Origin of the sequence: Nocardia sp. 852002-51101_SCH5132738 (assembly GCF_001665695.1) — a bacterium.
Taxonomy (GTDB): Bacteria; Actinomycetota; Actinomycetes; order Mycobacteriales; family Mycobacteriaceae; genus Nocardia; species Nocardia nova.
In genome coordinates this window covers 1-55409 of sequence record NZ_LZML01000187.1, presented here as the reverse complement: position 1 = coordinate 55409, position 55409 = coordinate 1, and the positions used below count along the sequence as shown (strand labels likewise).

Sequence of the window (55409 nt, the reverse complement as noted above, 5' to 3'; positions counted from 1 at the left end):
GCCGACGGTGATGGGCGAGGTGCGCCGCCACTTCCGCGATCACACCTGGGCGCTGCGCGTGCCCCGGCGGATCAAGGAGATCCAGACCGCGCTGGGCCCGACCGTGGAGTCGCTGTCGCAACGGCTGGGCCGGATGCCGCGGGCGCGCGAGATCGCCGAGGAGATGGACGCCGATCTGGGTGAGGTGACGCAGGCACTGATCGCCCGCAACGCCTACCAGACCCAGTCGCTGGACACGCCGACCTCCGACGACGACAGTCGCTCCGGGAATGCGATTCTCGACACTCTGGGCGACGTCGATCCGACCTTCGGTGCGATCGATGACACTCTGACCGTGAAGCCGCTCATCGACGCCCTGCCGGAGAAGGAGCGGTACGTGCTGACCATGCGTTTCTTCGGCGGAATGACGCAGGAACAGATCGCGCACGAACTCGGCTGTTCCCAGATGCAGGTCTCGCGGATCCTGACCAGAACGCTCAAACAGTTGCGCGAGAAGGCGCTGCGCGACTGAGGTAGGCCGACGGCGCCGCATGGCGTACGGGAAAGGGGGTATCGCGGATGCCGAGGAGATCATCGAGTGGAGATCATCGGTTGCGATCGGAATGAGGACATGAGCGGATTTCCAGATCCCCCGGGCGACCCCGCCCCAGGGCCCGCGATACGCGAGCCGCACCCGCTACAGGTGGCCCCCTTCGAGGCGAATTTCCCGTCGCAGGCCGACCGGATCGCCGAGGTGCGCCACGATCTGCGGGCCTGGCTCGAGCGCGAGGGAGTCGGCTCGGAACAGATCTACGACCTGTTGCTGGCGGTGGACGAGGCGTGCACGAACGCCGTGGAACACGGCTACCGCGACGCCACCGGCATGGTCGGGCTGCGTGCTGAGATCAGCGGCTCGGACCTGTACCTGACCATCGTGGACCACGGCAGCTGGGAACCCCGTGCCGAGGTTCCGGATCCCGTGCGCGGGCGGGGACTGGCGATCATGCGCGCCCTGGTGCGCGACGTCGAGATCACCACCGGCGCCGACGGGACCCGTGTCGCGATGCGCGCCGAAATCGCTTCGGCGCCAACGCGTTCGGAGACGACCGCAGGGCGCGACCGGGGATAGTCCGTTAATCCGCCCGGAGAGCGGGTATGCGGAATACGGAAGGCGGCCGAGGCGAGCGCCGCGGCGGGACTTTTCGGGCCCGCACCCGGGTTGTACCGGTGCGAGACTGGGGGCGGGGACCCGATCCGAAGGAGGAAGCGTGACCGACACGCGCAAGGCGATTCTGGCAGGCGGATGCTTCTGGGGTATGCAGGAGCTGATCCGCAAGCAGCCGGGTGTGATTTCCACGCGCGTCGGATACACCGGCGGGCGCAACGATCACCCCACCTACCGCAACCATCCGGGCCACGCCGAGGCCGTGGAGATCGTCTACGACCCCGCGCGCACCGACTACCGGGCGCTGCTCGAGTTCTTCTTCCAGATCCACGATCCGTCGACGAAGGACCGCCAGGGCAACGACATCGGCAGCAGCTATCGGTCCGCGATCTTCTATCTCGACGACGAGCAGAAGGCGATCGCGCTCGACACCATCGCCGATGTGGACGCCTCCGGTCTGTGGCCGGGCAAGGTGGTCACCGAGGTGACCCCGGCGTCCGATTTCTGGGAGGCCGAACCCGAGCACCAGGATTACCTGCAGCGCTATCCGGAGGGCTACACCTGCCACTTCCCACGGCCGGGCTGGAAGCTGCCCAAGCGCGCCGCGACCTCGCAGTAGGCCGTCATGTCGGATCGCACCCGTCGCTCACGTATCGGCAACCCGCTGTCCGCTCTCGGACGGGCGATCGCGCGGATCCCGTGGGTGATGCGCACCGGTCCGGTCGTCGTCGTCCTGGAACGCATCATCCGCCGGCTCACCGGCGGCCGGCACGGAGTGCTCGATCTGGCGGGTCTGCCGTCGATGGAGTTGACGGTGCGCGGACGTAAATCCGGGTTGCCGCGGACGGTGTCGCTGCTGTACGTCCCGGATGGGCCCGAGCGGTATCTGCTGATCGGGTCCAACTGGGGGCGGCCGGAGCATCCGTCCTGGTCGGCGAATCTCGCCGCGGCCTCCGATGCCGAAATCCACAGCGGCGGTAAGCGAATCAAGGTGCGGGTCCGGCAGCTGAGCGGCGCCGAACGCGAGGAGGCGTGGGCCCGCGCGGTGGCCTATTGGCCCGGATACACCATGGAGCAGCGGCTGGCGGGCGCGCGCCGGTTCCGGCTGTTCGAACTGACGCCCATCTGAGCCGGGTTCGATCGTCCGCACCGGCCGGTTTCGCTCCCGCGACGAGCCGACCTGCTGGACAATGGGGCCGAGCCGACGATGTGCGGCCCGGCCCCAGGCGCCGCCGGAACGCACGGTGCGGACCGAGCGGCGACGGGTGAGATGCGGATGCGATCAGGACACGACAGTGCTCTGCTGCGGCGACGCGCGGCACTGGAACGGCAGTGGGCGCGTTGGGTTCCGAGCCCGCGCGATCTCCCGGCGAGCCCGGCCGTGTGTCCTCTCGAATCCGGCCCCGCCGCCTCCGACGCACCGGATCCCGACGCCCCCGATGCCGAGGCGGCGCAGCCCCGGGCCGATGTGGCGCAGTCCTGGGTGCGCTCGCGCGCGTTCGTCGATCCGGCCACCGACTGCGCGCCCGCCGTGGCCGGCGATGTCGCGTCGAAATGGGCCGATTCGCCGCTGCGCGGCCCCATCGCCGAACTCTCCGATCAGCTGCACAGCATCACCCACGACGCCGGATTCGTCGCCGCCGTCACCGACGAAGCGGGAACCATCCTGTGGTCCGACGGCGGCCAGGTGATGCGCCGCCGCGCCGAGCGGGTCGGTTTCACGCCCGGCGGTCGCTGGGACGAGAACCACATGGGCACCAACGCGCTGTCCCTGGCGTTGCACACCGGCCGCCCGAGCAGCGTGTTCTCCGCCGAACATCTGGTCGAGGCACTGCACGGCTGGGTCTGCTACTGCGCGCCGATCCGCGCTGCCGACGGCCGCCAGCTCGGTGTGCTGGATCTGTCCACCACCTGGGATCGCTCGCACCCGCTGGCCATGTCCACGGTGCTGTCGCTCACCGCGGCGGTGGAGGCGAAACTGCAAGGCGGCGTGGCGAATACGGCACCCGGGGTGCGACTGGAATGTCTCGGCGGCGCCGCGCTGACCCGGGGCGGGCGGCCGCTGCGCCTGCGCCGCCGGTTGCTCGAGATCCTCACCCTGCTCGCCCTCGAGCCCGACGGCTACACACCGGAACGGTTGCAGCTGGCCGTCTACGGCGACCGGCCCACCGGTTCCAGCACACTCAAGGCCGACGTCTCGCATCTGCGCCGCGCCACCGGCGGCGATATCAGCAATCGGGTCTATCGGCTGACCACACCGGTGTCCTGCGATGCGACCGATATGCTCGCCGCCCTGGCCGCCGGGGATACCGCCACCGCCGTGCGGCTGTATCGCGGCCCGCTGCTGCCGGGCTCGCAGACCCCGGGCGTCGTCGAATGGCGCGAATATCTGGAGGTCGGTATCCGCACCGCGGTGCTCTCGGCCGGCGAGGCCGAATACGCGCTGGACTACGGCGCCAAAGCGCCCGGTGACATCGAGATCCACGAACACGCGCTGCGGCTGCTGCCCGCTCGCGACGCGCGCCGCGCGGTGGCCGTCGCGCGCTTGCACAGCGCACTGCGAAGCTGACGGCGACGCGGCCCCGCGGCATTCAACCTTGTGCCAACCCTCGGGGCTCATAGTGGTCCACATCACGACGTCCCCTGTCGTGATGCGACCCTTCGTGACTCATCGAGGAGCACCCGTCATGATCTACGCCAAGCCCGGCGCCGAAGGCAGCATCGTCTCCTACGCCGACCGCTACGACAATTTCATCGGTGGCGAATGGACGGCACCGGTCGAGGGCAGATACTTCGAGAATCCGTCGCCGGTCGACGGGGAGACCTTCTGTGAGGTGGCCCGGTCGTCGGCTGCCGATGTGGAGTTGGCGTTGGATGCCGCGCACGGCGCCGCCGACGCGTGGGGTGCGACCTCGGCCGCCGATCGCGCCAACATCTTGAACAAGATCGCCGATCGGATCGAGGCGAATCTCGACCGGCTCGCCGTCGCCGAAACCTGGGACAACGGCAAACCGGTCCGCGAAACCCTGGCCGCGGACCTGCCTTTGGCGGTCGATCACTTCCGCTACTTCGCCGGCGCCATCCGCGCCCAGGAAGGCGGTGTCAGCGAAATCGACGCCGACACCATCGCCTACCACTTCCACGAACCCCTCGGCGTGGTCGGCCAGATCATCCCGTGGAACTTCCCGATCCTGATGGCGACCTGGAAGCTGGCCCCGGCACTGGCCGCCGGCAACGCGGTCGTGCTCAAGCCCGCCGAGCAGACCCCGGCCTCGATCATGAAGGTGGTCGAGCTGATCGCCGATCTGCTCCCGCCGGGAGTTCTCAACGTGGTCAACGGTTTCGGCGTCGAAACCGGCAAGCCGCTGGCATCCAGCCCCCGCGTGGCCAAGGTCGCGTTCACCGGTGAAACCACCACCGGCCGGCTGATCATGCAGTACGCCAGCGAGAACATCATCCCCGTCACCCTCGAACTGGGCGGCAAGAGCCCCAACATCTTCCTGCCCGACGTGATGGCCGCCGACGACGCGTTCCTCGACAAAGCCGTCGAGGGCTTCGTGATGTTCGCGCTCAACCAGGGCGAGGTGTGCACCTGCCCCTCGCGCGCGCTGATCCACTCCTCGATCTACGACGAGTTCATGGCACGCTGCCTGGAACGGACCAAGGCCATCGTCAGCGGCAGCCCGCTCGACAGCGACACCATGATCGGCGCCCAGGCCAGCAACGACCAGTACGAAAAGATCCTGTCCTACATCGACATCGGCCGCAAAGAGGGCGCCGAGGTCCTCACCGGCGGCAGCCAGCGCAAGGTCGACGGCCTGCCGGGCGGGTTCTACGTCGAGCCGACCATCTTGAAGGGCACCAACGACATGCGGGTCTTCCAGGAGGAGATCTTCGGCCCCGTCGTCGCGGTCACCACCTTCGACTCGACCGAGGAAGCCCTCGCGATCGCCAACGACACCCTCTACGGCCTCGGCGCCGGAGTATGGAGCCGCGACGGCAACACCGCCTACCGGCTCGGCCGCGGCATCAAAGCCGGCCGGGTATGGACCAACTGCTACCACGCCTACCCCGCACACGCCGCCTTCGGCGGCTACAAGAAGTCCGGCATCGGCCGCGAGAACCACCGCATGATGCTCGACCACTACCAGCAGACCAAGAACCTGCTGGTCAGCTACTCACCGAACAAACTCGGCTTCTTCTGATGGGTACCCGCGTCGACCTGACCGAGGCAGCGGAGTCGTTGCTGGACAACCTGATTCGACAGCACGGCCCGGTCATGTTCCATCAGTCGGGTGGCTGTTGCGACGGTAGCGCGCCGATGTGCTTCCCGCGCGGGGAATTCCGCGTGGGCGCCTCGGATGTGCTGCTCGGCCGGGTCGGCGCCGATACTCCGTTCTGGATGAGCGCCGATCAGTACGAGTACTGGAAGCACACGTTTCTCACCGTCGATGTGGTGTCCGGGCGGGGGAGCGGATTCTCGCTCGAAGCTCCCGAGGGGGTGCGGTTCCTGATCCGGTCCCGGCTGCTCACCGATGACGAAGTGGCCGAACTCGATTCCGAGCCACCGCCGCTCACCGGGGCGGAGGCGATGAGCTGACCGACGCCGCCGGCGAGGCGGATCCGCGGGTGCACACGGCCCGCAGATCCGTCTCGCCGCGGTGCGTGCGGCGTATTCTGGCCGGGATCGTTCGCGAGTATCCGTATCGAGGTGCCGCTCCAGAAACAGTGCCCGGCCCGCGGCATCGGTGACGAGAGGGGCCGCATGTCGGCGCGTACGGCATTGTTCATCACCTGCGTCAACGACGTCATGTATCCGGGAACCGGCCGGGCGGCGGTGGCCTTGCTGCGCCGGCTCGGCGTCGAGGTCGAATTCCCGATGGCCCAGAGTTGTTGCGGCCAGATGCATGCCAACACCGGGTATCGGGCCGACACCGCGAAAATGGCCCGGCATTTCGTCTCGGTGTTCGGTGACTACGACCGGATCGTCGTGCCGTCCGCCTCGTGCGGCGCCGCGCCGCGCGAGTTCTACCGGGTGGTGGCCGAGCAGGTCGGTGACTCCGGGCTGGCTCGCGATGCCGAGGCGCTGCTCCCCAGAATCCGGGAGCTGACCGAATTCCTCACCGACGACCTGGATGTCGTCGACGTAGGCGCCTACTTCCCGCATCGGGTGACCTACCATCCGACCTGCCATTCGCTGCGCGTGCAGCGCATCGGCGACCGGCCGTACCGATTGTTGCGGGCGGTGGCCGGATTGGAGCTGATCGAATTGCCCGCGGCCGACGAATGCTGCGGATTCGGTGGCACGTTTTCGGTGAAGAACGCCGCCGCCTCCGGCGCGATGAACGCCGACAAGGCCGCCCACGTGCGCGAGACGGGCGCGAGTGTGGTTACGGCCGTGGACAATTCGTGCCTGATGAATATCGGCGGGCGCCTGGCCGCCGACGCGACGCCGGTGCGCGATCTGCATCTGGTGGAAATCCTGGCGCGCACGAAGGCCGACGGGCCGATGCCCGGGCTGCCGGTGGCCGCGGGAGCCCGCTCGTGAGTAAGAATTTCGTGGGCTGGCCCCCGTTCCCGCAGGCCGCGCGCACCGCGACCGCGGACGAACAGCTGCGTGCCACTGTGCACCGTGCCACCCACACCATCCGCGCCAAGCGCGACGCCCTGGTGGCCGAACGCCCGGACTGGGAGGAACTGCGCACTGCCGCCGCCGCGGTCAAGGACGATGTGCTGCGCCGTCTCGACACCTATCTGGAGCGATTGGCGGCTGCGGTGGAAGGCGCCGGGGGAGTGGTGCATTGGGCGACGGACGCGGCCGAGGCCAATGCCGTCGTCACCGAATTGGTCCTGGCCACCGGTGAAACCGAGATCGTCAAGGCCAAATCCATGCTGTCGGAGGAGATCGGGCTGGACGAGGCGCTTGCCGCGGCCGGAATCGACACCCGCGAAACCGATCTCGCCGAGATCATCCTGCAACTGGGCGACGATCTGCCCTCCCATATCGTGGTGCCGTCGATGCACCTGAACCGCAGCCGGATTCGCGACATCTTCCGCCGCGAGATGGGCAAGCACGGCCGCCCCGCGCCGGACGATCTGACGGACGATCCGCAGGCGCTCGCCGATGCGTCGCGGCTGCACCTGCGGGAGAAGTTCCTGCGCGCGAAGGTCGGCATCACCGGCGCGAATTTCCTTGTCGCCGATACCGGAACGGTGGTGATGGTGGAGTCGGAGGGCAACGGGCGGATGTGCCTGACCCTGCCGGAGACGCTGATCACGGTGGCCGGCATCGAGAAGGTGATTCCGAGCTGGCGCGACCTGGAGATCTATCTGGAGTTGCTGGCCCGCAGCGCGACCGGGGAGCGGATGTCGCCGTATGTGTCGACCTGGACCGGCGTCACCGCGCAGGACGGTCCCTCGGCCTTCCACCTGGTCCTGGTCGACAACGGGCGCACCCGCGCCCTGCGCGACGAACTCGGGCGGGAAGCGTTGCGCTGCATCCGGTGTGGCGCCTGCATGAATATCTGCCCGGTCTACGAACGCACCGGCGGACAGGCCTACGGGTCGGTTTATCCGGGGCCGATCGGCGCCATCCTCAACCCGTTGCTGAAGGGTGCCGACGATCCGCAGACCGCCGCGCTGCCGTATGCCTCCGCGCTGTGCGGGGCCTGCGACGACGTCTGCCCGGTCGGCATCGATATCACCGGGAATCTGCTGGCCCTGCGCCACCGGGTGGCCGAGGGTGAGGCGGCGGTGAAACATCGCGTGGAACGGGTGGCCTTCGCCGCGATGGCGGGAGTCATGAGCCATCCGGCGCTGTGGGGCGCGGCCGTGCGGTCGGCGGCGCGCATCGGCGTCGCGGTCCCGAAGCGGCATCTGCCCGGTCCGCTGAGCGGGTGGACCGACAGCCGGCGGGTACCCGACATTCCGGCCGAATCGTTCCGCCGCTGGTGGGCGCGCACCGAGGGCGGCCGCCACGGCGACGGACCCGGGCCGCGCGACACCGCGAACGAGGACGGGGGCCGGTCGTGAATGCGCGCGAGACGATTCTGCGGCGCATCCGCGAGGCCATCGGCGAACCGGCGGACGCGGTCACCGTGCCGCGTGACTACCTGCGGACCGCGCCGGGCGTCGACCCCGACGATCGCGCCGCGATCCTGGACCTGTTCGAACAGCGACTGCAACGGTATGGGGCGCAGGTTCATCGGACCACGCCGGCAGGGATCGCGACGGCCGTGGATCGGGAACTGCGGCGTGCGTCGGCCCATGTGGTGCTGACGCCACCCGGACTGCCGGACATGTGGACGGCACTGTGGGCGGACCGCTCCGAGCACCGGGTCGTGATCGACGACCCGCCCTTGACCACGCCCGAGCTGGGCGAGATCGACGCGGTCGTGACCACCTGCGCCGCGGCGATCGCGCAATCGGGCACGATCGTGCTCGACGGCGACGCCGGCCAGGGCCGCCGCGCGCCCACGCTCGTGCCCGACTGTCACATGTGCGTGGTTCACGCGGAGCAGGTGAAAACCGCGCTGCCGGAGGTTGTTCCGCGTCTCGACCCGCGCCGCCCGACCACCTGGATCAGCGGTCCGTCGGCGACCGTGGATATCGAGATGACCCGCGTGCAGGGCGTGCACGGGCCCCGGCGGTTGATCGTCGTCCTGGTCGAATGAGGGGCGGGAACATCGTGAAGGTGACGGGGTCGGGTGAGCTGGCGGCGCGGATCGTGCGCGCGGCGGATGATGCGGGCGGACGCCGGTACCTGGTCGGTGTCGCCGGACCGCCGGGAGCGGGAAAGTCCACGCTGGCACAGGCTTTGGTGGATGCGGTGCGGAGGTCGGGAGTGTCCGCAGAGGTGGCGGGGATGGACGGATTCCATCTGAGCTCGGCACTGCTGCGAGATGCCGGCGCGCTCGCCCGCAAAGGGCAGCCCGATACCTTCGATGTGGCGTCGTTCGTCGCCCGGCTGCGGCGGTTGCGCGACAGTGCGATCGGCGTGCCGGTGCCGTGGCCGGTCTACGATCGGGCCCACCACGACCCGGTCCCGGATGCGGTGGTCTTCACCGGCGAACGGGTCGCGATCGTGGAAGGGAACTACCTTCTGCTGGATCGGCCGGGATGGCGGGAGGTGCGGGAATATCTCGACGAGGTCTGGTACCTCGATGCCGAGGAAGCGGTCATCGAACAGCGCCTGCTGCGCCGGCATCTGCGCGGCGGTAAATCGCCGGATCGGGCAGAAGCCATGGTGGCCGGCAGCGATCTGCCGAATGCCCGTCTCATCGCGCGGACCGCGGACCGAGCCGACCTCGTGCTGCGCGCGGTCTCGGGCGGCTACCTCATTCGCCCGGGTCGGTGAGCCTGTCCCGGGGTGCGCGGCTCACCGAGCCGGTCTCCCCATGCGCGGGTGCCGAAGAACCGGCACGACAGGGTGGCGACCGCGGCGGCGCGGGTGAGCGCGTCGGCGAAGTCGTGGCCGCGCGAGTGGTAGGCGCAGAACGCGCCGTGCAGAATGTCCCCGGCGCCGAGCGTATCCGCGCCGTCCACCTCGCCCACCGCGATCTCGTTTCGAATCCCGTTGGCGGAGTAGAGGATCGGTTGCTGTCCGCGAGTGACGGCCACCGCCCGGACCCCGATCCGGTGCAGGTGGTCGAAGACGTCCTCGGCGCCCGGCGGCGCGAACGAGGCCGAGCAGATCGCGATGTCGACCAGCGGCAGCAGTTGCGCGTGTTCGGGCTTCCAGCGTCCCCCGTCGAGCACCACCGGAACTCCCGCGTCGCGCGCCACCCGTGCGATGCCGAGGGCCAGTTCGATGTGATGCCCGTCGACGAGCACCACCGGCGCCTCCCGGACGAGATCGGCGAATGCGTGGTCGAACGGCGCCTCGATCCCCGAACCATCCAGTGAGACAATGGTTCTCGTCCCGGCGCCGGCCGCGACCACGATGGACGAGATCGGCGGCGGATCGGTGCGCCGCGCCGTGGTGTCGACGAGTTCCACGCCGTGGGACCGCAGATCGTCGCGGATCAGCGCGGTGAGCGGATGCCGGCCGACGGCGGTGAGCAGCCGGGCCCCGCCGGTCAGTATCGCGCACGCCACCGCGGCATTGGCGGCCGGTCCGCCGGCGCCCAGAAATTGGTCGCGCGCACGGGTTTTGGTGTCCTCGGCCGGATAGGCGTCGACGGCGTAGGCGAGGTCGACGGTGGTGAGACCGACGAAGAGGGGGACGTTCATCTCATCCCTTCCGCGCCGGTGCGGCCGGACGCATCACGAGCGGGCCGACGAACCGCTCCACCGTCCGGCGTTCCGCGGCGGCGTCGGGCAGCGGCCAGGTGAGCAGCGACAACACCACCCTTACGATCCACTGTGCGGCATCGTCGTCCGCGGCGATTCCGGTGAGCGCGGTGGCGATGCCGCGCAGTTCGGGCGTGGCCACCACCTGGTCGCCGGTGGCGCCCGCACCGGCCAGGAACGCCGACAGGGTGGGTTCGGCGCGGATCGCCGCGAGCGAGGCGAGGACGGCCTCCACCACGCGCCGCGGGCCGCGCAGCGGTGCCACGGTCGCCGCCACGCGTTCGGCGATATCCCGCGCCGCCGAGGCCGTCACGATCCGGACCAGTTCCGGCTTACCGCCGACGTGCCGGTACACGGTGGCCCGGGAGCAGCCCACGCGTTCGGCCACGTCGTCGATGCTCACTCGCTCTATTCCGCGTTCCAGGAAGAGGTCGGCGGCCGCCGCCTCGATGCGCGAGCGGGCGACGGTGCGCCGGACCCCGCCCGCAAGCCAGTCCACCTCGGTGGTTCGCATCGCCGGATACGATCCCTTCACTCTGCGGCGTCTCGAGACGAGACGATATAGCGCTATTGTCTCACGTTTGCCTTCTCTCGGTATATGCCTGTGAAGTGCGTAGACAACGGCGGTTCACGTGTTCGGGCTTGTCGACGAACGCGCGGAGGCGGTCTTCCGCGTCTCACTGTGCGACACCGATTGACACTCGTCTCCACCGCGCGCACGGTGAGCGCACCCGTTCCCGGAGGGAGTTCACCGATGACCACGACAGTGCCGGACGGATCCGAACTGTTCCTGTCCGCCCATCTCGACGATCCGTACCCGCTCTACGACCGCCTGCGCGACGAGGCGCCGGTCTACCGGGTGCCCGGCACCGGCTTTCACCTGGTGTCGTCGTGGGATCTCGTGACCGACGCGGCCGCCCGCACCACCGAGTTCTCCTCCCACCTCACCGCGGTACTGCTGCGTCATCCGGGAGCCGCCGCCACCGCCTTCGATCTCGACGGCGGCGGTCGCGCGGTGCATGTTCTCGCCACGGCCGACGATCCGTCCCACGCCGTTCACCGCAAACTCGTCTCGAGTGTGCTGGCCGGGCGCATCCGGGAACTCGCGCCGATGGCCGAGGATCTGGTCGACCGGCTCTGGTCGGAACACGTGCGCGACGGCCGCATCGACTGGGCCGCCGAGATGGCCGACCGCCTGCCGCTCGCCCTCGTCGCGGCAGTGATCGGGCTGCCCGGCGACGATGTGCCACAACTGCTCGAATGGGCCTACGACAGCACCGAAATGCTCGGTGCCGTGGTGGACGCGCACCGTCTCCCGCGACTGGTGCAGTCGGCGGCACTGCTCGCCGGCTACCTCGCCGAACAGCTGCGGCGGACGCGGGGCGCGGCGGAACCCGACGGTCCGCCACGCACCGTGCTCGACGCGCTGGCCCGCGCGTGCCGCGCCGGCACGCTCACCGAGGAGGTCGCGGTGCTGATTCTCGTTCAACTGGTCGGCGCCGGCGGCGAATCCACCGCCGGCCTGATCGTCTCCGCGGCCCGAATTCTGGCCACCCGCAGCGATATTCAGCACCTGCTGCGCGCCGAACCGCACCTGATTCCCGCCTTCCTGGACGAGGTGCTGCGCCTCGAATCCCCGTTTCGCGGCCACTACCGCCACGTCACCACCGATACCCGTCTCGGGGAGGTGTCCCTGCCCGCCGGAAGCCATCTCCTGCTGTTGTGGGGCGCGGCCAATCGCGATCCGGCGATCTTCCCGCAACCGGCCGCTGTCGAGTTGAACCGCCCGAATATCAAGTCGCACACCGCCTTCGGCCGCGGGCTCCACTTCTGCGTCGGCTCGGCCCTGGCGAAACTGGAAGCCCGCACCGCGATCACGACCCTCCTCGACCGCAGCACCGACATCCGCCTCGCCGCACCGCCGCAGTGGACCCCGAGCATCCTCGTGCGCCGCCACACCACCCTGCCGCTGCTCATTCGCGGTGCGGAATAGGACACCCGTCGCCACGGGTTGTCGCGAACACAGACCCGACTCGCGAAAGGACCGTCGATGCCGACCATGACCCGTACCGAGCGTGAGAAGTTCCTCGCCGAATTGCACGTGGGGGTGATCGCCGTCGAGCGGCCCGATCGGGCGCCGCTGGCGGTGCCGATCTGGTACGGGTACGAGCCCGGCGGGGAGGTCGTGCTGTGGACCGACGCCGGGACGCTGAAGGAGCGGCTCATCCGGGCCGCCGGGCGGTTCTCGATCACCGCGCAGGTGGAACAGCCGCCGTACCGGTATGTCACCGCCGAGGGCTCGGTCACCGCGATCGACGCGGCGTCGCCCGAGGTGGTCCGCGCGATCGCGGTGCGCTATCTGGGACCCGAGGAGGGGGCCGCATTCGCCGAGCAGAACCTCGGCCCGGACTCGGTGGTGATCCGGATGCGGCCCGAACGGTGGCTGAGCACCGACTACTCGAAGCAGTAGCGCGCCGAACGCCGGGAGCAGTGATGTCGCCTCGGCCGCGCCCCGCCGCCGCACTCACACGGCGAGCGCCGACTTGTTGTACTCCTCGAGCAGCCCTGCCGCGTAATTGCGCCGGTCGTTGGTCGAAAGGCCCGCGCTCTTCTCGTAGTACCTGTCGAAGGCCTCGGCCACGGTCCGGGCGTCGTTGGGGTTCGCGGCGACGGCATTGTTCGCCTGCTGATAGTCGCCACCGCGCAGTTCCTGAACCATGTAATCCAGATGGGTATGCCAGTCGCCGATATTCTCACCGGGCCTCTGCGCGAAGGCCTGGAGGCCGGAAAGCCGGTTGAAACGCCACTGGAACAGGCCCTTTGCCGATCCGTTGTCGCCGGTGGCGGAAACGTCGAATCCCGACTCGAATTTCGCGTTGGCGACGATGCCGGCGGCCTGCGCCGGTGTGAAGTGGTAGGTATCGATGAGGTACTTCATCATCGCCATCGCGGTGGGCTTTTCCGTGGTCGGAATGATCGCGGTACCCATGGATCCGGACTGGCCGCTCCACGGAGTGCTTCCGTTGTATCCCGCTGGAGTGGCTCCCGCGGAGGGACTCGAACCGGTCGATACAGCCGGTATCGGATTGCCGGTGGAGGACGGCGGGGCGTCGCTCTTGATCTTCAGCGCCGCGGCCGCGGCCTGGTCGGAGACACCGTGGACTTTGTCGTATGTCGTGCCGACGGTCTCCCACACGCCCTTGAACAGGCCGTCGATGATGTCCCTGGGCAATTCCTTGTGGGAGGTGCCGTCCTTGTCCTTCACCGTCCGCACGGATTTGAAGGAGGCGTCGATCTTCGTGTTGAGTTCTCCCACCGCGGTATCGACGGCCCCGTAAGCCTCGGTCACGGCATCGCCGATGCCCGCGGTTCGCACCACGATGCCCGCGTCCTTGCGCTGGATGCCGGACGTCGCCGTGTGCATCTGGCTCTTGTGATCGCTGTACTTGTCGATCATCGCCGACTCGTCCTCGGGATTGGCGATTCCCTGGCCGCGCAACATTCCGCGCAGGTCGGGCGCCTTCGACGGCGTGCCCGAACCGAGCAGCCGAACCTGTTCCTGGATAACCCCTTCCGCGGCGCTGAAAAGCGCTTTCAAGCCCGCCGGCGCACAGTCCGGGAGCTCGTGCAGATCGCCCAGTCGGCTGGTGCCATCGGAGCTCATCGGGGCCTCGCTCTCAACCAGGCAGAGTCGACACGCGTCGGTGACCGGACTTCCCGGAACGGGAGGGAGGTCGTCGACCTTCGGCGACACGGTATTTCGTGTGCGCCGCCGGCGCCGACCCGGTGGTGCCCACCGACATCACTGCCGGAAGCATAAGGGTGGCGTCGGGAGGCTTTACTCCCGTTGCTGGGAAGAGATCCGTGCCGTTCCTACTCCGTCGCGCATTTGGACCATTTGTTGAACGGTCCCGACACCCCGTAGTTGTCCTGTGCGCTGCTGATGGCCTTGGATTCGGCCTCTTCGGCGGTGGTGCCCCAGGTGGAGGCCCAGCCGTTGTTCTGGCCGACCACCACCGCCACGCAGGCGTTGCGCGCCCACGCGGCCGGCTGTGCGCAACCGGGGCAACGGGTTTGGACCTGGTTGGTGGCGTCGTCGGAGCTGACCGTGCTGCGCGCCCAGGTCACCTTGCCGGTATCGACGTCGTAGCCCGCGGCGATCCAGACGTCGGCCGGGGTCGGCGGAGGCGGCGGGGGAGCGTTGCGGGTGGTCTCGCGGGTCGTGGGCGCGGTCGAGGTCGAATACGTCGGGGAGGGGCCGGCGCTCGTCGACCGGTCGGCGGCCGCATCGGTATCGCTGTTCTTGTTGTGGTTGTGCACCACGATCACCGCGACGACCGCACCCAGGACCAGGACCGCCACGACCACTGCCGCGACGATCGCCAGCACCTTGCCGCCACCCGAATTCGGTTGCGGCGCACCCGGATAGGGGTAGGGCTGCGCGCCGCCGTACTGCGGGTCGGGATACGGCTGCGGATACGGTTGCGCGCCCGGATATCCGCCTTCGGGGTAGCCGCCCGGCGGATATGCCTGCCCGTACATCGGGGGCTGATTCGGGTCCCCGGGATACGGCACGCCGGCGGGATATCCCTGTCCCGCATGCACGGTGGGATCCTGGGAACCGGGCGGCGGCCCCGGTTGCCCGCCGGGATAGGCCTGGGTCGGCGGCGCCGGCTGCCCGGGGTAGGCCTGGGTCGGCGGGGCGGGCTGTCCCGGATAGGCCTGGGTCGGCGGAGCCGGTTGCTGCGGGCCGGGCCCGCCGGGCTGTGCGCCCGGATCCGGCACGCCGCCGGGGTAGGCCCGGGTCGGCGGCGCCGGGGGTGGGCCCGGCTCGCCGGACGGCGGCTGCTGCGGGGAATCCGAACGATCGTCGGTGGCCATCGCCTACCGCGCCCGGCTCGTCGAAATGCGCTGTGTCGTGGTCGGTGTCGACATCGACCGTGCCCCCGTCCGTGCTGTGAATCGTATCGGCGAGCCACTGTAGCGCATACCTACGACGTCGATATTGCCTGAAATAGCATTCTCAAATTTGGAGAGCAATATTGCCGTTCGCCGTATTCTGTGTGCTTGGAGCCTGAGGCCGGGGACGCCCGAGAGGACAGCATCGTGACCGTGCACGCCGACGACCACAGACAGCCGCGCTACGACTTCGATCGGCATGCGCCGCAGTACCGCGACAATTTCGACGCGATCACCACCGAGATGCACCGGCAGTGTCCGCTCGCGTGGTCGCCGACCTACGGCGGGCACTGGGTGGCGGCCGGCAGCCGCGAGGTGTTCAGCCTCGCGCGCTCGGAACACGTGTCGAGCGACCACGATCCGAACGGGGAGCGCCGCGGCTACCGCGGCATCACCATTCCGTTTCCCGAGACCGGGAATGTCATCCGCAACGGCATCCTCGAAATGGATCCGCCCGAGCAGCGGCTGTGGCGTCAGGCGCTCAATCCGTATCTGTCGCCGGCCGCGGTGCAGCGCTGGGTGCCGTTCGTCGACGAGGTGGTCCGGGCGAGTCTCGACGATCGGATCGAGAGCGGCCGTATCGATTTCGTCGACGACCTGGCCAATATCGTGCCGGCCGTCCTCACCCTGGCGATGCTGGGCATCCCGCTGCGCAAATGGCAGTTGTACTGCGAACCCGCGCACGCCTCGGTGTACACCCCACCGAATTCGCCCGATATCGAACGGGTTCGGCGCCAGCACGAGGCGATGGGCCTGGATCTGCTGATCAACCTCACCCAGGTGCGCGAGAATCCGCGTCCGGGAATCATCGAGGCGCTGACGCGTCTGGAGATCGACGGCGCCGCGCCGCCGGATATCGAAATCCTGGGCATGCTGGGCCTGCTGATCGGTGGCGGCTTCGACACCACCACCGCGCTGACGGCCCATGCGCTGGAATGGCTCTCGGAGCATCCGGATCAGCGGGCGATCCTCAGCGCCGAACGCGACCTGCTGCTGAACTCGGCGACCGAGGAATTCCTCCGGTACTTCACTCCCGCACCCGGTGACGGCCGCACCATCGCCGCGGATTGCGAATATGCGGGCATCCGGCTCGAGGAAGGGGAGCGGCTGTGGCTGTCGTGGGCGATGGCCAACCGCGACCCGGAACTGTTCCCGGACCCGAACACCGTCGACCTGGATCGGAAGGGCAACCGCCACTTCAGCTTCGGTCTGGGCGTCCACCGCTGCATCGGTTCCAATGTGGCGCGCACGGTGTTCAAGCGCATGCTGGTCGCGGTGCTCGATCGGTTGCCGGATTTCCGGTGCGATCCCGGCGGCGCGGTGCACTACGACACGATCGGCGTGATCCAGGGCATGCGCCATTTGCCGGCCACGTTCACACCCGGCCCGCGGCTGGGCCCCGGACTCGACGAAACCCTGGAGACTCTGCAGCAGGTCTGCGATGAGAAGCGCCTGGCCGAGCCGGTCACCGTCCGTCACGGCAGCGCCGACCTCTGATCGCGAAAGGTGAAGCGGCCCGTCCCGGTTCACCGCACCGACCGCTGCCACCGGCCCGCTGGAACGCCCGTCGAGGGGACGGGCGTCGCCTGCTACCGGATGATCTGCCCGCCGTCCACGTTGAGGATGTGCCCGGTGACCCACGCCGCGTCGTCGGACAGGAGATACAGGCATGCCCCCACCAGATCCTGCGGGGTGCCGATCCGCTTGAGCGGCAGGCGATTCACCATGTCGTTCACGATCGAGCCCGGGGTGACGGTCTGCGTCGCCTCGGTGTTGATCGGTCCCGGCGCGATGGCGTTGATGCGGATGTTGGATCCGCCGAGTTCGACCGCCAGCTGCTGGGTGAGGCTGTTGACCCCCGCCTTGGCGAGGCCGTAGAAGTTCGAATACACCCATGCGGCGGTGGAGGACTGGTTCACGATGGATCCGCCGCCGCCCTTCGACATGTGCTGCCACACCGCGCGGGTCATGTTCAGCGCGCCGTCGAGATTCACGCTCATGAACTTCTTGTAGTAGTCCCACGGCACCGTCAGCAGCAGGTCCAACTTCATCCCGCCGTAGATGGCGGCGTTGTTGACCAGATGGTTGATCGCGCCGAACTCGTTCTGCGTGTAGTCGGCCAGGGTGGTGACCGATTCGGGATCGGAGACGTCGACCGGATGGAAGACCGCGGTGGCGCCGCCGCTGCTGATCTCCTCGGCGACCTGTTTTCCCTTGTCCTCGTTGAGATCCGCGACGACGACGGTGGCGCCCTCGCCGGCCAGTGCCCTCGCGTATTCGGCGCCGATGCCCTGGGCCGCGCCGGTGACGATCGCGACGCGATCGGTGAAACGAGCCATGAGTTGTCTTCTCCTGTCGATAATTCGCGACGAGGTCGCGTGCTGTCTATTTCTGGGCGGTGGCGACGAGCTTGGTTTCGAGGTACTCCTCGAATCCGGCGACACCCAGTTCGCGGCCGATGCCGGACTGCTTGTAGCCGCCGAACGGGGCGTCGGCGCTGTACCAGATACCGCCGTTGACGCCCAGGGTTCCGGTCCGGACACCGTTGACCACGTGGTCGATTCGCGCCTGGTCGGTGCCCCACACCTCGCCCGAGAGCCCGTAGGGCGATTCGTTGGCCAGCCGGATGGCGTCGTCGTCGCCGTCGTGCGGGATCACCACCAGCACCGGGCCGAAGATCTCCTCCTGCGCCGCGGTCGAGGTGTTGGACAGTCCGCTGATCAGGGTGGGTTCGATGAAGAACCCGCGGTCGCGATCGGGACTGCCCCCGCCGGTGACGATGGTGCCGCCCTCGGCGCGTGCGATATCGATGTAGCGCTGCACGCGGTCGCGCTGCCGCGCCGAGATGACCGGCCCGCAGACGGTGCCCGGCTCGTTCGGATCACCCGGGACGATGCCGCCCATCGACTTCGCCGCCGCGGCGACCGCCGTGTCGTACTGCTCGCGCGGAACCAGCAGGCGAGTGGTGAGCGCGCAACCCTGGCCGGCGTGGACGCAGACGGTGAACCCCGCGTAGCTCGCCGCGGCGGCCACATCGGTGTCGTCCAGAACGATGAAGGCCGACTTCCCGCCGAGTTCGAGAAATACCTTCTTCAAGCTCTGCGCCGCACCGGCCATGATGGTCCGGCCCGTCTGCGTCGATCCGGTGAACGAGATCATGTCCACCCGCGGATCGGTGACCAGCTGGGCGCCGAGCTGATGGTCGTCGGAGGTGACGATATTGATCACGCCGGCCGGAATGTCGGTGTGTTCGGCGATCACCGTGCCGACCAGCGCGGCGACCCACGGGGTGTCGGGAGCCGGTTTGAGCACCACGGTGCACCCGGCGGCCAGGGCGGGGCCGAGTTTGGCGAAGTTGATCTGATGCGGGAAATTCCACGGCGTGATGGCGCCGACCACGCCGATCGGCTCCCGGCGCAGCGTGCGCGCCGTCGGGATTCCCATCGGCTTCGCGACGCCGAGATCGCTGACCCACTCGTAACTTTCGGCCAGGTCGGCGAAATAGCCGAGGTCGCCGATCGGGCCCTCCAGTTGCGGGCCGCTGGTGAGCATGCGCGGGGCGCCCACCTCGGCGATGGTGATCTCGCGCAGTTCCTCGATGTTGTCGCGCAGCGCGTCGCGCAGTTGCCGCAGGCACCGGGCGCGGAACGCGTGATCGCGCGACCACTCGGTGTTGTCGAAGGCCGCGCGGGCGGCGGCGATGGCCGCGTCCATATCGGCGGCGTCGGCATTGGCGGCCTGGCCGAGGATCTCCTCGGTCGCCGGATTGACCGTCGCGAACACCCCCGCGCCGCCGGCGACCAGTTTGCCGTCGATCAGAAGCCGGGATCCCTCGCCTGGGGGGAGCAGTTTCGTCATTCGCCTCTCCGATAGGGCTGTCTGGACACCTGTACGGAATATAGTTTGGACGGAGCTGTGAATACAAGAACGTGTTGCAGACCGATCGAATCGGCGAGAGGCGGTACCGGCGATGACCGGAGATGCGGCGGTGGCCGGTAAGGCGGCGATCGTGGTGGGCGGCGGCAGCGGCATCGGCCGGGCCGTCGCCGTCGAACTGGCGCGCCAGGGCGCGGGGGTGGTGGTCAATTCCCGGAGCGAGGCGGCGGTGGCCGCGGTGGTGGACGACATTCGCGCGGCGGGCGGTCGTGCCGTCGCGGTCGCGGGCTCGGCCGCGGACGAAACGATCGCGGACGCGCTGGTGAGCCGGTGCGTCGAAAGTTTCGGTGCCGTCGATGTTCTCGTCAACTGTGCCGGGATCGCCGAACCCGCGCACTCCTCGATCCTCGATATCTCCACCGCGGACTGGCGAGCCCAGCTCGATTCCCACCTGACCACGGTGTTCAACACCTGCCGCGCGGTGGCGCCGCTGATGGTGGCTCGCGGCGCCGGCTCGATCGTCAACACCGGCTCGTTCGCCTATCTCGGCGACTACGGCGGCACCGGCTATCCGGCCGGAAAAGGCGCGGTCGCGAGCCTGACGCTGGCCATGGCCGCGGAGCTGAAAGAGCACGGTATCCGGGTGAACGCGATCTGTCCGGGGGCCAGGACGCGACTGTCCACCGGACCGGAATACGAGGCGAAGATCGCCGAGCTGCGCGAGCGGGGGCTGCTCGACGAGTTCACCGCGCAGTCGTCGCTGGACGCGCCGCCGCCCGATTACGCGGCCGCGCTGTATGTCTATCTCGCCTCCGACCTCGCCACCGCGACGGGCGAGATCTTCGTTGCGGCAGGCGGATTCGTCGGTCGCTTCGCCCGGCCGAAGCTCGAGTCGATCGGTTATCGCGACCATGCGGAAACTCCGCCGTGGTCGGTGGCCGAGCTGCGGCCGCTGTTCGGCGAGGGATCGTGAAGCCGATGGTGGCGCTCGAGCTCGCCCATTGTCCGGATTCCGGTCCGGTGGTAGCGTCCAGACACATGTCCAGTCCTGTGTCTCGGTTGGCGGTGTGCGGATGAGGCTTCATGTGAACGCGTTATATTTCGAGAGGTGGGTGTGATGACTGTGGCATCTGCGCAACCGGTCGTATTCGATCCCTACGACTACCGCTTCCACGAGGATCCGTATCCGGTGTATCGGCGGCTGCGCACGGAGGCGCCGCTGTACTACAACCCGGACCTGGACTTCTGGGCGCTGTCGCGCCACGCCGACGTGACGGCCGCATTCCGCGACGCCACCCGTCTGTCCAGTGCCAACGGCGTCTCCCTGGACCCGGCCGCGTGGGGCCCGCACGCGCACAAGACCATGTCTTTTCTCGCCATGGACGATCCGCGCCACCTGCGCATGCGCCAGCTGGTCAACAAGGGCTTCACGCCGCGCCGGATCGCCGGTATGGGCGATCGGATCCGGGAACTGACGTTGCAGCACCTGGAACCCGCGCTCGAGCGGGGCAGTTTCGACTGGATCGAGGATTTCGCGGGCAAGCTGCCCATGGACGTCATCTCCGACATGATGGGCGTGCCCGAACCCGATCGCGCCGAGATCCGCCGGATGGCCGACCTGGTGGTGCATCGCGAGGAGGGTGTGCTCGACGTGCCGGAGGCGGCCATCGAGGCCTCGCTGAATCTGGTCGTCTACTACTCCGACATGGTCGCCCAGCGCCGCCGCAGCCGCACCGAGGACCTGACCTCGGCGCTGCTCGACGCGGAGATCGACGGTGACAAACTCACCGACGACGAGATCATCGGCTTCATGTTCCTCATGGTCGTGGCCGGAAACGAGACCACCACCAAACTGCTCGGCAACGCGCTGTACTGGGCCGGCCGCAACCCCGAACAGTTCGCCAAGGTCGTCGCCGACGGCGACCTGGTGCCGGACTGGGTCGAGGAGACGCTGCGCTACGACAATTCGAGTCAGATGGTGGCGCGCTCCTCGGTCGTCGATGTGCCGTTCGAACACGGGGTGATCCCCGCCGGTTCGAAGGTGGTGTTGCTCATCGGCTCCGCCAATCGCGACGACGCGGTCTTCACCGACGGCGATCGCTACGACATCGAACGCACCGACAAGAGCGCGCTGGCCAGTTTCGGCGGCGGCGTGCACTTCTGCCTGGGCGCGCATCTGGCCCGGCTGGAGACGGTTGTCGCCCTGCGCGAGTTCGCTTCCCGCGTCCGGGAGTACTCGATCGACGAGTCCGCCATGGAGCGGGTGCATTCGACCAATGTCCGGGGGTTTGCGAAACTCCCTGTCACCGTGGAGGTTTCATAGTATGCCGCGTTTCGATCCGCACCCGGATGTGCGACCGGTTCTCATCGCCGGGGCGTCGTCGGGAATCGGCGCCGCGACCGCGATCATGCTGGCCGAGGCCGGATTCCCGGTGGCGCTCGGTGCGCGCCGGGTGGAGACCTGCCGCGAACTGGCCGACAAGATCACCGCCAACGGCGGCACCGCCTTCGCGGGTTCGCTCGACGTGACCGACGATGCCTCGGTCGACGCCTTCGTCACCGCGGCCGAGGAGGCGCTGGGGCCCATCGAGGTCGCGGTATCCGGCGCCGGGGACATCGAATTCGGTCTGGCCTACGAAATGGAACCGCAGACCTTCCTGAAGCAGGTCGACGTCCATCTGGTGGGTGCGCAACGGCTGGCCCATCGCATCCTGCCGGGCATGATCTCCCGGCGCCGCGGCGATTTCGTCTTCATCGGCTCCGACTGCGCCGACCAGGTCCGCCCCCGCAACGGCGCCTACAACGCCGCCAAGACCGGACTCGAGGCGATGGCCCGCCAGCTGCGAATGGAGTTGGAGGGCACCGGTGTTCGCGCCTCGATCGTGCGGCCGGGCGCGACCCAGACCGGAATGGGGATGAACGCCGCACCCGAGCAGGTCGGCCCACTGCTCGACGACTGGGTGAAATGGGGCTTCGCCCGCCACCCCTTCTTCCTGCGCGCCTCCGACCTCGCCGCCGCGATCGCCGCGGTGGTCAACACACCGCGCGGCGCGCATCTGGTGCTGGTCGAGGTGCAGCCGGAAGCCCCGTTGCGCGAGCCGGACCAGGCCGATAAGGAGGCACAGAGCTGATGCGTATCGAAGTGGATCTGGACCTGTGTCAGGGCCACGCGATGTGCCAGGCCGAGGCGCCGGACTACTTCGACGTGCCCAAACACGGCAAGGTCGAAATCGTGCGGCCCGAGGTGGACGAGGCCGACCGCGCGGATGTGGAGAACGCGGTGCGGTACTGCCCGACCCAGGCGCTCTCGATCGTGCGGGACCAGTGATGGGCGCGGCCGTCCGGGAAGGGGAGCGTTCGTGATCAGGGTGATCCAGTGGGCGACCGGTGGAGTGGGTCGCGCCGCGATCGAAGGCGTCCTCGACCATCCGGAGCTGGAACTGGTGGGCGCCTGGGTGCACAGCCCCGACAAGGACGGCGTCGATCTCGGCACCCTGGTGGGGCGTGAGCCCATCGGCGTCACCGCCACCACCGACGCCGAGGCCCTGCTCGCCCTCGACGCCGACTGCGTGATCTACAGCCCGGTCTTCGCCGATACCTCGGTGCTGCGCGCGATCCTGCGTTCGGGCAAGAACGTCGTGACCCCGCTGGGCTGGTTCTATCCCCGGCAGCGCGACCGCGAGAAGTTCGACGCGGTCTGCGCCGAGGGCGGAGTCACGTTGCACGGCACCGGAATTCACCCCGGCGGCCTCACCGAACGGTTGCCGCTGGTGGTCTCCGCGCTGTCGGGTTCGGTGACCGGCGTCCGAGCCGAGGAATTCTCCGATATCCGCACCTACGGCGCTCCGGATGTGGTGCGGCACTGGATGATGTTCGGCGCCGATCCGGAGAAGGCCGCGGGAAGCACCGTCGCGGCGATCCTGGCCGGCGGCTACAGCCAGTCGGTGTGGATGATCGCCGACGAACTGGGATTCGATCTGGATCCCGATATCCGCACCACGCACGACATCGCGGTCGCCACCGCGCCGATCGACTCACCGATCGGCGTCATCGAGCCGGGACAGGTTGCGGCCCAGCGCTTTCGGTGGGAAGGCACGGTCGACGGCGAACCGGTGATCACGGCGGCGGTCAACTGGTTCATGGGTGAGCGGAACTTCGACCCGGCGTGGAGCTTCGGGCCGAACGGTCAGCGGTTCGAGGTCGAGGTGCGCGGCGACCCCGGCTGTGTGCTGACGCTGTCCGGCTTGCACGCCCACGATCCGGCCGAGGGGGCCCGGCGCAATCCCTCGATCGTCGCCACGGCGCTCAACTGTGTGAACGCGATCCCCTATGTCGTGGCGGCCGAACCGGGCGTGCGCACCTATCTCGATCTGCCGCTGCCGGCGGGGCGGGCCGCGCCGCGTCTGCATCGCGACCGGAGAACCGAGGTGAGCGGATGAACGAAACCCGCCGTTGAATTCCCGGGTGCCACTCGGGTTTTCGCCGACCGAACAATGCGATACAGACCGATAGCGTAGAGCGATGCGCGTCCGGACGATCGGGAAATCTCGCCGATCGGACGGTTTTTCGTATGCTCGAAATAGTTTTGTCACAACTTCTGTTTTTCCGGAATGCGCGCATCCGCAGCTCTTTTCCGCTGCAATGCAACGTGTTCTAATCAAGGAAGAACACGTTTCGAAAAATCCATGATTCGCAGTGCAGCGGACACGAGGAGGAACTGTGGCTGCTCCGTCGATACCGGCCGGATTCGATTTCACCGACCCGGGACTGTGGGCCGAGAGAAGTCCGGTCGCCGAATTCGCGGAATTGCGGCGCACCGCGCCGGTCTGGTGGAACGCCCAGAGTGAGGAGCAGTCCTACCCGTTCGAGGATGCCGGCTACTGGGTGGTGAGCCGGCACGAGGACATCAAGGAGATCTCGCGCCGCTCGGACGTCTTCTCCTCGGAGAAGAAGGGTTCCATCATCCGGCTGCCCGGTTTCGCCACGCCGGAGCAGTTGTCGGTGACCAGTGCGCTGCTGGTGAACATGGATCCGCCCAAGCACACCAAGATCCGCCGCATCATCTCCAAGGGTTTCACCCCGCGCGCCGTGGAGAGCCTGCGGGCGGCATTGACCGAGCGGGCCGAGCGAATCGTGCGCGCCGCCAAGGAATCCGGCGGCGGCGATTTCGTCGAACAGGTGGCGTGCGAATTGCCGTTGCAGGCCATCGCCGAACTGCTGGGCGTCCCGCAGGACGATCGCCACAAGCTGTTCGACTGGTCGAATCAGATGCTCAATTACGACGATCCGGAATACGGTGATTCCGCGGTCGCCTCGGCCGAAATTCTGGGCTACGCGTGGAATATGGCCGAGGCGCGCCGGTCGGAACCGTCGGGCGATATCGTCAGCCAACTGGTCAGCGCCGATATCGACGGCGAGGCATTGGGTTCGGACGAATTCGGATTCTTCGTCATTCTCCTCGCCGTCGCCGGAAACGAAACCACCCGCAATGCGATCACGCACGGGATGAAGGCTTTCGTCGACCATCCGGACCAGTGGGAGGTGTACCGGCAGCAGCGTCCGCGCACGGCGGTCGACGAAATCGTGCGCTGGGCGACTCCGGTCACCGCGTTCCAGCGCACCGCGACCGAGGATGTGGAATTGGGCGGGCAGCTGATCAAGGCCGGTGAGCGGGTCGGATTGTTCTACAGCTCGGCCAATTTCGACGAGGCGGCCTTCGACAAGCCGTTCGACTTCGACGTGCTGCGCGATCCCAACCCGCATCTGGCCTTCGGCGGAACGGGCGCCCACTTCTGCGTCGGCGCCAACCTCGCCCGCCTGGAAATAGACCTGATGTTCAACGCCATCGCCGACGTGATGCCCGACCTGCACCAGATCTCCGACCCCCAGCGCCTGCGCTCGGGCTGGATCAACGGCATCAAACACTGGCAGGTCGAATACTCCTAGACCCGGGGAAAAGGGCTGGGGGACAAACCGAGGGCCGCACGATCATTCGTGCGGCCCTCGGTCGTGTGCGCGACATGCGTTGTGGCCCAGTATCATTCCCGGCGCAGTGGTCCGGCAACCGGTGTCGGTCACGCAGGCGCGCGGTGATCGGGCGCGCGGAGGCCGTCGAGCACGACGGCGATCAGGGGGTTCGGCGCGTTGCGCGCTCGGGCGCGGCGTTCGACCGTCGCCGCGCCGATGACCAGGTCGAGCACGTCGGCGACATCGATGTCGGGTCGTACGGCCCCTGCCTCTTTCGCCCGGGAGAGCAGGGTGTCGAACGACCGGATGAAGTCGTGCCGGAGTTCGTCGGGGATCGCTACGGCCGTGCCGCCGTCGTCATCCAGCGCTTCGCACAGCGCCTGGTTGAGGGCGACCTCGCCGACGAGGTGGGTGAAGTAGTCGAAGAACGCGTCCTCCGGCGCGGTATCGGTGCCGGCGAGCAGGCGTGCTCGTTCGGTGAACTCCTCCACCCGGCCGACGACGACCGCCTCGAACAGTGCGGAACGCGTGGGGAAATGCCGGTACACGGTGCCGACGCCGACGCCCGCTCGGCGCGCGATCTCGTCGAACGACGCCGACGAGCCGTCCACCGAGAGCATCTCCCGGGCGACCGCCAGTACCTGGTCCCGGTTGCGGCGCGCGTCGGCGCGCAGTGGCTTGGCAACCTGCCCCGCGTCCTTACCCATCGCTCGATCGTAGCCGCCACCGTTGCTAAACGGAGACTCCTCTCCGTATAGTGAGCGGAAGCGGAGAACTGTCTCCGTTTACTGCGGCTCGGCGGCGCGGTAGATCCGAAGATTCGCTTACGGAGGGCTCATGGAACAGGTTGTTTTCGTCATCGGCGCGACCGGACAGCAAGGCGGGGCGGTCGCCGATCGTCTCCTTGCCGACGGATGGCAGGTGCGGGTGTTGACTCGTCGCCCCGACAGCGACAGGGCGCGAAGCTTGGCGCAAACGGGCGCGCAGGTGATCGCGGGCTCGCTGGAGGATCCCGCCACGATCGACCGCTGCGTCGACGGCGCCTACGGCGTGTACAGCGTGCATCCCGGGCCGCTGACCCCGGAGCAGGACGAGGTGAAGGCAGGTAAGGCCGTCACCGACGCGGCGGTGAAATATGGTGTGGCCCACCTGGTTTACAGCTCTGGCCTGGGTGCCGATCGCGGCGGCCAGCCGACCAAATGGGAGATCGAGCAGCACATCGCCGCGTCGGGTGTCTCGGCCACGGTGCTGCGGCCGAGTTCCTTCATGGAGAATCTGATCACGCAGTCCGCGACGGTCGGGATAAGCGACGGCGCGCTGCGCACCGCCGCCGCCGCGCACGTGCGTCAGCAATTCATCGCGCTCGACGATATCGGCGCGTTCACCGCGCTCGCCCTGCGGAATCCGGACGACTATCGCGGCCGGACACTGGAACTCGTCGGCGACGCGCTCACGCCGCCGGAGGTCGCCGCGCAGGTCGGCGCCGCCCTCGGGCGGCCGGTCCCGTACATCCAGCGCCCGATCGAGGAACTGCGCCGCATCAACGAACGATTCGCCCGCGGCTACGAACTGCTCAACAGCGGCGACGGCAGCATCCCCGACGTCGACGTCGACGAACTGCGCGCACTGCACCCGGGCTTGATGACCTTCCGGGACTGGCTCGACGCCAAGGGCGCGAAGCTGATCCGCCCCTTGCTCGACACCCGGCCTTGATCATCACCGAGGTGCGCCCTCGCGCTTGTCGGCGTCGACGATCGGGAACGGTGACCGAAGCTGTCAGCCGGTGACCGCCGGTTCACCGAAGACGTCACGGTGCCCGCGCGCGGTGTCCATGTATTCGCGAACCCGGTGAATCAGTCCGTCGCGCAGTTCGAACACGAAACAGTAGTCGTTGCTGTAGCGATTTCCGTTCGCCAGCGTGGCAGTCATCGTCTCCTCCACGATCACCCGGTCGCCCTCGGCGTAGAAGCCGTGAAAATCCAGCGCGACATCGGCGACGAACAGGCGGGGAAAACCGTTCGCGATGAACTCCGTGATGGCCTCGCGCCCGATCATGTGGCTGGGAGCGTCCAAGGCGACCGCGGTGGCATTGCCGGCCGGCGCCAGCCATTCGGCGTCCGGAGTGAAGAATGCTGCGATCTGCTCGGCGTCGTGGCCGGCGAAGGCCCGCCAGGCAGCCTGAACCACGGTCCTGTTGTCCGGTGTCATGGCCCGGACCTTACCGTCGTGAGCGACGGCGATCCGGCGGGAAATGGACAAGGTCATCGGGGTGGCGGGGGAGCAACGGCGGCCCGTGCCGCCGCATGGGCCGCACGATCGCTCGTGCGGCCCTCCTTCGGTAAACCCTTGCGTGGTAGTGGTTCTCGGGGCTGCGGGGTTAGCGGCTGCTCAGCCGAAGTGGCAGACGTAGTGCAGGGTTTCCCGCACCTCGATGTCGAACGAGCTGTCGCCGGGCACGGAGAACGATTCGCCGCCGCGGTAGGTCGTCGGCTCGGTCGCGCCGGGTAGTGTCACGGCGCACTCGCCCTCCACCAGTTCCATGATCTCCGGGGCGCCGGTGGTGAAGGTCAATGTCGACGGCAGGATCACGCCGACCGACTTCCTGGTGCCGTCGGGCAGCGTGAGGTCGTGGCTCACGCATTTGCCGTCGAAGTACACATTGGCCTTCGTGGCCACGCTGACGTTCTCGAACTGCGACATGGTCTCTTTCCCGGAGGTGACGTGGAGTAGTCAGCCTACTGACCGCGCCGATCGGCCCGGTGCGGCGGTCGCCGCCGCTGTCTCCCCGGCCGGATCGAGATGGGCGGCGACGAAGCGGGCCGCGGCGCGGTAGGCGGATCGGGATTCGGGCACGACCGCAGGTAGCGCGTGGAACACGTGCAGTTGCCCGGGCCAGGTGTGTAGCGAGCAGTGTGCGCCGGCGGCCCGCAGCGCCGTGGCGAGGGCGACGGCGTCGGCGGTGAAGAACTCGTCCCCGCCGACGTGAATCAGGGTCGGCGGTAGAGCCGTTCCCGCGACCGGCCGCAGCCGCTGCGGTCGCGCGGTGAACTGCGCGACGGCCGCGCGGGCGACGGCCGGGCCCAGCACGGTGTCCCGATGGGCGGAGCGCGCGGCGGTATCCAGGGAGAGATCGGTCATCGGCGAGAACAGCAGCAGGCAGGCAGGGCGCGAATTACCCTGCGCCGCATGCGTGATCGCGAAGTCCGCGGCCAGATAGCCACCCGCGGAATCGCCGGCCAGCACGATGCGGTCCGGACTGTAGCCCTGGGTCAGCAGCCATCGGTAGGCCGCCGCGACATCCCGCGGCGCGGCCGGATGCGGATACTCGGGAGCGAGCCGGTAGGCCGGCGTGAAGACCGGCAGCCGGGTGGCCGTGGAAAGCCGCGAGGCGACGCCGCGGTAGGACCGGGGCGAGCCGGCCACGAACCCGCCGCCGTGTACGTAGAGCACAGCGGCGTCGTCGCGGGTGGCACGCGGTCCGCGCACCCATTCGCCCGGAACCGGGCCGTCGTCCACCGGGTCGATGCCGGTCCCGCCGAGCACCGGCGCGGCCGCGCGCATACCGTGTTCGAGCAGCAGGCGCGCGGCAGCGAGGGTGCGCCGGTCGACCGGGACGGCGGCGAGGACGGTGCCCACCCCGAGCAGTGCCGAGATCCGACGCAGTGTCCGGGCGGGGGGCGAGGCCGGCGCCGCGGTGACGGTGTGGTCTCCCGGGAACATGCCGGCGGTGGCGAATTCCTGGTATTCGGCACGGTTTTCGCCGATCCGGCCGGTCATGGCCGGGCCCGCTGTTCGACGCGCCGCACCAGGTCGTGCATCCGCGTGTCGTTGGCCAGTCGACTGTCGAGTACGACGTTCACCGCGCCGCGTAGCAGGGCGTAGGGCTGCGAACCGAGCGGCGCGACGGTGCGCGGTGCGCGGCGGGCGATGCCGTCGGCGATCACGGTGGCCGCCTCGGTCGCGCTGATCCGGACGTTGAGCGGCCACGGCAGCAGGCTGTCCAGTTCGTGGCCGAGGGGATCGCGATCGAGAGTGCTGCGCGTCATCTCGGTCTCCACCACGCCGAAATACGACACGCCCGCGCTCGCGCCGAACCCGGCCAGTTCCACCCGCAGGGCGCGGCCCAACTGCTCGACGGCGGCCTTGCTGATCATGTACGGCGATCCGGCCATCCCCGGTGCGAACGCCGCGCACGAGGAGACGACCACGACGTGTCCTCGATGGGCGACGATCTGGTCCAGCGCGGGATGCACGGTGTTGTACACGCCGGTGAGGTTGATGGCCATCACCCGGTCGAACGCGGGCCCGGTCATCGTCCGCAGGGTCGCGGCCTCGGGCACGACCCCCGCGTTGGCGACCACGACGTCCAGGCGGCCGAAATGGTCGATCACCCAGGCGACGGCGGCCTCCATACCCTCCCGGTCGGCGACGTCGGCCCCCACGCCGAGCGCGCGCGAGCCGAGATCACGCGCGGCGGTCTCGGCCGCCGCGGCATCGATGTCCACCACCGCGATCCGCGCGCCGCGCCGGTGCAGGATGGCGGCCAGTTCCCGGCCGATGCCCTGACCGGCGCCGGTGATCAGCACCACCCGTCCGTTCACGTCGTAGCGCTCGCCGCCGAGACCGACCGGCCCGAGCAGTCTGCCGAGGCCGATCATGCGTTCACCGCGTAGGACTCGGCGTCGAAACCGGCTGTGCGGCGGCGGTATTCGAAACTCCAGTTCGGGTACAGGCCCGCGTTGCGGCCGTCGGGAGTGGTGTAGTACGTCTGGCATCCGCCGGTGAGCCAGACCGTCGAGGTGCTGCGTTCCCGCATCTCCTCGACGAAGCGCTCCTGGACCTGCGGTCGCAGTTCGACCCGGCGCGCGCCCTTGCGGCGCATCGTGCGCAGGGCGTCGACGATGTAGGTGATCTGGGATTCGATCATGTAGATCGCCGACTGGTTGCCCGCCGCCCCGAACGGACCCAGGGTGCAGAAGAAATTGGGGAATCCGGCCAGTGCGATGCCCAGATAGCTTTGCGGCTGCTGGTGATACAGCTGCGCCATCGTCACGCCGTCGCGTCCGTGGTAGCGCTCGAAGACCGAGGGGATCGGCTTGAAACCGGTGCCGAAGATGATGGTGTCCACTTCGTGCTCGGAGCCGTCACGTAGCACGATCGAGTGCGGCCGGACCTCCGCGATGGATTCGGTCACCACCTCCACGTTCGGCCGGTCCAGCGCCGGGAAGTACGCGTCGGAGAAGATCGCGCGTTTGCAGCCGATCACGTAGTCCGGGGTCAGTTTGGCGCGCAGCTCCGGGTCGCGCACCTGCCGCCGCAGGTGCCACTTGGACAGGGCCTCGTAGGGATGGCGAAAGCGCTTGTCCACCAGCGAGATCAGGCCGAAGGCCTCGATGGTGGCGTACCAGCCGCCGCGAATCGCCTTCTGCGCCATCGGCAGCGTGCGCAGAACCAGCCGCTCCGCGCCGAGCGTGGCGCGGTCCATTCGCGGCACGATCCACGGCGCGGAGCGCTGGAAGAGCAGCAGCTTGCCGACTTTCGGCTGGATCTCGGGCACGAATTGCACCGCGGACGCTCCCGTGCCGATCACCGCGACCCGTTCGCCGGTGAGGTCATGGTCGTGATCCCAGTGCAGCGAGTGAAAAGCATTGCCGGCGAACGTTTCCAGGCCCGGCAGCGCCGGATACTTCGCTTCGGCGAAGACCCCGGCGGCCGACAGCAGGAAATTGGCCGTGAGCGAGCCACGGGAGGTCTCGATCCGCCAGACCGACTCGTCCTCGTCCCACCGGGCGTCCAGCACCTCGGTGCCGAACCGGATGTGCCGGGCCACATCGAACCGTTCCGCCACCGAGCGGAGATAGTCGAGGATCTCGGGCTGCTTGCCGTAGGTGCGCGACCAGTCGGGGTTAGGGGCGAACGAATAGCTGTACAGGTGCGAGGGGACGTCGCACGCGCAGCCGGGGTAGGTGTTCGCCTGCCAGGTGCCGCCGAGGTCGTCCGCGCGTTCCAGGATCACCAGATTGTGGAAACCGGCCGCACGAAGTTTGACAGCCAGGCCGATACCGCCGAATCCGGCGCCGACGATGGCGATGCCGATGTGCTCGCGAGGTGTGTTCATCGCAGGTTCCTTCCGTGCAGTACCGCGATCGGCGTGGCATGCGCTTGTTCGGACAACGTTGTCCCTTCTCGGTGTCGGAGGTCGAGCGCTCAGAGGTCGAGCACGAGATCGTCGCCCGCCGCGCGGGAGACGCAGATCAGCATCCGGTCGCCGCGCTCGGCGTCGGACAGCAGGCGGTCGCGGTGGTCCACGGCGCCGGAGAGCACGCCGGTCTTGCAGGTTCCGCAGAATCCTTGGCGGCAGGAGAAGGTCACGTCCGGCGCCACGCGCCGAATCGCGCTCAGTGCGGTCTCGTTCGCCTCCACCCGCACCGTCCGGCGGGAGCGGGCCAGTTCGATCCGGAACGGCTTGCCGTCGGTGACGGGCAGAGCCGAGAACCGTTCGGTGTGCAGGGAGCCGGTGGGGTTCAGCTCGAACATGCAGCGCTGGGCGGCCGCGAGCATCGGCGGCGGCCCGCAGACGTAGACGGCCGCGCCGGGCTCGGCCCGCGCGATCAGGTCCGCGACCGCGGGCACGCCGCACTCGTCGTCCGGCCGGATCTCCGCATGCGCCGGCAGTTCTGCCAGGAACGGCATGGCCGAGCGGGTGCGGCCGGTGTAGATCAGTTGTCCGCGCGCGCCGGCCGCTGTGGCCATCGGCAGGATCGGGGTGATCCCGATGCCGCCCGCGAGGAACAGGTAGGACGGCGCCTCCACGAAGGGGAAGGCGTTGCGCGGACCGCGAATTCGCAGTGGGTCGCCCACTCGCAGCGTCTCGTGGATTTCCCGGGAACCGCCCTCCCCGTCCGCGATGCGGCGGACCGCGATGCGGTAGCGCTGCCGGTCGGCGGGGTCGCCGCACAGCGAATACTGCCGCTGCCGGCCGGACGGCAGGAAGACGTCCAGATGTGAGCCGGGACGCCAGCTCGGCAGCTCGTCACCGCCGGACGCGCGCAGCGTCAAGCCGGCCACGTCGTCGGCTTCCCGCTCGACGGACTCGACCACCATGTTCAGGTCGAAACCGTTGCGCCGCACCGGGTTCGGCCGCGACAACACCGTGGCGGCCGGTCCCGAGACGAACACGTGTTTGTAGACGTCGATGACGCCGCCGAGCACCCGCAGCCCGGCGGGCACGCTGGTCGCCGCGCGGGTCATCGCTGTGCCGCCCTGGCCGCGGGCGAGTGTGCGAGGTAGCGCAACGCCGTGTCCATCGGGCCAAGCTGGGAGGGATGGAATCCCGGCCGCAGGTAGCGCGGGATCTCGGTGAAGAACGTCGTCCAGCTCGGGATCACCTTGCGACGGGTCGCGCTGACGAATTGCCATCCCCAGAACCGGCCCTTGTCGGGCGATGGGTCCTTGCGATACATGTACGCGGCCGACAGCACGAACAGCGGCAGCAGCGTCGCACTCGCGACCAGCGCCGTCCGCGCTTTGCGGGCGTAGCTGCCGTCGACGTGCATGAACGCGTCGTACACGACGCTGCGGTGCTCCACCTCTTCGGCGCCGTGCCAGCGCACCAGATCGAGCATGGCCGGATGCATACCCTTCTGCTCGAGCACCTCGGCGTTGAGCAACCATTCGCCGAATACGGCGGTGTAATGCTCCATGCCGGCGAACAGTCCGAGCCGTTCCTTGAGCCATTCCTCCTTGGCGCGGCCGGTCAGTCCGTGGTCGCCGAGGATGCGATCGACGGCCCAGCCGATCGCGCCGACGTAGGAGTCGACGTCCAGCCCGATCGACTGCAGGTGCGTGCGAGCGGCCTCGTGGGTAGCGGCATGCATGGTCTCCTGTCCGACGAATCCGGTCACCTCCTCGCGGAGCCGTTCGTCGTCGATGTAGGGCAACGACTCGGCGAGGGCCTGGGCCATCGCCCGCTCACCTTCCGGCAGCAGCAGGTGCATCACGTTGACGATGTGGGTGGCCAGCGCCTCACCGGGGATGTAGTGCATGGGCACGGTGGCGAAGTCGAAGTGCACGTCGCGCGCGTTGATCGCATGCGCCTCGTCGCGGTAGGGGCGCCTCGTCGCGCCAGCTGTCGAAGCCATACACGGAACGTACAGCGCAACATTTTCTATTGCAATGTTGCGCGCAACATTTTTCTCGAGAATGTTGCAAAGGGTGGTCCCTCTGTTAGCGTGGACAGTGTGATCAGCGCGTCGAAAACGGCCTCTACCCGGGACAATGTCGCCGATGGCGTGGAAGCGCGCATCCTCGACGCGGCATTGGTCCGGTTCCAGAAGGTCGGCGTCAAGAAGACCACCATCGAGGACATCGCCCGCGAAGCGGGCGTCGACCGGGTCACGGTCTACCGGCGCATGGGCTCCCGCGACGACGTGGTGCAGGCGGTGGTGAACCGCGAAGTCACCGCCGTGCTCACCGATGTCGCCGAGATTCCCGAGCGCCATGACACCGTCGAGGACCTCGTGACCGACGTCTTCGTCACCGTCCTCACCCGCTGGCGGACCAACCCGCTCGTCGAGCGCATGATGGCCCTCGAGCCGGAGCGGGTCATCATGAAGCTGACCGCCGAGGGCGCCACGACCTTCGCCATGTGCGTCTCCGCGACGGCGGCGGTCTTGCAGCGCGCGGTGGATCGTGGGCTACTGCCCGACGCGCCCGACCTGCTCACCCGCGCCGAATTGCTCTGCCGCATAGTGCATTCCCTCATCCTCGCGCCGTACTGTGCCGGAGAATTCCACAACGACGAAGAACTGGCCGCCTTCGCTCGCGTCTACCTGATCCCGCTCGTCAAGGGGTGAGCGAGGCCGCCACGGTAAGAGTGTCACGGCCGAGGGCCGCACGATCGCTCGTGCGGCCCTCGGCGCGTATATGACTGTGCGGCAGTGATTTTCAGTGACCGCGTTTGATCCATTCCGGCAGGTGCGGCGCCTCCGTGCCGATGGTGGTGGAGTCGCCGTGTCCGGTCAGTACCGTGGTATCCGCGGGCAGATTCAGCAGGCGGGTGCGGATGGATTCGATGATCGTGGGGAAGCTGGAGAACGAGCGACCCGTCGCGCCGGGTCCGCCTTGGAACAGGGTGTCACCGGTGAAGACCGTCTTCTCCGAGGCCAGGTACAGGCTCACCGCGCCGGGGGAGTGGCCCGGTGTGTGCAGAACCTCGATCTCGCTGCCCGCCACCGGAATTCGCTCCCGATCGTGCAGCGGTTCGTAGCGGGTGTCGGGATAGAGGGCACTCCACAGCACCTCGTCGGCCGGATGCAGCCGGATCGGGGCGCGCAGCGCCTCGGCCAGTTCGGTAGCCACGTTGATGTGGTCGTTGTGGGCGTGGGTGCAGACGATCGCGCGCACCGTGCGATCGCCGACGGCCGCGATGATCGGCTCGGCCTGGTGGGCGGCATCGATCACAACGGCCTCACGGTCGTCGCCGACGACCCAGACATTGTTGTCGACATCCCAGCTGCCGCCGTCCAATTCGAACTTTCCGGAGGTGACGACGCGGTCGATCCTCACAACGTCACCACCGATCGCAGCACGTCACCGTGATGCATGGTGGTGAACGCCTGCTCGACCTGGTCGAGGGCCACGCGCTTGCTCACGAACCGCTCCAGCGGCAGCCGTCCCTGGCGGTAGAGGTCGAGCAGCATCGGGAAGTCGCGTTCCGGCAGGCAGTCGCCGTACCAGGAGGACTTCAGCGAGCCGCCGTGCGAGAAGAAGTCGATCAGCGGCATCTCCAGCTGCATATCCGGCGTCGGCACGCCGACCAGCACCACCGTGCCGGCCAGATCGCGCGCGTAGAAGGCCTGCTTCCAGGTTTCCGGCCGCCCGACCGCGTCGATCACCACGTCGGCGCCGAAACCGCCGGTCAATTCCTGCACCCGCTCGACCACGTCATCACCGGCCTCGAGGGTGTGGGTGGCGCCGAGTTCCTTGGCCCACTCCAGCTTTCGCGGATCGCGGTCGATGGCGATGATGGTGGTTGCGCCCGCCAGCCGGGCCCCCGCGATCGCGGCGTCACCGACGCCGCCGCAGCCGATGACCGCGACCGAATCGCCGTAGCTCACCCCGCCGGTGTTGATCGCCGCCCCCAGTCCGGCCATCACGCCGCAGCCGAGCAGTCCGGCCACGGCGGGATCGGTCTCCGGGTCGATCACGGTGCACTGTCCCTCGTGCACCAGGGTCTTGTCGGCGAAGGCGCCGATGCCCAGAGCCGGGGTCAGCTCGGTTCCGTCGGCCAGTGTCATCGGCTTGCTCGCGTTGTGGGTGTCGAAGCAGTACCACGGCTTGCCGCGCTTGCAGGCCCGGCACTGGCCGCACACCGCGCGCCAGTTCAGCAGCACGTGGTCGCCGGGCTGGACGTGGGTGACGGCGTCGCCGACCGTTTCCACCACGCCGGCCGCCTCGTGGCCGAGCAGGAAGGGGAATTCGTCGTTGATGCCGCCCTCGCGGTAGGTCAGATCGGTATGGCACACCCCGCAGGCCTGCACCCGCACCACCACGTCGTGCGGGCCCGGATCGGGGATGACGATATCGACGATCTCGACCGGGGCGCCCACACTGCGGGCGATGACGCCGCGAACCTTCTGGGACATGGAATCTCCTTTACGCGTCGAGGGTGCCGGTTCACCTATGGGTCAGTGTATGCCCGCCCCCAAGATCTCGGACAGGTGTCCGGACTGTAGTTCGGTTTGCGGATTCGTGGCCGCATGAGACGCCCGGCGGTCAGGAGGCGAATCGACGCCGGAACTCCTCGCTCACCGCGCACCACAGGGGGTGGTATTCCGGCAGGAGTGAATGGGCCTGCGCGAGCGTCGGCGTGACGGTGAACATCACCCCGTCGCAGGAGTAGGGGGTGGCCGCGTGGTGCGCGAAACGTGCGGTATCGATGGGTGTTTCGCGATCGGCGAGGTGGGTGATCTCGATTCGGCCGTGGTCGCCGACCCGCCACCACACCGACGATGGGCCGGCCACCGTGCGAAAGTGTTGGTTATTCCCGGTATCGGTCACGGTATTTCGCCTTTCGCGCTCGGTCTTCGTCGGCGATGCGGTCGAGAATGGCGCGCACCGAATATCGTGTGTCCGGCTTGGAAATCTGCTCGGGCCAGAACACCGCGAGCACGATGACCGTCAGCGGAATACTGATCAGCAGAACGAATTCCCAGAACATCCGCGTCACTCCCGACCCGAATCCGGCACCAGGTGTTTTGCCTCGATGAGCAGCTGCTTCGCCTGCTGTTTGACCGGGCATACGCACAAAGCGCAGTCGATATGCAATTGCATGATGATGTGCGCGTAGGAGACGGTCATGATCGGCATTCGATCGTGGTTGAGCAGTCCCATGGTGGATACTTCCCCTGCGATGTGAAAGTGGTTGTCAGCGTTGAGGTTGCATCGACTCGGCCGCGAGTTGTAGTCGAATGGTGGGGATTTCGGGTATCCGTTGCCGTACCGATTGTTTGAACTCGTCTACCAGCAACCTGTCCAGTGGGGACCTGTCCAGAAAGCCGGGACACAATCGATAGGGGAGCTAACGAATGGGGTCAGGGAGCACACTCGCGCAACGAGCGTTGGGGCGTGAACTGCGGCGGCTGCGAAATGCCAAGGGAATGGGACAATCCCAGGCCGCGCGCATCGCGGAAACGTCGCATCAGACCATCGGCCGCATCGAAGAGGGCCAGACGACGCGGATCACCAGCCTGCAAGTGAACGCACTGTGCGACAGCTATGGGGCGACCGATGAGGAGCGGCGCATCTGCCTGGATCTGGTGAAGGAGATTCGCGCATCGCGAGAGGGGAAGGTGACGGCCAGCTGGTGGAGGGCGTATGCGGACGCGCAGGACAGCGGGTTCAACCACTACTTGGCGTTGGAGGATGCTGCAAGCAGTCTGACGCTGTGGAAAACAACCATCGTGCCTGGTCTTCTCCAAACGCCTGCATACCGACGCGCGATGGGGTGGGCAGAACGACCCGATATGCCCAGTGAGCAACTGGAACGACGAATCGAATGGCAGACCCATCGCCAAGAACGATTGAAAGACCCGCATCTTCGAATCACCGCGCTGCTGTACGAGGCCATCCTTCATGAACAGGTTGGAGGGCCGGCAGTGATCGCGGAGCAGCTTGGGCAACTCGCAGCACTGGCCGAGATGCCCAACGTGTCCGTTCGAGTCGTTCCGTTCAACGCATCCAGTCATCTTGGGGCGTACGTCGGCTCGTTCACTCTCTTGGAGTTTCCGGTCTTGCTGTCCGGGCTCTCCGCGCCTCCGATCGTCTATGTCGAAGGTTGGGCCGGGGATCTTTACCTGGAACGTGAGGCGGAGCTGCAGAAATATACTCGGGCTCTCCGGGAGATAGATCGTGTAGCGTTGACCGAAGCCGAGTCGGTAGCACTGATCAAGGAGCACACGCCGTGAGCAACGACCTGTCCGGGGCTAAGTGGTTCAAGTCAAGCTTCTCAGGCGCGAGTAAAGACTGTGTCGAGATTGCGTTCCTCGATGATGCTGTGGGGGTTCGTGATTCGAAGAACCCCACCGGCCCGGCCCTGATCTTCACCCCCTCGGAGTGGTCCACGTTCACCTCAGGTGTGCAGCGCGGCCACTTCGATCGCGCGTGACCAACCAAGGAGCGCACGCCATGAGCAACGATCTGTCCGCGGCGAAGTGGTTCAAATCAAGCCGCTCGGGAGCGAGCAAGGAGTGCGTCGAGGTGGCGTTCCTCGATGATGCTGTGGGCGTTCGCGATTCGAAGAATCCCACCGGCCCCGCGCTGTTGTTCACTCCCTCGGAGTGGTCCTCCTTCACCACCAGCGTCCAGCGCGGCCGGTTCGATCGGGCGTAGCCCTCTCCGCTCATTACGGTCGAGATGCCCCGAAGTCCTTATCTCCCTTGAGCTTCGGTGGTTCTTGCGAATCTGTCGTCGCTGGCGGTGAGGGTGCACCGGGCGGGTGCCGCTCGATTGGGGCCCGGACGGTGATCTGTCTGAACTTTTCGTGCAAACCGCGCCCACATCGACGGAATCCCGCACATTTCCCCGAGGTTTGCACGGAAAGTTCAGCCTTCTGGCACAACGCAATTCGAATCGTGTCCGGTGTTCTCAGGTGAGATGCCGGTCGGCGAGGGCCCCAGCGGCGGCATCGGGCACGTATGTCGCACACGCGGTGATGAGAGCCCGGATCCCGTGAACGGTTTCGGTGGTCAGCGCGGCATGGCGCACCACGTCGAGTTCGTTGGCGACGGTGAGGAGTGCGAAGTCCGCGAGGTCGGTGCCGTCTACGGCGACCACCTCGCCGGTGAAGCGGTCGGTGAGCGGAAGTGGGGTGGTGCCGAGGTGAGGATAGGTCTCGGCACGGTCGCACGCGCCGTAGCGGTAGACCAGCGCTTCCGCGTCGTGACCGATTGCCGCGCGCAGGCGTGATCGCCGGTCGGATGGCAGCAGCGAATGTGGGAAGCCGTCCGTGCCGTAGGTGGCGTGGGTGAGTGCGGCCAGCCGAACCCGGGTACCTCCGCCGAGGTCGGCGACCAGCTGCCGCACCCGCTCGAGATGATCGAGGAGATCCCCACCGGGATGCGCCACCCGGGCCGCGCCGAGTTCGCGCAGCAGCGCCAGCGCCGGCCACGGTGTCGTGAGATCCGCGATCGTCCGCGCCAACGCCTCCGGCTGATCGCGGGCGACCAGATGCCCGGTGCCCGGAATTCGGGTCACCGTGGCGTGCGGAGCCAGCTGGAGCAACCCGTCGGCCTCGACGTCGGTGAGCGATGAGCCCCGACCGGCACGGATCAGAAGGATGGGGATATCCAGTTGTGCGGTGATCTGTCGCAGCCGCGGGACGTGGGCCAAGACATCGTCGATGAAGTCCGGGTAGACATTCGACAGGCCACCGGCATCGAGAAAGCGCCGCACTCGGCCCGCATCGAGATTGGGCACCACATCCACCAGCACCAGCCCCGTGACCTTGGCTCGGGTGCGCGGATCACCCAATGCCGCAACGGCGGAGAGCCCGCCCAGTGAGGCGCCGACGAGCACGCATCCGGGTTCCGCATCGACTATCGCGGCAATATCGCCCCCGCACTCGTCCAGCCTCCTGAGTGACCCACCGCTGTCACCGTGCCCGCGCTGATCGAAAGCGACACACCGCAATCCGTCCTCGACAAGTCGCTCCACGACGGGAGCCCACACCTGCCGCCGCTCACCCCCTGCATGCAGCAAGACAACCGTCGGCCCATCGCCGACCTCCTCCCCGTGCAGGTCCACGTCCGGACGGGCAATATGCCGCGCTCGCACCGCATCCATGGTCTACCCCCGTGCGATAGTCAGGCCGTTCACGATAGTGCCTCGCCGCGATCCCCTCCGACCCCGCGTCCGGCTGAACTAATCGTGCAAACCTCGCCGACGATGACGGAAATCGCCACATCTCGCCGCGGTTTGCACGATTAGTTCACCCCCGCACCTGCCCACAGGCGCTGGGACGTTCCCTGCCACATCGGGATCACCGGCGCACCGAGATCTTTCCGATGATGCACACCATCGTCGTTCGCAGGGAGCTGCTGCGGGAACGTCCGGGGCCGGCCCACGAGGTATTCCGGGCTCTTCTCCGCGGTGAGGGAATCGGCCACGGTTTGCACGATCGGCTCGCTCGAGCGGGCGATCCGCCCTCAGTCCTTCTTCAGCTCCTCGGCGAGCATCACGAGGATGCCGCTCGGGCCGCGGAGGTAGGTGAGCTTGTAGATGTCCTGATAGGTCGCGACGCCGCGAAGCGGATGGCAGCCGTGCTTCGCGGCGATCTCGAGGGCTGCGTCGATGTCGTCGACCGAGAAGGCGACCCGGTGCATGCCGATCTCGTTGGGGCGGGTGGGTTCCGTCTCGATCGCATCCGGGTGGATGTACTCGAAGAGCTCGAGGCGACCGTGACCGTCCGGGGTCTGGAGCATGGCGATCTTGACGTGATTGCCGTCGAGACCGACGGCGGTGTCGGTCCATTCACCACTGACCGTGTCCCGGCCGAGAACCGTGAGACCGAGGTCGGTGAAGAAGGCGATCGTTGCTTCGAGGTCGCGAACGGCGATGCCGACGTTCTCGAGTTTGATGGGCATGCGGTGGATGCTACCGAGCAGGGCTGACCAATTTCGGTAGACGAATCACCGGCCGCGGCCCTCGTCGTCGCGGAACGAGCCGGCACTCATGCGACTGCCCTTCGCCCCGGCCGTTACGTGTTCGGTGACCGCCGCGTCGGCCTCGCCGCCCCGGACGACGATCGTCGGACAGTGCGCGAGATGCAGCAGCGCGGTACTGGTCGAACCCAGAACCAGACCGGGAAACCCGCCGCGCCCGTGGGTACCGACCACCAGCAGTTGCGCGTCCTCGCAGTGGGCGAGCAGCGCCCGAACGGGGCTGTCGCACATCACGACTCGCTCGACCGATACCTCCGGGAACCGTTCCGCCCAGCCGGCCAGTCTCTCGGCCAGCACCACCCGCTCGGTCTCGCGAATCGCCTCCCAGCCGACCACGGGCAGGTCGTAGCCGCTCCGATCGCTCCACGCGTGTACCGCGACCAACCCGGCCCCGCGCCGGGACGCCTCGGCGAAGGCGAGTTCGACGGCCGGGACGCTGTTCGCGGTGCCGTCCACTCCGACCACGACCGGTTTCCGCGCCCATCCGGCGTCGGCGGCCGGATCGCCGTGCACGACCGCGACCGGGCAGTGCGCGTGCCGGCTGAGCGCGGTGCTGACCGAGCCGAGCACCATCCGCCCGATCGCCCCGCGGCCATGGCTGCCGACCACCACCATCCGCGCCCGCGCCGAATGTTCGAGCAGGGTGGGGATGATCATGTCGAAACTGAGTTCGGTGCTGATCGCCGGCGTCGCATCGGGTGTGGCATGGCGCGCCACCGCAGCCGCTTCGGCCAGTACCCGTTCCCCGTCCGCGCGCAGCCACTGCTGTTCCGCGGCGGCCAGCGCAGCGGTCAGGCCCGGATTCGGCGCTACGCCGTAGGACGTGACGATGTGCAGCGCGCAGTGCTGCAACGCGGCCTCGACGGCGGCCCACACCACGGCTTGCAACGCGATCTCCGAGCCGTCGGCGCCGACCACGATCGCCGGTGTATCCGGTCCGCTCATAGGTATCTCCTCTTCCCGTGTGCGCCGGGCCTATTCGGTGCGGTCCGCGGCGTCGGTGCGGTCTGCGGTGTCGGAAGGCGTGATCAGGCCGTAGTGCCCGTCGTAGCGGTGATAGAGCACGCAGCCGCGATCGAGATCCCGGTCCCGGAAGAAGACGAACGGCCATCCGGTCAGTTCCAGCCGGGTGATCGCCTCGGGCACGCTCAGCCGGGGCGCCTGCCGGCTGCTGACGGACAATGCCGGCAGGCCGCGGGTCACCGCGTCGGGACGCGGATCCACCTGCGCCAGACGGTAACCCGTGGCGCCGTCGCGATACAGGACGCTGTCGACGCGGCTGCCGTATTCGGTGAACAGCTGGAACTCGTAGTCCATGAGTTCCATGTCGAAGGCCGCCTCGTCGACGGTCTCGTTCGTCAGCGCGTACGACTTGTGCCGCACGACTCGACGCTCCTCGGCCGGACGCGGGTGGTACGGCAATCCGTTTCGCGGAGCAGCGCCGTGCCGCCATTCGTGGACCGCTCCGGCTCCCCGTCCCCCTCGTACGGCTTCCCAGTGCCGCGAGATGCGGGCGAGGCGTGACTCGAGCCGCGCCCGGAGCAGGTCCACGGCTTCCCGCGTGCTCGTGCCGGTGACCTGCACCCGCACCGGGCGACCGGCGAGATTCACATTGGCCTGGGCGACAACCGATCCGCCGAGGGCGGGATCACCGTGACCGGTGAGCCGCACTCGCGCGGACAGGACGGGCTCCGGCGCGTGGGCCAGCGCACGCCCGATCTTCTCCCGCGCGTAGTCCGCTCCCGCATCCGACACATAGCGGCCGGCGGAGACCTGGAGGATCGGCTCCGCCGGCGAAACGGTGTTCTGCATGAGGAGGACAGTCGCATCCGCGCGGCCCGGTGCGAGAGGGCACAAAGTCACCGTGCCCCTGCCGTTCGACCGCTTCTCGGCGGCCGAACAACCGGCGAAGCCGCGGTGGTTCCGAGGGGCGATCCGGCAGCGACCCGGCTCACACTCGCGCCGCTTGCGCGGCCATCTCTCGGCGCACGTCGTCCATGTTCAACTCGCGTGCCCGTGAAATGAGTTGCTCCAGTGCGTCTTCGGGGACGACGCCCGGCTGCGCGTACAGCACGACACCGTCGCGGACGATCATCAGCGTCGGAATGGAGCTGATCCGGAACGCGCCCGCCAACTCCTCTTCCGCCTCGGTGTCGACCTTTCCGAACACGACGTCCGGATGCTTCGCGGCGACGCGCTCGAAGATCGGCGCGAACATCCGGCACGGACCGCACCAGGATGCCCAGAAGTCCAGAACCACCAGGTCCGAGCCCGCGACGACCTGGTCGAAGTTCGCCTTGGTCACTGTCGTAGTTGCCATGTCTCTCTCTTCTCTCTTGGGTCATATACCCCGGGGGGTATATATGGAAGCGTGTGGGTGGCGCACTTATTCCACGCGGAGTCTCGCCCCGGTGCCGGAACGGAAACGTCTTCACACCGGAATCGAACGACGCCCAGGGGGGTGCGACCATCATGTGAGTAGGCATTTCCGCCGCTGCCTACCGAATCGTTGGCGCAAAGGCTTGACGAACTGGTAGTTAGCGGAGCTAAGTTAACCGTGATGCGCGCTACAGTGGCGCGTGGGGACGACTCGTCCGCCGGTAGACGACCCAGGGAGACCTACCCATGCCCGATGACGTGCAGACGGCCGAGCGTAAACGGCGCCTCGCGGCGGCGATGGCCGACGACGAGGTGCGTGCGGCATGGCCGGATGCGGACGTCAGCGCCGCACTCGCACGCCCGGGCCTGCGCCTGGCCGAACTGGTCGACACGGTCATGACCGCGTACGCCGACCGTCCGGCCGTCGGGCAGCGGGCCGGTGAGATCGTCGTCGACGCCGAGGGGCGCCGGGTGCGGCGGCTGCTGCCGCGCTTCGAAACCCTGAGCTATCGGCAGCTGTGGTCACGCGCCGGCGCGCTGGCGAGTGCGTGGCAGGCCGCGGGGGTGCGCGCCGGTGATTTCGTGTGCACCGTCGGATTCGTCAGCAGCGATTACGTCACCGTCGACCTCGCGGGCGTGCGGCTCGGCACCGTGGCGGTGCCGCTCCAGGCCACCGGCGCTGTCGCGCAATGGAATTCGATCATCGCCGAAACCGAGGCGCGGGTACTGGCCTGCAGCGCCGAACTGCTCGACGCCGCTGTCGAGGCCGCGCTGGCGAGTGCGACGATCGGGCAACTGGTCGTCTTCGACAGCACCGGCGACGACGACGAACGCGCGGCCGTCGCGTCGGCTCGCGCCCGGCTGGCCGAATCGGGTCGCGAGATCGCGTTCGACTCGCTGCACGATCTCGTCGAGCACGGTTTCGCCCTCCCGGCCGTGCCGCTCGCGAGCGCGCCCGGCGACGATCCGTTGTCGCTGCTCATCTACACCTCCGGCAGCACCGGAACGCCCAAGGGCGCCATGTACACCGACCGCTTGGCCGCCGCGATGTGGTTGTACACCGCCAAGGCGCCGGTGCCCGCGATCACCCTCAACTATCTGCCGCTCAGCCATGTGGCCGGCCGTCTGCAACTGGGCGGCACGCTCGCTCGCGGCGGGACCGCCTACTTCACCGCGCGCAGCGATATGTCGACGCTGTTCGAGGATCTGGAGCTGACCCGGCCCACCGAACTGGTCTTCGTTCCGCGCGTCTGCGAGATGCTGCTGCAACACCACCAGGGTGAGGTCGAGGCCCGGATCGCGGCCGGCGGTGAGCGCGGCGTCATCGAGGACGAGGTGAAAGCCGAACTACGCGAACGACTTCTGGGCGGCCGCTTCCTCGGCGCGATGTGCGCCAGTGCGCCGCTGGCGCCGGAGATGCGCGCCTTCATGGAATCCGTGCTGACCATCGGCCTGCACGACGGATACGGCTCCACCGAGGCCGGCGGCAGCGTCATCGTCGACAACAAGGTCCGGCGCCCGCCGGTGCTGGACTACAAGCTCGCCGACGTCCCCGAACTCGGCTACTTCGGCACCGACCAGCCCCATCCGCGCGGTGAACTGCTGCTCAAGACCACCACCATGTTCCCGGGATACTTCAAACGCCCCGAGATCACCGCGGAGATGTTCGACGAGGACGGCTTCTACCGCACCGGCGACGTGGTCGCCGAACTCGGCCCCGACCATCTGGTCTACGTCGATCGCCGCAACAACGTGCTCAAGCTGTCACAGGGCGAGTTCGTCACCGTGGCGAAGCTGGAGTCGGTGTTCTCAACCAGCGCGCTGATCCGTCAGATCTTCGTCTACGGCAGCAGCGAACGCGCCTACCTGCTCGCGGTGATCGTGCCGACCGACGAGGCGCAGGCGCTCCCGGATCTTCGTGCGGCACTGGCCGAATCACTGCAGGAGCTGGCGAAGGAGGCCGGGCTCAACAGTTACGAGATTCCGCGCGACTTCCTGCTCGAGACCGAACCGTTCACTCAGGACAACGGTTTGCTGTCGGGGATCGGAAAGTTGTTGCGGCCCAAACTGAAGGAGCGCTACGGCGAGCGTCTGGAGCGGCTCTACGCCGAACTGTCCCAGGAACAGGCCGACGAACTGGCCGCACTGCGCCACGGTGCGGCCGATCGCCCCGTGCTGGAGACGGTGGGCCGCGCCGCGCGGGCCCTGCTGGGCTGCGCGAGTGGCGATATCCGGCCGGAGGCGCATTTCACCGACCTCGGCGGCGATTCGCTCTCGGCGCTGACACTGTCGAATCTGCTGAGCGAACTGTTCGGCGTGGAGGTGCCGGTGGGCACGATCGTCCATCCGGCGAATACGTTGCGGCGCTTGGCCGAACACATCGACACCGAACGACGCGGCGGCGGCCACCGCCCCACCCTGGTCGCCGTGCACGGGCGCGGCCCGCGGGTGCGAGCCGCGGATCTGACCCTCGACGCGTTCATCGACCACGAAACCCTCACCGCCGCAAAGTCTCTGCCGCCCGCATCGGACCCGCCGCGCACGGTTCTGCTGACCGGGGCAAACGGTTACCTCGGCCGGTTCCTGTGCCTGGAATGGCTGCACCGGCTCGACGCCTGCGACGGCACCCTGATCTGTGTGATCCGCGGCGGTGACGCCGACGCCGCGCGAGCGCGCTTGGACGAGGCGTTCGACAGCGGGGATCCGGTTCTGCTGCAACGGTATCGGGAGCTCGCCGACCGCCGGCTGACCGTCGTGCCGGGCGATATCGGCGAACCGAATTTCGGGCTGAGCGAGGACCGGTGGCGCGAACTCGCCGAAACGGTCGACCTGGTGGTGCACCCGGCGGCGCTGGTCAATCACGTGCTGCCCTACGACCAGCTGTTCGGGCCGAACGTGGTGGGAACAGCCGAGGTCGTCCGCCTGGCGATCACCGCGCGCCGCAAGCCGGTGACCTATCTGTCCACGGTCGCGGTGGCCTCCCAGGTCGACCCCGCGCGCTTCACCGAGGACGGCGATATCCGCGAGATCAGCCCGGAACGGGTCATCGACGGCGGCTACGCCAACGGGTACGGCAACAGTAAATGGGCCGGTGAGGTGTTGCTGCGTGAGGCGCACGACCTGTGCGGACTTCCGGTCGCGGTCTTCCGGTCCGACATGATCCTCGCGCACAGCGAATTCGCCGGGCAGTTCAATCTGCCCGACTTGTTCACCCGGTTGCTGCTCAGCGTGCTCGCCACCGGCCTCGCACCGGAATCGTTCTACCGCCCGGCCGCCGACGGCGGTCGCGCCCGCGCCCACTACGACGGCCTTCCCGCGGACTTCACCGCCGCCGCCATCACCGCGCTCGGCCCCGGCGCCGACAGCGGATTCGACACCTTCGACGTGCTCAACCCGCACGACGACGCCATCGGCCTGGACACCTTCGTCGACTGGCTCGTCGCCGACGGTCACCGCATCACTCGCATCGCCGACTACGCCGACTGGCTGGCGCGTTTCGAGACCGCGCTGCGTGCCCTGCCCGAGCGGCAGCGGCGGCATTCGGTTCTGCCGCTGCTGCATGGTTTCCGTCGTCCGGCTCCGGCAGTTCCGGGATCGGCGCTGCCGGCCGAGCGGTTCCGGGCCGCCGTGCGGGCGGCGGGAACCGGCCCGGACGGCGACATTCCGCATCTGAGCCGGGAATTGATCGGGAAATACGTCCGGGATCTGACCGCTGCGGGTCTGCTGTGAAGATTGCCGAAACCGGACACAGCCGGGGCCTGCCGGGCGTACCGTTTTGCCCCACAGCGTTGGTCGGCGAAGGCGCCGAGGGTGATCGCATCGCCCCGGGCGCTCGCCGAGTGCGACAAGGAGGTCGATTCCGGTGCACCGACTCGAGAAGTCCGCTCTGTGGCGCTGTGTGCTGAACGGATTGTCCGCGCTGGGTGCGGGTTTCGGCGCGATGGTTCCGGTCTACCTGAACGAGTGCCAGGTCGACGACTACCGCGACGCCGAAGCGGCCGCGGCCGAATGGGACTGGTCGATCCCGTATCAGTGGTTCGATCACGCCCACGGGTGATCGTGCGGGCCCGGCGGCGGCCGATGTGGACCGATCGTGGCCGGGCTGCCGGCGCGCCGCGGCCGCTGGTCGGCTCGGCCGTCCGCGAACGGTAGTCGCTTCGCAGCGAGGGGTCGGAGCGTGGCCGTGGCGGTGCCGGCTCCGCGTCCGACGGTCAGGTAGCCGGATCGATGGCGTCGGCCAGGTAGTCGGTCCCGCCGACATAGACCGTATGGCCGGATTCGGTATCGGCCGTGGTGGTATCGGCGATCGCGGTCGCGAACTCGTCGATCGTGGGCAGCGCACCGTGTTCGGTTCGCGCCGCCACCGCGTCAGGATCGCGGCGTTCGAGCAGGCGCACGATGATGGTGCCCTCGATCATGTCGCCCGACACGACCGTGAAACCGATTCCGAGCGAGTCGAATTCGCCGATCATGGCGCGCAGCGCGTCCTCGCCCGCCCGCTTGCTCCGCGCTATGGGCTCGTAGTCCGCCGGGGTGGGTTTGCGGCCGTGGAAATGCGCCTGGTGGCTGGTGACGAACACGATGCGCGCACCCGGGGCCATGAGCGGTAGCGCCAGCCGGACCAGCCGCACCTGGGCGTCACGGTTGATCGCCATCGCGTAATCGGGCGCGGCGCCGTGTTCGAGCCCGCCCGAGGCGTTGAGGATCAGCACGTCCAGCCGCCCGAAGCGGGTGCGGATCTCCTCGATCATGGCCGCGGCGGCCCCGGGATCGGACAGGTCGGCGCCCACCGGCGTCGCCGATCCGCCGTCGGCGGCGATCGAATCGGCGAGAATGCTTGCCCGCCTGCGTTTCTCGCGATAGTTCAGGACGACGTGATCGCCGCGCCCCGCGAGAATCCGGGCGGTCTGCGCCCCGATGCCGCGGGAGGCGCCGGTGATCAACACGATGCGTTGTGAATCCGCCCGCACTCCCACTCGTTGCTTCTCTTTCAGAATCACTATGGTAGTTCGAAATGAGAAGTGCAAGAGAGCGCGAGGGCGCCCCGCGGGCGGCGATGGAACTGCTGGGGCAGCGCTGGATGCTGCGCGTCGTCTGGGAACTGACGCCGGGACCTCTCGGTTTCCTCGAGCTGCGCCGGCGCATGGACAACTGCTCCTCGAGCATGCTCTCGGTGCGCCTGCAGACCCTGCAAGGCGCCGGTGTGATCGTCAAACGCGCCGACAAGGCCTACGAGTTGACCACGGCCGGAACCGAACTCGTGCGGGCGCTGCAACCGCTGTGGGCGTGGGCGGCGAGCAATCTCGACGCCGGCGCGGTGGGGGAATAGTCGCTGTCGTCGACCGAGCGGGCGATAGGTGCCGAGGTTGCGCGTATGCGCCGGTGTCGCGTGCCCACGGCCGCGGAATCGATCCACTAGGTTTGGTAGACACGCCCACGGGCGGCGGGTGGAGTTCGACGAAGATCTGGGGACTGACATGAACGGTGACACGATTCGGCGCGGTAGCCGCCCGCTGTTCGGCGCGGCCGCGGCCGCCGCGTTGCTGATATTGACCGGCTGCGGCTCGTCCGACTCGGGGAACGCTCGCCCGGCCGACTCGGTCGCACCGAAGGCGACAACCGCCAGCACGGTCCCGGAAGTTATCGACTGTTCCTTCAGTAAGCCGGCGGTCCGGCCGGAGAATATGATCCTCGCCTGCGCCGATCTGGGTGCTCAGGTCGAACAGATCGTGTGGCAGAGCTGGGGGCCGGATCAGGCGCAGGGAGACGGTGTCGAGCGGGAGAACACCTGCGATCCCAACTGCGCCGCCGGCAAGTACGTCACCAAAAAGGTGCATCTGACGCTGACCGACGTCGCGCGGCCGGGCAATGTCTTCACCAAGGTGACCACCGTGGATGCCGACGGTCACACCTTCACCTGGCCGAGAACTCCGCGCTGAACCGCTCCGGCGGCTAAAATTATGTGGTACTCAGGGTGTCGCTTACTGCCCGATAATTGCTACGCTGCTGTAGCAACGGTGCCGGTGCGGCCGGAACCGATGGCCGAGATGACGACCAGGAGTACCGATGAAGTTACTTCCCATGCGCAACCGCGGCGTGGGCGATCCCGGTGAGGTGGCGCTGCACGCGCGGAATGTGCAATTCGATTGGCGGGCCACCCCGCTGCACTGGCTGGCCGCCGAACCCATCGCCTCGCATGTGTTCAACTCGCTCAACCTGCTGCTGCCCGAGGGCGAGCGGATGTTCATCCAGACCTTCTCCGAGGCGCTGCCGCTGATCAAGGACGAGAAGCTGCGCGAACAGGTCATCGGCTTCATGGGGCAGGAGGCCATGCATGCCGAGACTCACAACGATTCGCTGCAGCAGGTCTTCCGCGCCCACGGCGTCGACGTCGACAGCTACGCACGGCAGATGGAGTACATCTTCCGCAAGGCGCTGGGTCCGCGAGAGGGGCAGACGCCGCGCGAGGAGTTTCAGACCCTCGTCGAACGGCTGGGCTTCATCGCCACCCTCGAGCACTTCTTCGCCTTCCTCGGCGACTGGATCATCAACGCCGATCTGGAGCGGTTCGACGCCGCGCCCAACATGCTCGACCTGTACCGCTGGCACGGCGCCGAGGAGGTCGAGCACCGCTTCGTCGCCCACGATGTCGCCGGATATTTCGAGGTCGGCTACGTGCGCCGGTGCGCGCTGATGGCGATCACCTTCCCGATCTTCGTGGCGTTGCTGCTGCGCGGTACGAAGTATCTGGTGCACCAGGACGCCGAGCTGCCGAATATGGGGTATCCACGCATCGTGGGCAAGGCGCTCGGTGCGATGTGGCGGGGTGCGCTGCCCGGAATTCCCTCGCTGCTGTGGTCGGCGCTGTCGGTGGCCAAGCCCGGATACACCCCGGCCTCGGTCGGATCGACCGCGCAGGCCGTGGCGTATCTGGCGAAATCGCCTGCGGCACAGGCACTCGCGTCGTGACGACACGCAGGCCCGTGCCCACCGAACTGCCGCCCGACCTCTACGGCGGGCGCGGCTGGGACCGGCCGATCGGCATCATCGGTGCGGTCGCCGAGGCGCGGATGCGGTGGGCGTCGCTGATCCACCGGCGTCCGGTGACCGGCGCGGTCGACAGCGGCCGGTTGCGCGTGCGGGTGGTCGAGCGGCGGATCGAGGCGCACGACGCCGATGTGGTGAGCCTGGTGCTGCGCGCCACCGACGGCAGCGCGCTGCCGACCTGGCGACCTGGCGCCCATCTGGACCTGGAACTGCCGTCGGGCCGGCTGCGGCAGTATTCGCTGTGCGGTGACCCCGCCGATCGGTTCCATTACCGCGTCGCGGTGCGCCGAATACCGGGCGGACTGGGTGGTTCGGTCGAGGTGCACGACGACCTCCGCGTCGGCGCCGAACTCACCATCCGCGGGCCCCGCAACGCCTTTCCGTTCGTCCTGCCGGGCCACGGATCCTCCGCTGCCCGTGTGCATTTCGTCGCGGGAGGCATCGGGATCACGCCGATCCTGCCGATGGTGCGGATGGCGCATCGGCTGGGCGTGGACTGGACCATGGTCTACACCGGCCGCAGTCGCGACACCATCCCGTTCCTCGCCGAAACAGAATCCTTCGGCAGCCGGGTGACGGTGCGCACCGACGACGAGGGGGGTGTGCCGACGGCGGCGGAACTGCTGCCCGGCGTCGGCGTCGACACATCGGTCTACTGTTGCGGGCCGGTCCCGATGACCTCGGCGATCGCCGCGGCCGTTCGCGAAATGCCCGGTGTGGAAATGTATTCCGAGCGATTCTCTGCCGCGCCGGTGGTCGACGGCAAGCCGTTCCGCGTCGAGCTCGCCCGCACCGGTGAGGTGCTCGACATTCCCGCCGACCGCTCGGTGCTCGACGAAGTGCTGCGCGTGCGGCCCGATATCGCCTACTCCTGCCGGCAGGGTTTCTGCCGCACCTGCAAGGTCCGGGTACTCGACGGGCAGCCCGATCATCGCGACACCGTCCTCACCCCCGGCGAGCGCGCCGAGGGCGAACTGCTCATCTGCGTATCACGGTGCGCCGGTGAGCGTTTGGTGCTCGACCTCTGACCTCCACTCGCCCTCTTCGAGGAGATTCTCGTGACCGACACCGCCCCCGTTCCGGACTCCGAACACTTCGTCCGCAACGGTGACTTCGATATCGCCGTCTACGAATACGGCGATCCCGCCGCACCGACCATGCTGCTCGTGCACGGCTGGCCCGACGACCATCACCTGTGGGATCGGGTGATTCCCAAGCTGTCCGGGCGTTTCCACGTCGTCGCCTACGACACCCGCGGCCACGGCCGCTCCACTCGGACCGATCGCACCGAGGACTACGGCCTGGACCGCTTCGCCTCCGACTTCTTCGCGGTGGCCGATGCGGTGAGCCCGGACCGGCCCGTGCACGTGCTCGCCCACGACTGGGGTTCGGTGCAGGTGTGGGAGGCAGTGTGTGAGCCCCAGGCCGCCGCCCGGGTGGCCTCGTTCACCTCGGTCTCCGGCCCGAATCTCGACCACCTGGCGAAGTGGACCCGCAATCGGATGGGCCGCGGCGCGGTGTGGGGCCCGGCCACGCAGCTGCTGTCCTCGGCCTACACCTTCCTGTTCATGACCCCCGGCCTGAACAAGGCGGTGATGCGGCCGCTGTCGTCGGAGAAGGTGTGGAAGCGGTTCATCGGCCTGATGAACGAAACCTCCCCGGAGAACGTCACATTGGGCCCGGCGTTCCGGCAGGACTTCTTCGACGGCATGCGGATCTACCGCGCCAACATCCTGCCGCGCATGCTCGGCCCGCGCGAGCGGCACACCGAGGTGCCGGTGCAGCTGATCATCGCGCGCCGCGATATCGCGGTGCGTCCGGCCGGGTACGACGACACACCGAAGTGGACCGATCGGCTGTTCCGGCGCGAGATCGCGGGCGGGCATTGGCTGCCGTTCTCCCATCCGGAGTTGCTGGCCACCTCGGCGACCGAGCTCGCCACGGCCGTCGACACCGGTGAGTATCCGCGCACGCTGCGGCGCGCCGAGGTCGGCGCGCAAGCCGGGCCGTTCACCGAGCGGCTGGTCGTGATCACCGGCGGCGGCAGCGGCATCGGCCGCGAAACGGCGCTGGCGTTCGCCCGCCGCGGCGCCGAGGTCGTCCTGTCGGATCTGAACCTGGACGCCGCCAAGGAGACCGTGGAACTGATCACGGCGGCCGGTGGCATCGCGCACGCCTACGCCGTCGACGTCTCCGACGAAGCGTCGATGAGCGAGCACGCGAGCGCGGTGATCGCCGCCCACGGCGTGCCCGACATCCTGATCAACAACGCCGGCATCGGCCAGGCCGGAGACTTCTTCGAGACCTCCGCCGCCGAATTCGACCGGGTGCTGCGGGTGAACCTCGGCGGCGTGGTCAACGGCTGCCGCACCTTCGGCGCCGCCATGGCCGAGCGGGGACTCGGCGGACATATCGTCAACCTGTCCAGCATGGCCGCCTACAGCCCGCAGCAAGGTTTCAGCGCCTACTCGACCAGTAAGTCCGCGGTTTTCATGTTCTCCGACTGCCTGCGCGCCGAACTGGCCGGCAAGGGTATCGAGGTGCACACCATCTGCCCCGGCATCGTGCACACGAATATCGTTGCGACAACGAAGTTCTCGGGCCTGTCCGACGATGCGGAGGCCGCGAAGCAGGCCCGCTACGACGCGCTGTACCGCAAACGCGGCTACGGCCCGGAGAAGGTCGCCGACCGGATCGTGCGCGCGGTCGAACGTCACCGCGAGATCGTCCCGGTCACGCCGGAAGCCCACCTGCAGTACCACTTCAGCCGCTTGGCCCCGGCCGTCAACCGCTTCGTCGCGGCGCGGGTGAAGCTGACGTAGGCCGCGTTTCGCGTCGTCGGCGCGGGGGACCGGCGCGTCACGAGGGCGGCGTCGCGGACGGACAGGGACTCGGACCACTCGCTCGCTTCACCCGGCGAGTGGTCGGCCCGCGGATTCTGATCGACTGGCCGGCAACGTATTCGACGCCGACAATGGCTGCGTGTGGAAGTTCCACGCCGAAGCCGATCTCGCGGCATCGTCCCCTTGTCGGCGTTCGTGGGTTGAAATGTCGGTATGGATCTTTCCGAACGCTCTGGCTCGGAGCCTTTCGCCGCGTCCGTGGGTGAGAACCCGCCCGCGCGAAACCGGGACTTTCACTGGGGATGGGTGTGGGCGGCGCTGGGCAGCGGGCTGGCTGTCGGTGCCGTGGTGCTGTGGCTGTTGTGGGGCGGTGACCTCACCTCGCACCGAGGTGCGTTCGACATGGCGTGGAAGAGTGCGGCCTCGATTCTGGCAATCCTGGCAACCTTCATCACCGTGCATCGCTTCCGGCTCAACCAGGCCGAACATCGAGCCAAGGTGCGAGCCGACGAGTTCGCCCGGGCCGACGCCATCGAGCGGCGCGTCACTGAGCTGTACACGAAGGCGGCCGAGCAGCTCGGCAGCGACAAGGCGCCGGTCCGGTTGGCCGGCCTCTACGCCCTCGAGCGTCTCGCACACGGCAACCCCGAGCATCGACAGACCATCGTCAACGTGCTCGGGGCATATCTTCGGATGCCGTTCGACCTTCCGAACTCACCCGACGGCGAACCGATTGCGCAACAGCATTGGGCGACAGAGGAATTGGAGGTCCGCAAAACCGCGCAACGCATACTGTCCACGCACCTCCGGCTTCGAGAGGAGCGAAGTGCGGAGCATTCGGTGATGTATTGGCCGGGGCTGAGTATCGACCTGGCCGGCGCGCGGCTGGTGGACTTCTCGCTGAGCTGGTGTCGGCTCGTGCACGGGCGATTCGACGGCGCGAAGTTCCACGGCCAGACACGATTTCATCGGACCGAGTTTCTCGGAGACGCCCGGTTCACCCAGGCGAAATTCTATGGCGACGCGGACTTCACCGAGGCGATCTGCAATGCCCGAGCGCAGTTCTTCACCGCCAGTTTCCAGAGCAGTGTCCGATTCTCGCAGGCGATTTTCCGCGGGCAGGTCACGGTTCCCAGCGGTTGGCGGCTCGAACCGCATCCCCGAGAATCCGACAACCGGATCTTGATCAAGGACCCTGCGCACCGGGCCGGTGCCAAACTTCCGTGACCAGCCGGAACTCGACAGAGCGTGCTCGATGCGCTGGAGGCCGGTGGCTACCTGCCGTACGTCGGCAGCTCTCGCCAACCTGCACGACCTGTGACTTTCGAGCAGGAGACTGCCGCGTTCACTCCGGGCGAATAGGGTTCGGCGAGTGTGATCGGTCGTATTCCGGGAGCGGTTCGGTGGCCGGTGTCCTGTTGCCGGGTTCGGCCTCCGGCTCGAGCGTCGACTCGCCCTGGGGCAGATCGGCGGTGTCCACCGGAGTCCCGGCCCCCTCCCGACCCGATTCCGGCGGGGTCGACCGTTCCAGGAAGCGCAGCAGCTCCACCGGGAACGGCAGTACCAGGGTCGAATTCTTCTCTGCCGCAACTTCGACGACGGTTTGGAGCAGTCGCAGCTGCAGGGCCGCCGGGGCGGTCGCCATCCGTTCGGCGGCGTCGGTCAGCTTTCGTGAGGCCTGGAGCTCGCCCTCGGCGGTGATGACGCGGGCGCGGCGTTCACGCTCGGCCTCCGCCTGCCGCGACATCGACCGTTTCAGCGACTCCGGCAGCGCCACATCCTTGATCTCCACCCGGTCGATGTGGACGCCCCAGGCGAGGGCCGGGCTGTCGATCATCAACTCGAGACCCTTGTTCAGCTGTTCGCGGTTGGACAGCAGATCGTCGAGTTCGCTCTTACCGATGATCGAGCGCAGCGAGGTCTGCGCCACCTGTTCGACGGCGAACAGATAGTCCTGGACCTCGACCACCGCCTGCGTCGGGTCGATCACCCGGAAGTACACCACCGCGTCGACCCGCACGGTCACGTTGTCGCGAGTGATGCCCTCCTGTCCCGGCACCGGCATCGTGACGACCTGCATCGGCACCTTGTGCATCTTGTCGACGAACGGAATGAGCACCCGCAAGCCCGGATTACGCACCGCCCGCACCCGGCCGAATCGGAACACCAGCCCGCGTTCGTACTGCTGAACCACTCGCAACCCGGTCCCGAACGCGACCCCGGCGCACACCGCCCCCGCCCCCACGATGAATGCGGCAAACGTCGCAACGTCCATAGCGTCACCACCATGCGAAACGCCCGGCACGCCCGCGACCGGGCTCCTGCCATCGATCATGGCACCGTTGCGCCGAGCGGGCCACGAACGGCCGGCGAAGGAGGTTCGCGGCCGGCGAGGTCGCCCGGGTGCGGCACAACCGGCTCACCGGGCGAACGCCCGGTTGTGCGGCTACCGTCCGCTCATGCACTTCGTCGTCATCGCGGCCGTGGTCGGCGCACTCGTCTGGATCTCGGTGGCAGCCGTTCGCCGAGAAGCATCGCCGTCGGCGCGGCGTCGGAAATGGGAGGCCGGCGATGCGGGTCGCAGTGGCCGCAGATTCAGCGGAAGTGATTGCGGCGGAGGCGGTTGCAGTACGGACAGCTTCGGCGGGGACAGCGGTTGCGGTGGGGGGAGCAGTTGCGGCG

At 68.0% G+C, this 55409-nt stretch carries 59 protein-coding genes (1 of these 59 running past the window's edge); 33 read left to right on the top strand and 26 right to left on the bottom strand.

What is annotated here, in order from left to right; genetic code table 11:
• From A5789_RS29095 to A5789_RS29045, 11 genes are all read left to right on the top strand, one after another.
• Positions 1–511: the 3' portion of an RNA polymerase sigma factor SigF gene (locus A5789_RS29095; RefSeq protein ID WP_063014558.1), read on the top strand. Its footprint begins 287 nt before the window's first position; 511 of the gene's 798 nt are visible here — the last part of the coding sequence; its start codon lies beyond the left edge, outside the window; the stop codon is at positions 509–511.
• 171 nt (positions 512–682) lie between these two features.
• On the top strand, positions 683–1108 hold the full coding sequence (locus A5789_RS29090) for an ATP-binding protein (protein WP_063014442.1): 426 nt from the start codon (positions 683–685) through the stop codon (positions 1106–1108).
• A 187-nt stretch (positions 1109–1295) separates the two neighbouring features.
• Positions 1296–1763, top strand: coding sequence for a peptide-methionine (S)-S-oxide reductase MsrA (gene msrA, locus A5789_RS29085; protein WP_228794851.1), 468 nt, complete (start codon positions 1296–1298; stop codon positions 1761–1763).
• 6 nt (positions 1764–1769) lie between these two features.
• A complete protein-coding gene (locus tag A5789_RS29080; RefSeq protein WP_063910777.1) occupies positions 1770–2273 on the top strand; it encodes a nitroreductase family deazaflavin-dependent oxidoreductase in 504 nt (167 codons plus the stop codon).
• A gap of 147 nt (positions 2274–2420) precedes the next feature.
• The gene (locus A5789_RS29075) at positions 2421–3713 is read left to right on the top strand and encodes a transcriptional regulator (RefSeq protein WP_082941038.1); all 1293 of its coding nucleotides are present in this window, start codon (positions 2421–2423) and stop codon (positions 3711–3713) included.
• Positions 3714–3831: 118 nt separating this feature from the next.
• On the top strand, positions 3832–5349 hold the full coding sequence (gene adh / locus A5789_RS29070; RefSeq protein WP_064903770.1) for an aldehyde dehydrogenase: 1518 nt from the start codon (positions 3832–3834) through the stop codon (positions 5347–5349).
• Entirely contained in the window at positions 5349–5744 is a 396-nt protein-coding gene (locus A5789_RS29065) for a DUF779 domain-containing protein (RefSeq protein WP_063014446.1), read from the top strand. Before adh ends, A5789_RS29065 begins: the two co-directional genes overlap by 1 nt.
• 165 nt (positions 5745–5909) lie before the next feature.
• Positions 5910–6692, top strand: a complete 783-nt coding sequence (locus A5789_RS29060; protein WP_063014448.1) for a (Fe-S)-binding protein — start codon at positions 5910–5912, stop codon at positions 6690–6692.
• Positions 6689–8176 (top strand): lactate utilization protein B, encoded by a 1488-nt coding sequence (locus A5789_RS29055; protein ID WP_064903768.1) that lies wholly within the window; start codon positions 6689–6691, stop codon positions 8174–8176. The genes A5789_RS29060 and A5789_RS29055 overlap by 4 nt, the downstream gene beginning before the upstream one ends.
• The gene (locus A5789_RS29050) at positions 8173–8817 is read left to right on the top strand and encodes an LUD domain-containing protein (RefSeq protein ID WP_064903766.1); all 645 of its coding nucleotides are present in this window, start codon (positions 8173–8175) and stop codon (positions 8815–8817) included. The genes A5789_RS29055 and A5789_RS29050 overlap by 4 nt, the downstream gene beginning before the upstream one ends.
• Positions 8814–9500 (top strand): nucleoside/nucleotide kinase family protein, encoded by a 687-nt coding sequence (locus A5789_RS29045; protein ID WP_064903765.1) that lies wholly within the window; start codon positions 8814–8816, stop codon positions 9498–9500. Before A5789_RS29050 ends, A5789_RS29045 begins: the two co-directional genes overlap by 4 nt.
• On the opposite strand, the gene A5789_RS29040 is transcribed toward A5789_RS29045, so the two are convergent.
• Both A5789_RS29040 and A5789_RS29035 read right to left on the bottom strand, forming a co-directional pair.
• Positions 9476–10375 carry a PfkB family carbohydrate kinase gene (locus A5789_RS29040; RefSeq protein WP_064903763.1) on the bottom strand — a complete coding sequence of 300 codons (900 nt, stop codon included), beginning with the start codon at positions 10373–10375 and terminating at the stop codon, positions 9476–9478. The two genes, A5789_RS29045 and A5789_RS29040, sit on opposite strands and share 25 nt — an antisense overlap.
• 1 nt (position 10376) lies before the next feature.
• Positions 10377–10949 (bottom strand): TetR/AcrR family transcriptional regulator, encoded by a 573-nt coding sequence (locus tag A5789_RS29035; protein ID WP_063014564.1) that lies wholly within the window; start codon positions 10947–10949, stop codon positions 10377–10379.
• A 240-nt stretch (positions 10950–11189) separates the two neighbouring features.
• Between A5789_RS29035 and A5789_RS29030 the strand changes: the two genes are divergently transcribed.
• Both A5789_RS29030 and A5789_RS29025 read left to right on the top strand, forming a co-directional pair.
• On the top strand, positions 11190–12428 hold the full coding sequence (locus A5789_RS29030) for a cytochrome P450 (RefSeq protein ID WP_064903761.1): 1239 nt from the start codon (positions 11190–11192) through the stop codon (positions 12426–12428).
• 57 nt (positions 12429–12485) lie between these two features.
• Positions 12486–12905, top strand: coding sequence for a pyridoxamine 5'-phosphate oxidase family protein (locus tag A5789_RS29025; protein ID WP_174554977.1), 420 nt, complete (start codon positions 12486–12488; stop codon positions 12903–12905).
• A gap of 54 nt (positions 12906–12959) precedes the next feature.
• On the opposite strand, the gene A5789_RS29020 is transcribed toward A5789_RS29025, so the two are convergent.
• Positions 12960–14099: a phage tail tip lysozyme gene (locus A5789_RS29020; protein ID WP_064903759.1), complete on the bottom strand. Its 1140-nt coding sequence runs from the start codon at positions 14097–14099 to the stop codon at positions 12960–12962.
• 209 nt (positions 14100–14308) lie between these two features.
• Positions 14309–15316: a DUF4189 domain-containing protein gene (locus A5789_RS29015; protein WP_063014463.1), complete on the bottom strand. Its 1008-nt coding sequence runs from the start codon at positions 15314–15316 to the stop codon at positions 14309–14311.
• Positions 15317–15538: 222 nt separating this feature from the next.
• Between A5789_RS29015 and A5789_RS29010 the strand changes: the two genes are divergently transcribed.
• A complete protein-coding gene (locus A5789_RS29010; RefSeq protein ID WP_064903775.1) occupies positions 15539–16891 on the top strand; it encodes a cytochrome P450 in 1353 nt (450 codons plus the stop codon).
• A 92-nt stretch (positions 16892–16983) separates the two neighbouring features.
• Here the strand turns inward: A5789_RS29010 and A5789_RS29005 are convergent, their stop codons facing one another.
• The gene (locus A5789_RS29005) at positions 16984–17733 is read right to left on the bottom strand and encodes an SDR family oxidoreductase (protein WP_030515733.1); all 750 of its coding nucleotides are present in this window, start codon (positions 17731–17733) and stop codon (positions 16984–16986) included.
• 46 nt (positions 17734–17779) lie between these two features.
• Complete coding sequence (locus tag A5789_RS29000) at positions 17780–19252, bottom strand: aldehyde dehydrogenase (protein WP_064903757.1); 1473 nt, start codon at positions 19250–19252, stop codon at positions 17780–17782.
• Between the two features lie 112 nt (positions 19253–19364).
• Here A5789_RS29000 and A5789_RS28995 point away from each other — a divergent pair, with 112 nt between their 5' ends.
• The 6 genes from A5789_RS28995 to A5789_RS28970 all read left to right on the top strand — a co-directional run bounded on the left by A5789_RS28995 (position 19365) and on the right by A5789_RS28970 (position 25216).
• On the top strand, positions 19365–20243 hold the full coding sequence (locus tag A5789_RS28995; protein ID WP_064903755.1) for an SDR family NAD(P)-dependent oxidoreductase: 879 nt from the start codon (positions 19365–19367) through the stop codon (positions 20241–20243).
• Positions 20244–20387: 144 nt separating this feature from the next.
• Positions 20388–21593: a cytochrome P450 gene (locus A5789_RS28990; protein WP_064903773.1), complete on the top strand. Its 1206-nt coding sequence runs from the start codon at positions 20388–20390 to the stop codon at positions 21591–21593.
• Position 21594: 1 nt separating this feature from the next.
• Positions 21595–22401 (top strand): SDR family oxidoreductase, encoded by an 807-nt coding sequence (locus A5789_RS28985; RefSeq protein WP_064903753.1) that lies wholly within the window; start codon positions 21595–21597, stop codon positions 22399–22401.
• Positions 22401–22598, top strand: coding sequence for a ferredoxin (locus tag A5789_RS28980; RefSeq protein WP_030515738.1), 198 nt, complete (start codon positions 22401–22403; stop codon positions 22596–22598). The genes A5789_RS28985 and A5789_RS28980 overlap by 1 nt, the downstream gene beginning before the upstream one ends.
• A 31-nt stretch (positions 22599–22629) precedes the next feature.
• Positions 22630–23709 carry a dihydrodipicolinate reductase gene (locus tag A5789_RS28975; RefSeq protein WP_064903751.1) on the top strand — a complete coding sequence of 360 codons (1080 nt, stop codon included), beginning with the start codon at positions 22630–22632 and terminating at the stop codon, positions 23707–23709.
• A gap of 280 nt (positions 23710–23989) precedes the next feature.
• Entirely contained in the window at positions 23990–25216 is a 1227-nt protein-coding gene (locus A5789_RS28970; protein ID WP_063014473.1) for a cytochrome P450, read from the top strand.
• Between the two features lie 128 nt (positions 25217–25344).
• Here the strand turns inward: A5789_RS28970 and A5789_RS28965 are convergent, their stop codons facing one another.
• The gene (locus A5789_RS28965; protein ID WP_063014475.1) at positions 25345–25944 is read right to left on the bottom strand and encodes a TetR/AcrR family transcriptional regulator; all 600 of its coding nucleotides are present in this window, start codon (positions 25942–25944) and stop codon (positions 25345–25347) included.
• A gap of 130 nt (positions 25945–26074) precedes the next feature.
• Here A5789_RS28965 and A5789_RS28960 point away from each other — a divergent pair, with 130 nt between their 5' ends.
• Positions 26075–26950 carry an NmrA/HSCARG family protein gene (locus A5789_RS28960; RefSeq protein WP_064903749.1) on the top strand — a complete coding sequence of 292 codons (876 nt, stop codon included), beginning with the start codon at positions 26075–26077 and terminating at the stop codon, positions 26948–26950.
• Between the two features lie 63 nt (positions 26951–27013).
• Here A5789_RS28960 and A5789_RS28955 read toward each other — a convergent pair whose 3' ends face one another.
• The 7 genes from A5789_RS28955 to A5789_RS28925 form a co-directional block, all read right to left on the bottom strand.
• Positions 27014–27445: a nuclear transport factor 2 family protein gene (locus tag A5789_RS28955; RefSeq protein ID WP_063014572.1), complete on the bottom strand. Its 432-nt coding sequence runs from the start codon at positions 27443–27445 to the stop codon at positions 27014–27016.
• A gap of 180 nt (positions 27446–27625) precedes the next feature.
• On the bottom strand, positions 27626–27937 hold the full coding sequence (locus tag A5789_RS28950) for a pyrimidine/purine nucleoside phosphorylase (RefSeq protein WP_063014479.1): 312 nt from the start codon (positions 27935–27937) through the stop codon (positions 27626–27628).
• A 30-nt stretch (positions 27938–27967) separates the two neighbouring features.
• On the bottom strand, positions 27968–29014 hold the full coding sequence (locus A5789_RS28945; RefSeq protein ID WP_063014481.1) for an alpha/beta hydrolase: 1047 nt from the start codon (positions 29012–29014) through the stop codon (positions 27968–27970).
• Complete coding sequence (locus A5789_RS28940; RefSeq protein WP_064903747.1) at positions 29011–29895, bottom strand: short-chain dehydrogenase/reductase; 885 nt, start codon at positions 29893–29895, stop codon at positions 29011–29013. The genes A5789_RS28945 and A5789_RS28940 overlap by 4 nt, the downstream gene beginning before the upstream one ends.
• The gene (locus A5789_RS28935) at positions 29892–31355 is read right to left on the bottom strand and encodes an NAD(P)/FAD-dependent oxidoreductase (RefSeq protein WP_063014485.1); all 1464 of its coding nucleotides are present in this window, start codon (positions 31353–31355) and stop codon (positions 29892–29894) included. The genes A5789_RS28940 and A5789_RS28935 overlap by 4 nt, the downstream gene beginning before the upstream one ends.
• Positions 31356–31444: 89 nt before the next feature.
• Complete coding sequence (locus tag A5789_RS28930) at positions 31445–32488, bottom strand: PDR/VanB family oxidoreductase (protein WP_064903746.1); 1044 nt, start codon at positions 32486–32488, stop codon at positions 31445–31447.
• The gene (locus A5789_RS28925) at positions 32485–33378 is read right to left on the bottom strand and encodes a metal-dependent hydrolase (RefSeq protein WP_064903743.1); all 894 of its coding nucleotides are present in this window, start codon (positions 33376–33378) and stop codon (positions 32485–32487) included. Before A5789_RS28925 ends, A5789_RS28930 begins: the two co-directional genes overlap by 4 nt.
• A gap of 99 nt (positions 33379–33477) precedes the next feature.
• Between A5789_RS28925 and A5789_RS28920 the strand changes: the two genes are divergently transcribed.
• Positions 33478–34092: a TetR/AcrR family transcriptional regulator gene (locus A5789_RS28920; protein WP_030515750.1), complete on the top strand. Its 615-nt coding sequence runs from the start codon at positions 33478–33480 to the stop codon at positions 34090–34092.
• Between the two features lie 91 nt (positions 34093–34183).
• Here A5789_RS28920 and A5789_RS28915 read toward each other — a convergent pair whose 3' ends face one another.
• From A5789_RS28915 to A5789_RS37030, 5 genes are all read right to left on the bottom strand, one after another.
• Positions 34184–34804, bottom strand: coding sequence for an MBL fold metallo-hydrolase (locus A5789_RS28915; RefSeq protein ID WP_227462997.1), 621 nt, complete (start codon positions 34802–34804; stop codon positions 34184–34186).
• The gene (locus A5789_RS28910; RefSeq protein WP_064903739.1) at positions 34801–35883 is read right to left on the bottom strand and encodes an S-(hydroxymethyl)mycothiol dehydrogenase; all 1083 of its coding nucleotides are present in this window, start codon (positions 35881–35883) and stop codon (positions 34801–34803) included. The genes A5789_RS28915 and A5789_RS28910 overlap by 4 nt, the downstream gene beginning before the upstream one ends.
• 130 nt (positions 35884–36013) lie before the next feature.
• On the bottom strand, positions 36014–36262 hold the full coding sequence (locus tag A5789_RS28905; protein WP_064903737.1) for a hypothetical protein: 249 nt from the start codon (positions 36260–36262) through the stop codon (positions 36014–36016).
• A 16-nt stretch (positions 36263–36278) separates the two neighbouring features.
• Entirely contained in the window at positions 36279–36458 is a 180-nt protein-coding gene (locus tag A5789_RS28900; RefSeq protein ID WP_146098655.1) for a hypothetical protein, read from the bottom strand.
• A 5-nt stretch (positions 36459–36463) separates the two neighbouring features.
• Positions 36464–36631 carry a hypothetical protein gene (locus A5789_RS37030; RefSeq protein ID WP_156747619.1) on the bottom strand — a complete coding sequence of 56 codons (168 nt, stop codon included), beginning with the start codon at positions 36629–36631 and terminating at the stop codon, positions 36464–36466.
• Positions 36632–36858: 227 nt separating this feature from the next.
• On the opposite strand from A5789_RS37030, the gene A5789_RS28895 reads away from it, so the two are divergent.
• Genes A5789_RS28895 through A5789_RS28885 form a run of 3 tightly spaced genes read left to right on the top strand, consistent with a single transcriptional unit; the run spans position 36859 to position 38128 of the window.
• A complete protein-coding gene (locus A5789_RS28895; RefSeq protein WP_193615554.1) occupies positions 36859–37704 on the top strand; it encodes a helix-turn-helix transcriptional regulator in 846 nt (281 codons plus the stop codon).
• Complete coding sequence (locus A5789_RS28890; protein WP_064903733.1) at positions 37701–37904, top strand: DUF397 domain-containing protein; 204 nt, start codon at positions 37701–37703, stop codon at positions 37902–37904. Before A5789_RS28895 ends, A5789_RS28890 begins: the two co-directional genes overlap by 4 nt.
• 20 nt (positions 37905–37924) lie before the next feature.
• Entirely contained in the window at positions 37925–38128 is a 204-nt protein-coding gene (locus A5789_RS28885; protein WP_064903731.1) for a DUF397 domain-containing protein, read from the top strand.
• Between the two features lie 255 nt (positions 38129–38383).
• On the opposite strand, the gene A5789_RS28880 is transcribed toward A5789_RS28885, so the two are convergent.
• From A5789_RS28880 to trxA, 5 genes are all read right to left on the bottom strand, one after another.
• Positions 38384–39580 (bottom strand): alpha/beta fold hydrolase, encoded by a 1197-nt coding sequence (locus tag A5789_RS28880; protein WP_064902345.1) that lies wholly within the window; start codon positions 39578–39580, stop codon positions 38384–38386.
• A gap of 362 nt (positions 39581–39942) precedes the next feature.
• The gene (locus A5789_RS28870) at positions 39943–40380 is read right to left on the bottom strand and encodes a VOC family protein (RefSeq protein WP_063014507.1); all 438 of its coding nucleotides are present in this window, start codon (positions 40378–40380) and stop codon (positions 39943–39945) included.
• A gap of 45 nt (positions 40381–40425) precedes the next feature.
• A complete protein-coding gene (locus A5789_RS28865) occupies positions 40426–41403 on the bottom strand; it encodes a universal stress protein (RefSeq protein WP_063910779.1) in 978 nt (325 codons plus the stop codon).
• A 30-nt stretch (positions 41404–41433) separates the two neighbouring features.
• The gene (locus tag A5789_RS28860) at positions 41434–42270 is read right to left on the bottom strand and encodes an HPF/RaiA family ribosome-associated protein (protein ID WP_082941031.1); all 837 of its coding nucleotides are present in this window, start codon (positions 42268–42270) and stop codon (positions 41434–41436) included.
• Positions 42271–42409: 139 nt separating this feature from the next.
• Complete coding sequence (trxA, locus tag A5789_RS28855; RefSeq protein ID WP_030515760.1) at positions 42410–42778, bottom strand: thioredoxin; 369 nt, start codon at positions 42776–42778, stop codon at positions 42410–42412.
• Positions 42779–43083: 305 nt separating this feature from the next.
• Between trxA and car the strand changes: the two genes are divergently transcribed.
• Together car and A5789_RS28845 are read left to right on the top strand one after the other, a co-directional pair.
• A complete protein-coding gene (gene car / locus A5789_RS28850; RefSeq protein ID WP_064901683.1) occupies positions 43084–46566 on the top strand; it encodes a carboxylic acid reductase in 3483 nt (1160 codons plus the stop codon).
• 133 nt (positions 46567–46699) lie between these two features.
• Positions 46700–46894 (top strand): hypothetical protein, encoded by a 195-nt coding sequence (locus A5789_RS28845; RefSeq protein WP_030515762.1) that lies wholly within the window; start codon positions 46700–46702, stop codon positions 46892–46894.
• A 154-nt stretch (positions 46895–47048) separates the two neighbouring features.
• Here the strand turns inward: A5789_RS28845 and A5789_RS28840 are convergent, their stop codons facing one another.
• Complete coding sequence (locus A5789_RS28840) at positions 47049–47813, bottom strand: SDR family oxidoreductase (RefSeq protein ID WP_227462809.1); 765 nt, start codon at positions 47811–47813, stop codon at positions 47049–47051.
• A 38-nt stretch (positions 47814–47851) separates the two neighbouring features.
• Between A5789_RS28840 and A5789_RS28835 the strand changes: the two genes are divergently transcribed.
• From A5789_RS28835 to A5789_RS28810, 6 genes are all read left to right on the top strand, one after another.
• The gene (locus tag A5789_RS28835; RefSeq protein ID WP_227462808.1) at positions 47852–48166 is read left to right on the top strand and encodes a helix-turn-helix domain-containing protein; all 315 of its coding nucleotides are present in this window, start codon (positions 47852–47854) and stop codon (positions 48164–48166) included.
• A gap of 148 nt (positions 48167–48314) precedes the next feature.
• Complete coding sequence (locus A5789_RS28830; RefSeq protein ID WP_063014511.1) at positions 48315–48776, top strand: hypothetical protein; 462 nt, start codon at positions 48315–48317, stop codon at positions 48774–48776.
• A 127-nt stretch (positions 48777–48903) separates the two neighbouring features.
• Positions 48904–49806 carry a metal-dependent hydrolase gene (locus tag A5789_RS28825; protein WP_063014513.1) on the top strand — a complete coding sequence of 301 codons (903 nt, stop codon included), beginning with the start codon at positions 48904–48906 and terminating at the stop codon, positions 49804–49806.
• Positions 49803–50912, top strand: a complete 1110-nt coding sequence (locus A5789_RS28820) for a PDR/VanB family oxidoreductase (protein WP_063014516.1) — start codon at positions 49803–49805, stop codon at positions 50910–50912. The genes A5789_RS28825 and A5789_RS28820 overlap by 4 nt, the downstream gene beginning before the upstream one ends.
• 30 nt (positions 50913–50942) lie before the next feature.
• Entirely contained in the window at positions 50943–52706 is a 1764-nt protein-coding gene (locus tag A5789_RS28815) for an SDR family oxidoreductase (RefSeq protein ID WP_369817458.1), read from the top strand.
• A gap of 234 nt (positions 52707–52940) precedes the next feature.
• The gene (locus tag A5789_RS28810) at positions 52941–53954 is read left to right on the top strand and encodes a pentapeptide repeat-containing protein (protein ID WP_082941030.1); all 1014 of its coding nucleotides are present in this window, start codon (positions 52941–52943) and stop codon (positions 53952–53954) included.
• 118 nt (positions 53955–54072) lie between these two features.
• Here A5789_RS28810 and A5789_RS28805 read toward each other — a convergent pair whose 3' ends face one another.
• Positions 54073–55002 carry a slipin family protein gene (locus A5789_RS28805; protein WP_082941029.1) on the bottom strand — a complete coding sequence of 310 codons (930 nt, stop codon included), beginning with the start codon at positions 55000–55002 and terminating at the stop codon, positions 54073–54075.
• Between the last annotated feature and the right edge of the window lie 407 nt (positions 55003–55409).

Bases quoted from the DNA above. Each gene is read 5' to 3' on its own strand.
- car (WP_064901683.1), top strand. From the start codon at position 43,084: ATGCCCGATGACGTGCAGACGGCCGAGCGTAAACGGCGCCTCGCGGCG.
- A5789_RS28910 (WP_064903739.1), bottom strand. From the start codon at position 35,883: ATGTCCCAGAAGGTTCGCGGCGTCATCGCCCGCAGTGTGGGCGCCCCG.
- A5789_RS28955 (WP_063014572.1), bottom strand. From the start codon at position 27,445: ATGACACCGGACAACAGGACCGTGGTTCAGGCTGCCTGGCGGGCCTTC.
- A5789_RS28825 (WP_063014513.1), top strand. From the start codon at position 48,904: ATGAAGTTACTTCCCATGCGCAACCGCGGCGTGGGCGATCCCGGTGAG.
- A5789_RS28900 (WP_146098655.1), bottom strand. From the start codon at position 36,458: ATGTTCTGGGAATTCGTTCTGCTGATCAGTATTCCGCTGACGGTCATC.
- trxA (WP_030515760.1), bottom strand. From the start codon at position 42,778: ATGGCAACTACGACAGTGACCAAGGCGAACTTCGACCAGGTCGTCGCG.
- A5789_RS28940 (WP_064903747.1), bottom strand. From the start codon at position 29,895: ATGATCGGCCTCGGCAGACTGCTCGGGCCGGTCGGTCTCGGCGGCGAG.
- A5789_RS29015 (WP_063014463.1), bottom strand. From the start codon at position 15,316: ATGGCCACCGACGATCGTTCGGATTCCCCGCAGCAGCCGCCGTCCGGC.
- adh (WP_064903770.1), top strand. From the start codon at position 3,832: ATGATCTACGCCAAGCCCGGCGCCGAAGGCAGCATCGTCTCCTACGCC.
- A5789_RS29040 (WP_064903763.1), bottom strand. From the start codon at position 10,375: ATGAACGTCCCCCTCTTCGTCGGTCTCACCACCGTCGACCTCGCCTAC.
- A5789_RS28810 (WP_082941030.1), top strand. From the start codon at position 52,941: ATGGATCTTTCCGAACGCTCTGGCTCGGAGCCTTTCGCCGCGTCCGTG.
- msrA (WP_228794851.1), top strand. From the start codon at position 1,296: ATGCAGGAGCTGATCCGCAAGCAGCCGGGTGTGATTTCCACGCGCGTC.
- A5789_RS28930 (WP_064903746.1), bottom strand. From the start codon at position 32,488: ATGACCCGCGCGGCGACCAGCGTGCCCGCCGGGCTGCGGGTGCTCGGC.
- A5789_RS28985 (WP_064903753.1), top strand. From the start codon at position 21,595: ATGCCGCGTTTCGATCCGCACCCGGATGTGCGACCGGTTCTCATCGCC.
- A5789_RS28935 (WP_063014485.1), bottom strand. From the start codon at position 31,355: ATGAACACACCTCGCGAGCACATCGGCATCGCCATCGTCGGCGCCGGA.
- A5789_RS29045 (WP_064903765.1), top strand. From the start codon at position 8,814: ATGAGGGGCGGGAACATCGTGAAGGTGACGGGGTCGGGTGAGCTGGCG.
- A5789_RS28880 (WP_064902345.1), bottom strand. From the start codon at position 39,580: ATGGATGCGGTGCGAGCGCGGCATATTGCCCGTCCGGACGTGGACCTG.
- A5789_RS28950 (WP_063014479.1), bottom strand. From the start codon at position 27,937: ATGTCGCAGTTCGAGAACGTCAGCGTGGCCACGAAGGCCAATGTGTAC.
- A5789_RS28925 (WP_064903743.1), bottom strand. From the start codon at position 33,378: ATGGCTTCGACAGCTGGCGCGACGAGGCGCCCCTACCGCGACGAGGCG.
- A5789_RS29025 (WP_174554977.1), top strand. From the start codon at position 12,486: ATGCCGACCATGACCCGTACCGAGCGTGAGAAGTTCCTCGCCGAATTG.
- A5789_RS28835 (WP_227462808.1), top strand. From the start codon at position 47,852: ATGAGAAGTGCAAGAGAGCGCGAGGGCGCCCCGCGGGCGGCGATGGAA.
- A5789_RS29000 (WP_064903757.1), bottom strand. From the start codon at position 19,252: ATGACGAAACTGCTCCCCCCAGGCGAGGGATCCCGGCTTCTGATCGAC.
- A5789_RS28980 (WP_030515738.1), top strand. From the start codon at position 22,401: ATGCGTATCGAAGTGGATCTGGACCTGTGTCAGGGCCACGCGATGTGC.
- A5789_RS29030 (WP_064903761.1), top strand. From the start codon at position 11,190: ATGACCACGACAGTGCCGGACGGATCCGAACTGTTCCTGTCCGCCCAT.
- A5789_RS28990 (WP_064903773.1), top strand. From the start codon at position 20,388: ATGACTGTGGCATCTGCGCAACCGGTCGTATTCGATCCCTACGACTAC.
- A5789_RS28960 (WP_064903749.1), top strand. From the start codon at position 26,075: ATGGAACAGGTTGTTTTCGTCATCGGCGCGACCGGACAGCAAGGCGGG.
- A5789_RS28995 (WP_064903755.1), top strand. From the start codon at position 19,365: ATGACCGGAGATGCGGCGGTGGCCGGTAAGGCGGCGATCGTGGTGGGC.
- A5789_RS29020 (WP_064903759.1), bottom strand. From the start codon at position 14,099: ATGAGCTCCGATGGCACCAGCCGACTGGGCGATCTGCACGAGCTCCCG.
- A5789_RS29060 (WP_063014448.1), top strand. From the start codon at position 5,910: ATGTCGGCGCGTACGGCATTGTTCATCACCTGCGTCAACGACGTCATG.
- A5789_RS29080 (WP_063910777.1), top strand. From the start codon at position 1,770: ATGTCGGATCGCACCCGTCGCTCACGTATCGGCAACCCGCTGTCCGCT.
- A5789_RS28830 (WP_063014511.1), top strand. From the start codon at position 48,315: ATGAACGGTGACACGATTCGGCGCGGTAGCCGCCCGCTGTTCGGCGCG.
- A5789_RS28805 (WP_082941029.1), bottom strand. From the start codon at position 55,002: ATGGACGTTGCGACGTTTGCCGCATTCATCGTGGGGGCGGGGGCGGTG.
- A5789_RS28945 (WP_063014481.1), bottom strand. From the start codon at position 29,014: ATGACCGGCCGGATCGGCGAAAACCGTGCCGAATACCAGGAATTCGCC.
- A5789_RS28885 (WP_064903731.1), top strand. From the start codon at position 37,925: ATGAGCAACGATCTGTCCGCGGCGAAGTGGTTCAAATCAAGCCGCTCG.
- A5789_RS28965 (WP_063014475.1), bottom strand. From the start codon at position 25,944: ATGGGTAAGGACGCGGGGCAGGTTGCCAAGCCACTGCGCGCCGACGCG.
- A5789_RS28865 (WP_063910779.1), bottom strand. From the start codon at position 41,403: ATGAGCGGACCGGATACACCGGCGATCGTGGTCGGCGCCGACGGCTCG.
- A5789_RS28870 (WP_063014507.1), bottom strand. From the start codon at position 40,380: ATGCCCATCAAACTCGAGAACGTCGGCATCGCCGTTCGCGACCTCGAA.
- A5789_RS37030 (WP_156747619.1), bottom strand. From the start codon at position 36,631: ATGGGACTGCTCAACCACGATCGAATGCCGATCATGACCGTCTCCTAC.
- A5789_RS29065 (WP_063014446.1), top strand. From the start codon at position 5,349: ATGGGTACCCGCGTCGACCTGACCGAGGCAGCGGAGTCGTTGCTGGAC.
- A5789_RS29035 (WP_063014564.1), bottom strand. From the start codon at position 10,949: ATGCGAACCACCGAGGTGGACTGGCTTGCGGGCGGGGTCCGGCGCACC.
- A5789_RS29005 (WP_030515733.1), bottom strand. From the start codon at position 17,733: ATGGCTCGTTTCACCGATCGCGTCGCGATCGTCACCGGCGCGGCCCAG.
- A5789_RS28860 (WP_082941031.1), bottom strand. From the start codon at position 42,270: ATGCAGAACACCGTTTCGCCGGCGGAGCCGATCCTCCAGGTCTCCGCC.
- A5789_RS29075 (WP_082941038.1), top strand. From the start codon at position 2,421: ATGCGATCAGGACACGACAGTGCTCTGCTGCGGCGACGCGCGGCACTG.